Annotated in this window: 54 protein-coding genes and 1 tRNA gene (1 of these 55 running past the window's edge); 24 read left to right on the forward strand and 31 right to left on the reverse strand. The window is 75.4% G+C overall.

Annotated features, from left to right (window positions below; genetic code table 11):
* Nucleotides 1–98: 98 nt before the first annotated feature.
* The 4 genes from ACRYM6_RS10360 to cls all read left to right on the forward strand — a co-directional run bounded on the left by ACRYM6_RS10360 (nt 99) and on the right by cls (nt 3,808).
* On the forward strand, nt 99–572 hold the full coding sequence (locus ACRYM6_RS10360; RefSeq protein WP_432542889.1) for a PP2C family protein-serine/threonine phosphatase: 474 nt from the start codon (nt 99–101) through the stop codon (nt 570–572).
* 41 nt (nt 573–613) lie between these two features.
* Nucleotides 614–1,606 (forward strand): ketopantoate reductase family protein, encoded by a 993-nt coding sequence (locus tag ACRYM6_RS10365; RefSeq protein ID WP_432542786.1) that lies wholly within the window; start codon nt 614–616, stop codon nt 1,604–1,606.
* A 69-nt stretch (nt 1,607–1,675) separates the two neighbouring features.
* Nucleotides 1,676–2,326: a VOC family protein gene (locus ACRYM6_RS10370; RefSeq protein WP_432542787.1), complete on the forward strand. Its 651-nt coding sequence runs from the start codon at nt 1,676–1,678 to the stop codon at nt 2,324–2,326.
* Nucleotides 2,327–2,332: 6 nt separating this feature from the next.
* A complete protein-coding gene (gene cls, locus ACRYM6_RS10375) occupies nt 2,333–3,808 on the forward strand; it encodes a cardiolipin synthase (protein ID WP_432542788.1) in 1,476 nt (491 codons plus the stop codon).
* Here cls and ACRYM6_RS10380 read toward each other — a convergent pair.
* Genes ACRYM6_RS10380 through ACRYM6_RS10415 form a run of 8 tightly spaced genes read right to left on the reverse strand, consistent with a single transcriptional unit; the run spans nt 3,768 to nt 11,904 of the window.
* On the reverse strand, nt 3,768–4,409 hold the full coding sequence (locus ACRYM6_RS10380; protein WP_432542789.1) for a hypothetical protein: 642 nt from the start codon (nt 4,407–4,409) through the stop codon (nt 3,768–3,770). The two genes, cls and ACRYM6_RS10380, sit on opposite strands and share 41 nt — an antisense overlap.
* 20 nt (nt 4,410–4,429) lie before the next feature.
* Nucleotides 4,430–6,316 (reverse strand): cation:proton antiporter domain-containing protein, encoded by a 1,887-nt coding sequence (locus ACRYM6_RS10385; RefSeq protein ID WP_432542790.1) that lies wholly within the window; start codon nt 6,314–6,316, stop codon nt 4,430–4,432.
* 49 nt (nt 6,317–6,365) lie between these two features.
* The gene (locus tag ACRYM6_RS10390; RefSeq protein ID WP_432542791.1) at nt 6,366–7,829 is read right to left on the reverse strand and encodes an aldehyde dehydrogenase family protein; all 1,464 of its coding nucleotides are present in this window, start codon (nt 7,827–7,829) and stop codon (nt 6,366–6,368) included.
* Between the two features lie 45 nt (nt 7,830–7,874).
* Nucleotides 7,875–8,900 carry a zinc-binding dehydrogenase gene (locus ACRYM6_RS10395; RefSeq protein ID WP_432542792.1) on the reverse strand — a complete coding sequence of 342 codons (1,026 nt, stop codon included), beginning with the start codon at nt 8,898–8,900 and terminating at the stop codon, nt 7,875–7,877.
* 4 nt (nt 8,901–8,904) lie between these two features.
* Nucleotides 8,905–10,320, reverse strand: a complete 1,416-nt coding sequence (gene purB / locus ACRYM6_RS10400; protein ID WP_432542793.1) for an adenylosuccinate lyase — start codon at nt 10,318–10,320, stop codon at nt 8,905–8,907.
* 30 nt (nt 10,321–10,350) lie between these two features.
* Complete coding sequence (locus ACRYM6_RS10405; RefSeq protein ID WP_432542794.1) at nt 10,351–10,551, reverse strand: hypervirulence associated TUDOR domain-containing protein; 201 nt, start codon at nt 10,549–10,551, stop codon at nt 10,351–10,353.
* A gap of 37 nt (nt 10,552–10,588) precedes the next feature.
* Nucleotides 10,589–11,152, reverse strand: coding sequence for a molybdenum cofactor biosysynthesis protein (locus ACRYM6_RS10410; protein WP_432542795.1), 564 nt, complete (start codon nt 11,150–11,152; stop codon nt 10,589–10,591).
* On the reverse strand, nt 11,152–11,904 hold the full coding sequence (locus ACRYM6_RS10415; protein WP_432542796.1) for a fructosamine kinase family protein: 753 nt from the start codon (nt 11,902–11,904) through the stop codon (nt 11,152–11,154). Before ACRYM6_RS10415 ends, ACRYM6_RS10410 begins: the two co-directional genes overlap by 1 nt.
* Nucleotides 11,905–12,070: 166 nt before the next feature.
* On the opposite strand from ACRYM6_RS10415, the gene ACRYM6_RS10420 reads away from it, so the two are divergent.
* Both ACRYM6_RS10420 and ACRYM6_RS10425 read left to right on the forward strand, forming a co-directional pair.
* On the forward strand, nt 12,071–12,319 hold the full coding sequence (locus ACRYM6_RS10420; RefSeq protein WP_432542797.1) for a hypothetical protein: 249 nt from the start codon (nt 12,071–12,073) through the stop codon (nt 12,317–12,319).
* Nucleotides 12,316–13,851 carry a hypothetical protein gene (locus ACRYM6_RS10425; RefSeq protein WP_432542799.1) on the forward strand — a complete coding sequence of 512 codons (1,536 nt, stop codon included), beginning with the start codon at nt 12,316–12,318 and terminating at the stop codon, nt 13,849–13,851. The genes ACRYM6_RS10420 and ACRYM6_RS10425 overlap by 4 nt, the downstream gene beginning before the upstream one ends.
* 9 nt (nt 13,852–13,860) lie before the next feature.
* On the opposite strand, the gene ACRYM6_RS10430 is transcribed toward ACRYM6_RS10425, so the two are convergent.
* Nucleotides 13,861–14,388: a flavin reductase family protein gene (locus ACRYM6_RS10430; protein WP_432542800.1), complete on the reverse strand. Its 528-nt coding sequence runs from the start codon at nt 14,386–14,388 to the stop codon at nt 13,861–13,863.
* Between the two features lie 112 nt (nt 14,389–14,500).
* On the opposite strand from ACRYM6_RS10430, the gene hisC reads away from it, so the two are divergent.
* From hisC to ACRYM6_RS10455, 5 genes are all read left to right on the forward strand, one after another.
* Nucleotides 14,501–15,595 (forward strand): histidinol-phosphate transaminase, encoded by a 1,095-nt coding sequence (hisC, locus tag ACRYM6_RS10435; protein ID WP_432542801.1) that lies wholly within the window; start codon nt 14,501–14,503, stop codon nt 15,593–15,595.
* 124 nt (nt 15,596–15,719) lie between these two features.
* Nucleotides 15,720–16,904 (forward strand): pyruvate dehydrogenase (acetyl-transferring) E1 component subunit alpha, encoded by a 1,185-nt coding sequence (gene pdhA / locus ACRYM6_RS10440; RefSeq protein ID WP_432542802.1) that lies wholly within the window; start codon nt 15,720–15,722, stop codon nt 16,902–16,904.
* Nucleotides 16,904–17,887, forward strand: coding sequence for an alpha-ketoacid dehydrogenase subunit beta (locus ACRYM6_RS10445; protein WP_432542803.1), 984 nt, complete (start codon nt 16,904–16,906; stop codon nt 17,885–17,887). The genes pdhA and ACRYM6_RS10445 overlap by 1 nt, the downstream gene beginning before the upstream one ends.
* Nucleotides 17,888–17,913: 26 nt before the next feature.
* Nucleotides 17,914–19,245, forward strand: coding sequence for a dihydrolipoamide acetyltransferase family protein (locus tag ACRYM6_RS10450; protein ID WP_432542804.1), 1,332 nt, complete (start codon nt 17,914–17,916; stop codon nt 19,243–19,245).
* A gap of 93 nt (nt 19,246–19,338) precedes the next feature.
* Nucleotides 19,339–20,442: a ScyD/ScyE family protein gene (locus tag ACRYM6_RS10455; RefSeq protein ID WP_432542805.1), complete on the forward strand. Its 1,104-nt coding sequence runs from the start codon at nt 19,339–19,341 to the stop codon at nt 20,440–20,442.
* An 81-nt stretch (nt 20,443–20,523) separates the two neighbouring features.
* Here the strand turns inward: ACRYM6_RS10455 and ACRYM6_RS10460 are convergent, their stop codons facing one another.
* From ACRYM6_RS10460 to ACRYM6_RS10480, 5 genes are all read right to left on the reverse strand, one after another.
* Complete coding sequence (locus tag ACRYM6_RS10460) at nt 20,524–21,366, reverse strand: HpcH/HpaI aldolase/citrate lyase family protein (protein WP_432542806.1); 843 nt, start codon at nt 21,364–21,366, stop codon at nt 20,524–20,526.
* Nucleotides 21,367–21,567: 201 nt separating this feature from the next.
* Nucleotides 21,568–22,083 carry a Dps family protein gene (locus ACRYM6_RS10465; RefSeq protein WP_432542807.1) on the reverse strand — a complete coding sequence of 172 codons (516 nt, stop codon included), beginning with the start codon at nt 22,081–22,083 and terminating at the stop codon, nt 21,568–21,570.
* The gene (locus ACRYM6_RS10470; RefSeq protein ID WP_432542808.1) at nt 22,080–22,556 is read right to left on the reverse strand and encodes a Fur family transcriptional regulator; all 477 of its coding nucleotides are present in this window, start codon (nt 22,554–22,556) and stop codon (nt 22,080–22,082) included. Before ACRYM6_RS10470 ends, ACRYM6_RS10465 begins: the two co-directional genes overlap by 4 nt.
* Before the next feature lie 147 nt (nt 22,557–22,703).
* The gene (locus ACRYM6_RS10475) at nt 22,704–24,749 is read right to left on the reverse strand and encodes an MDR family MFS transporter (protein ID WP_432542809.1); all 2,046 of its coding nucleotides are present in this window, start codon (nt 24,747–24,749) and stop codon (nt 22,704–22,706) included.
* Nucleotides 24,746–25,267, reverse strand: a complete 522-nt coding sequence (locus ACRYM6_RS10480) for a MarR family winged helix-turn-helix transcriptional regulator (RefSeq protein ID WP_432542810.1) — start codon at nt 25,265–25,267, stop codon at nt 24,746–24,748. The genes ACRYM6_RS10475 and ACRYM6_RS10480 overlap by 4 nt, the downstream gene beginning before the upstream one ends.
* A gap of 367 nt (nt 25,268–25,634) precedes the next feature.
* Between ACRYM6_RS10480 and ACRYM6_RS10485 the strand changes: the two genes are divergently transcribed.
* The 4 genes from ACRYM6_RS10485 to ACRYM6_RS10500 all read left to right on the forward strand — a co-directional run bounded on the left by ACRYM6_RS10485 (nt 25,635) and on the right by ACRYM6_RS10500 (nt 31,752).
* Nucleotides 25,635–26,012: an ATP-binding protein gene (locus ACRYM6_RS10485; RefSeq protein WP_432542811.1), complete on the forward strand. Its 378-nt coding sequence runs from the start codon at nt 25,635–25,637 to the stop codon at nt 26,010–26,012.
* A 58-nt stretch (nt 26,013–26,070) separates the two neighbouring features.
* Complete coding sequence (locus tag ACRYM6_RS10490) at nt 26,071–28,086, forward strand: cytochrome c oxidase assembly protein (RefSeq protein WP_432542812.1); 2,016 nt, start codon at nt 26,071–26,073, stop codon at nt 28,084–28,086.
* 97 nt (nt 28,087–28,183) lie between these two features.
* Nucleotides 28,184–29,581, forward strand: a complete 1,398-nt coding sequence (locus tag ACRYM6_RS10495; RefSeq protein WP_432542813.1) for an ATP-dependent 6-phosphofructokinase — start codon at nt 28,184–28,186, stop codon at nt 29,579–29,581.
* Between the two features lie 137 nt (nt 29,582–29,718).
* Complete coding sequence (locus ACRYM6_RS10500) at nt 29,719–31,752, forward strand: calcineurin-like phosphoesterase C-terminal domain-containing protein (RefSeq protein WP_432542814.1); 2,034 nt, start codon at nt 29,719–29,721, stop codon at nt 31,750–31,752.
* A 60-nt stretch (nt 31,753–31,812) separates the two neighbouring features.
* On the opposite strand, the gene ACRYM6_RS10505 is transcribed toward ACRYM6_RS10500, so the two are convergent.
* Nucleotides 31,813–33,600: an ABC transporter ATP-binding protein gene (locus ACRYM6_RS10505; protein ID WP_432542815.1), complete on the reverse strand. Its 1,788-nt coding sequence runs from the start codon at nt 33,598–33,600 to the stop codon at nt 31,813–31,815.
* A 72-nt stretch (nt 33,601–33,672) separates the two neighbouring features.
* Here ACRYM6_RS10505 and ACRYM6_RS10510 point away from each other — a divergent pair, with 72 nt between their 5' ends.
* Nucleotides 33,673–34,239 (forward strand): TetR/AcrR family transcriptional regulator, encoded by a 567-nt coding sequence (locus ACRYM6_RS10510; RefSeq protein WP_432542816.1) that lies wholly within the window; start codon nt 33,673–33,675, stop codon nt 34,237–34,239.
* 9 nt (nt 34,240–34,248) lie between these two features.
* Here ACRYM6_RS10510 and ACRYM6_RS10515 read toward each other — a convergent pair whose 3' ends face one another.
* Together ACRYM6_RS10515 and ACRYM6_RS10520 are read right to left on the reverse strand one after the other, a co-directional pair.
* On the reverse strand, nt 34,249–35,985 hold the full coding sequence (locus ACRYM6_RS10515; RefSeq protein ID WP_432542817.1) for a DNA polymerase: 1,737 nt from the start codon (nt 35,983–35,985) through the stop codon (nt 34,249–34,251).
* A 34-nt stretch (nt 35,986–36,019) separates the two neighbouring features.
* Nucleotides 36,020–36,775: a DeoR/GlpR family DNA-binding transcription regulator gene (locus ACRYM6_RS10520; protein WP_432542818.1), complete on the reverse strand. Its 756-nt coding sequence runs from the start codon at nt 36,773–36,775 to the stop codon at nt 36,020–36,022.
* Nucleotides 36,776–36,838: 63 nt separating this feature from the next.
* Between ACRYM6_RS10520 and ACRYM6_RS10525 the strand changes: the two genes are divergently transcribed.
* On the forward strand, nt 36,839–37,267 hold the full coding sequence (locus ACRYM6_RS10525; RefSeq protein ID WP_432542819.1) for a DUF4406 domain-containing protein: 429 nt from the start codon (nt 36,839–36,841) through the stop codon (nt 37,265–37,267).
* Here the strand turns inward: ACRYM6_RS10525 and ACRYM6_RS10530 are convergent.
* Nucleotides 37,171–38,223: an SDR family NAD(P)-dependent oxidoreductase gene (locus tag ACRYM6_RS10530; protein WP_432542820.1), complete on the reverse strand. Its 1,053-nt coding sequence runs from the start codon at nt 38,221–38,223 to the stop codon at nt 37,171–37,173. The two genes, ACRYM6_RS10525 and ACRYM6_RS10530, sit on opposite strands and share 97 nt — an antisense overlap.
* Before the next feature lie 89 nt (nt 38,224–38,312).
* Between ACRYM6_RS10530 and ACRYM6_RS10535 the strand changes: the two genes are divergently transcribed.
* Genes ACRYM6_RS10535 through ACRYM6_RS10545 form a run of 3 tightly spaced genes read left to right on the forward strand, consistent with a single transcriptional unit; the run spans nt 38,313 to nt 40,417 of the window.
* Nucleotides 38,313–38,876, forward strand: a complete 564-nt coding sequence (locus ACRYM6_RS10535; RefSeq protein WP_432542821.1) for a TetR/AcrR family transcriptional regulator — start codon at nt 38,313–38,315, stop codon at nt 38,874–38,876.
* 53 nt (nt 38,877–38,929) lie between these two features.
* Complete coding sequence (locus ACRYM6_RS10540; RefSeq protein WP_432542822.1) at nt 38,930–39,706, forward strand: alpha/beta fold hydrolase; 777 nt, start codon at nt 38,930–38,932, stop codon at nt 39,704–39,706.
* Between the two features lie 21 nt (nt 39,707–39,727).
* On the forward strand, nt 39,728–40,417 hold the full coding sequence (locus ACRYM6_RS10545; protein WP_432542823.1) for an O-methyltransferase: 690 nt from the start codon (nt 39,728–39,730) through the stop codon (nt 40,415–40,417).
* 10 nt (nt 40,418–40,427) lie between these two features.
* On the opposite strand, the gene ACRYM6_RS10550 is transcribed toward ACRYM6_RS10545, so the two are convergent.
* From ACRYM6_RS10550 to ACRYM6_RS10570, 5 genes are all read right to left on the reverse strand, one after another.
* Nucleotides 40,428–41,501, reverse strand: coding sequence for a TIGR03842 family LLM class F420-dependent oxidoreductase (locus tag ACRYM6_RS10550; protein WP_432542824.1), 1,074 nt, complete (start codon nt 41,499–41,501; stop codon nt 40,428–40,430).
* Nucleotides 41,502–41,527: 26 nt separating this feature from the next.
* Nucleotides 41,528–42,937: a dihydropyrimidinase gene (hydA, locus tag ACRYM6_RS10555; RefSeq protein ID WP_432542825.1), complete on the reverse strand. Its 1,410-nt coding sequence runs from the start codon at nt 42,935–42,937 to the stop codon at nt 41,528–41,530.
* The gene (locus tag ACRYM6_RS10560; protein WP_432542826.1) at nt 42,937–43,785 is read right to left on the reverse strand and encodes a nitrilase-related carbon-nitrogen hydrolase; all 849 of its coding nucleotides are present in this window, start codon (nt 43,783–43,785) and stop codon (nt 42,937–42,939) included. Before ACRYM6_RS10560 ends, hydA begins: the two co-directional genes overlap by 1 nt.
* A gap of 29 nt (nt 43,786–43,814) precedes the next feature.
* Nucleotides 43,815–45,281: an NCS1 family nucleobase:cation symporter-1 gene (locus tag ACRYM6_RS10565; RefSeq protein WP_432542827.1), complete on the reverse strand. Its 1,467-nt coding sequence runs from the start codon at nt 45,279–45,281 to the stop codon at nt 43,815–43,817.
* A 292-nt stretch (nt 45,282–45,573) separates the two neighbouring features.
* A complete protein-coding gene (locus ACRYM6_RS10570; protein ID WP_432542828.1) occupies nt 45,574–46,536 on the reverse strand; it encodes an NADP-dependent oxidoreductase in 963 nt (320 codons plus the stop codon).
* A 94-nt stretch (nt 46,537–46,630) separates the two neighbouring features.
* Between ACRYM6_RS10570 and ACRYM6_RS10575 the strand changes: the two genes are divergently transcribed.
* On the forward strand, nt 46,631–47,260 hold the full coding sequence (locus tag ACRYM6_RS10575) for a TetR/AcrR family transcriptional regulator (protein WP_432542829.1): 630 nt from the start codon (nt 46,631–46,633) through the stop codon (nt 47,258–47,260).
* 51 nt (nt 47,261–47,311) lie between these two features.
* Here the strand turns inward: ACRYM6_RS10575 and ACRYM6_RS10580 are convergent, their stop codons facing one another.
* From ACRYM6_RS10580 to ACRYM6_RS10590, 3 genes are read right to left on the reverse strand one after another with little or no spacing between them, the layout of a single operon-like run.
* Entirely contained in the window at nt 47,312–48,283 is a 972-nt protein-coding gene (locus ACRYM6_RS10580; RefSeq protein WP_432542830.1) for a LysR substrate-binding domain-containing protein, read from the reverse strand.
* A 13-nt stretch (nt 48,284–48,296) separates the two neighbouring features.
* Nucleotides 48,297–48,974, reverse strand: coding sequence for a response regulator (locus ACRYM6_RS10585; protein WP_432542831.1), 678 nt, complete (start codon nt 48,972–48,974; stop codon nt 48,297–48,299).
* Nucleotides 48,975–49,005: 31 nt separating this feature from the next.
* Nucleotides 49,006–50,340, reverse strand: a complete 1,335-nt coding sequence (locus tag ACRYM6_RS10590; protein ID WP_432542832.1) for a sensor histidine kinase — start codon at nt 50,338–50,340, stop codon at nt 49,006–49,008.
* A gap of 183 nt (nt 50,341–50,523) precedes the next feature.
* On the opposite strand from ACRYM6_RS10590, the gene ACRYM6_RS10595 reads away from it, so the two are divergent.
* Nucleotides 50,524–50,596: transfer RNA gene (locus ACRYM6_RS10595), tRNA-Glu, on the forward strand.
* A gap of 178 nt (nt 50,597–50,774) precedes the next feature.
* Entirely contained in the window at nt 50,775–51,137 is a 363-nt protein-coding gene (locus ACRYM6_RS10600; protein ID WP_432542833.1) for a helix-turn-helix domain-containing protein, read from the forward strand.
* 12 nt (nt 51,138–51,149) lie between these two features.
* Here ACRYM6_RS10600 and ACRYM6_RS10605 read toward each other — a convergent pair whose 3' ends face one another.
* The 4 genes from ACRYM6_RS10605 to ACRYM6_RS10620 all read right to left on the reverse strand — a co-directional run bounded on the left by ACRYM6_RS10605 (nt 51,150) and on the right by ACRYM6_RS10620 (nt 55,121).
* The gene (locus tag ACRYM6_RS10605; protein WP_432542834.1) at nt 51,150–51,743 is read right to left on the reverse strand and encodes a ClpP family protease; all 594 of its coding nucleotides are present in this window, start codon (nt 51,741–51,743) and stop codon (nt 51,150–51,152) included.
* Nucleotides 51,743–52,345 (reverse strand): ClpP family protease, encoded by a 603-nt coding sequence (locus ACRYM6_RS10610; RefSeq protein WP_432542835.1) that lies wholly within the window; start codon nt 52,343–52,345, stop codon nt 51,743–51,745. The genes ACRYM6_RS10605 and ACRYM6_RS10610 overlap by 1 nt, the downstream gene beginning before the upstream one ends.
* 193 nt (nt 52,346–52,538) lie before the next feature.
* Nucleotides 52,539–53,378, reverse strand: coding sequence for a phosphatidylinositol-specific phospholipase C/glycerophosphodiester phosphodiesterase family protein (locus ACRYM6_RS10615; RefSeq protein ID WP_432542890.1), 840 nt, complete (start codon nt 53,376–53,378; stop codon nt 52,539–52,541).
* 171 nt (nt 53,379–53,549) lie between these two features.
* Nucleotides 53,550–55,121, reverse strand: coding sequence for an MFS transporter (locus tag ACRYM6_RS10620; protein ID WP_432542836.1), 1,572 nt, complete (start codon nt 55,119–55,121; stop codon nt 53,550–53,552).
* A 103-nt stretch (nt 55,122–55,224) separates the two neighbouring features.
* Here ACRYM6_RS10620 and ACRYM6_RS10625 point away from each other — a divergent pair, with 103 nt between their 5' ends.
* A complete protein-coding gene (locus tag ACRYM6_RS10625; protein WP_432542837.1) occupies nt 55,225–55,899 on the forward strand; it encodes a TetR/AcrR family transcriptional regulator in 675 nt (224 codons plus the stop codon).
* Between the two features lie 15 nt (nt 55,900–55,914).
* Here the strand turns inward: ACRYM6_RS10625 and ACRYM6_RS10630 are convergent, their stop codons facing one another.
* A protein-coding gene (locus tag ACRYM6_RS10630) for an SDR family oxidoreductase (RefSeq protein WP_432542838.1) crosses the window boundary here: on the reverse strand, nt 55,915–56,072 show its 3' end. Its footprint extends 598 nt past the window's final position; the window shows 158 of its 756 coding nt (coding positions 599–756); its start codon lies off the right edge, out of view; its stop codon occupies nt 55,915–55,917.

Consider the following 56,072-nt stretch of genomic DNA (forward strand, 5'->3'; position numbering starts at 1 on the left):
CCCCCCCCCCCCCCCCCGCCCCCCCCCCCCCCCCCCCCCCCCCCCCCCCCCCCCCCCCCCCCCCCCCCCCCCCCCCCCCCCCCGGCCCCGCCACCGTCCTGACCGGCGTCGACCGGGCCATGGTGACCCTCGACGTGGGCACCACCGCCACCGCGGTCGTCGCCCGCCTGGAGCAGACCGAGCAGGAGGCCCGGCGCGGGGTGCGACGGCTCGTGTGGTCCAACGCCGGGCACCCGCCACCGGTCCTCCTCACGCCCCGGGGCGAGGTGTCCGCCCTCCAGGGCCGGTCCGCCGAGCTCCTCCTCGGGGTGCTGCCCGACGTGCCCCGCGGGGAGAGCGTCGCCGAGCTCGAGGCGGGCTCGACCGTGCTCCTGCACACCGACGGCCTCGTCGAGCGCCGCGGTGAAGCCCTCGAGGACGGCTTCGCCCGTCTCGCGCGGTGCCTGGAGGAGCTCGCCCCGCGCGACCTCCCCCTCGACGCCCTGTGCGACGCGGTCCTGGACCGGATGCTGCCGCAGCGCCCGGAGGACGACGTGGCGCTGCTGGCGGTGCGGCTGCACCCCCAGGGCTGACGCGCCGGGCCGACCCGCCGCCGGGGTGCTTGACTGCCCGGGTGCGCTACGTCGTGATCGGGGCAGGGGCCATCGGCGGGACCCTCGGCGGCCGGCTCGGCCAGCACGGCCACGAGGTCGTCCTCGTCGCCCGCGGCGCCCACGCCGACCGCCTGCGGGCCAGGGGGCTGCGCCTGCTGACGCCCGGCGGGCCCGTCGAGCTGCACGCCCCCGTCGCCACCTCCCCCGCCGACGTCGACCTCACGCCCGACGACGTCCTCGTGCTCGCCGTGAAGGTCCAGGACGCGGCCGGCCTGCTGCCCGACTGGGCCGGGGCCCGCGTCGGGGACTCCACCGCCGGGGCCGCCCTGCCCATCGTGTGCGCCCAGAACGGCGTCGAGGGCGAACGCCTCGCCCTGCGCTGGTTCCGCCGCGTCGTCGGCGCCTGCGTCTACCTGCCCGCCAGCCACCTCGAACCCGGCGTCGTCGTCTCCGAGGGCGCCCCCGTCTCCGGCGGGCTCGTCCTGGGCCGCTACCCGCACGGCCGCGACGACCTCGTCGAGCGCGTCGCCGCCGACCTCGCCTCCGCCGGGTTCGCCACCGCCGTCAGCGACGACGTCATGGCCGCCAAGCGCGGCAAGCTGCTCGACAACACCGGCAACGCCCTCGACGCCGTGTGCCGCCCCGGCCCCGGCCGGGACGACCTGCAGGCCCGCGCCCGCGCCGAGGGGGAGGCCGCCCTCGCCGCCGCCGGCACCCCCGCGCTGGACCGCAGCCGGGCCCTGCCGCAGCTGGACGAGCTCGGGTTCGGCGCCACCGACGTCGCCGGCCTCGAGCGCGGCGGCTCCTCCAGCTGGCAGAGCCTGCACCGCGGCGGGTCCATCGAGACCGACTGGCTCAACGGCGAGGTCGTCCGCCTCGGCCGCACCCACGGCGTCGCCACCCCCGTCAACGAGGCCCTGCAGGTCCTCGCCGCCGTGTCCGTGCGGCGCGGGCTGGGCCCGCGCGCCTTCGACGTCGCCGACGTCACCGCCCTCGCCGACGCACCCGGGTGACCCGCGCGGGTGACCCGCGCGGGTGACCCCGGACGAGCCCGGCCGGACGCGCCTGAGAAGCTGACCGGCATGCGTGTCGACCACGTCGGCTACGCCGCGGGACCGGAGGGTCTGCAGGAGACCGCGCGGTCCCTCGCGGCGCGACTCGGGGTGCGCGTCGTCGACGGCGGCCCCCACCCCCGCTTCGGCACCCGCAACGTCGTCCTGCCGCTGTCCGGCGGCGCCTACGTCGAGGTCGTCGAGGTGCTCGACCACCCCGTCGCGGAGAAGGCCCTGTTCGGGCGCGCCGTGCGCGAGCGCAGCGAGGCCGGGGGCGGCTGGTTCGCCTGGAGCGTCACCGTCGACGACCTCGACGGCTACGGCGAACGGCTCGGCGAGGAGATCGAGGAGGGCGCCCGCCGCCGCCCCGACGGGGTGGAGCTGCGGTGGCGGCAGATCGGCGTCCCGGCGCTGCGCACCGAACCCCAGCTGCCGCTGCTCATCGAGTGGTCCGGCCCGGCGACCCAGCACCCCTCGGCCCTGTCCCTGGCCGGCGGCACCCGGCTGACGGGCCTGACCATCGCCGGCCAGCGCCAGCGGGTCCGCGACTGGCTGGGGCTGCCCCCCGAGTTCAGCTCCGACCACGTGCGCTTCACCTGGCTCGACGTCGTCGGCAGCCCCCGCGCGACGGGGCTGCGGGCCGTCACGTTCGAGACCCCCCGCGGCACCGTCGAGATCTGAGGTCCGATGGACTGGCTGCCCGAGTGGGCTCCCTCGCTCACCGTCTCCGCCGTCGCGCTCCTGCTCGTCGACCTCGTGGTCCGCATCACCGCCGTCGCCGTCGTGCCCGTCAACCGCCGCCCCAGCTCCGCCCTGGCGTGGCTGCTGACGATCTTCTTCATCCCCTACGTGGGGGTCGTGGCGTTCCTGCTCATCGGCAGCCCGAAGCTGCCCCGCGCGCGCCGGCGCAAGCAGCGGGAGATCAACGACCTCATCCTGTCCAGCACGAAGGGGATGGACCTCGTCTCCTCCGACCACCCGTGGCCGCCGTGGCTGCGGGGGATCGTGGAGCTGAACCGGACCCTCGGGGCGATGCCGCTGGTCGGCGGGAACTCCGCGGTCCTGTGCGGGGAGTACGACGAGGCGATCCGGGCCATGGCCCGCACCATCGACGGCGCCCGCGAGTACGTGCACGTCGAGTTCTACATCATGACGAAGGACGCGACGAGCGAACCGTTCTTCACGGCCCTGGAACGGGCCGTGGACCGCGGCGTGAAGGTGCGGCTGCTGCTGGACCACGTGGGGTCGCTGCGCTACCCCGGGTACCGGCGGACCCTGCGGTTCCTCGACGACGCCGGCGTCGAGTGGCACCCGATGCTGCCGGTGCAGCTGCACAAGCTGAAGTACCAGCGCCCCGACCTGCGCAACCACCGCAAGCTCCTCGTCGTCGACGGCGAGGTCGCGTGGGTCGGCTCGCAGAACGTCCTGGACCGCAGCTACAACAAGCGCGGCAACATCCGGCGCGGCCTGCAGTGGCAGGACCTCATGGTGCGGCTGGAGGGACCGGTCGTGTCGGGGGTCGAGGCCATGTTCATCACCGACTGGTACTCCGAGACCGACGAGCTCCTGGAGGCCGAGCGCCCCGAGGTCTCCCCGGTCGGGTCGCCCGGCCGCCTGGAGTGCCAGGTCGTCCCCAGCGGCCCGGGGTTCGACGGGGAGAACAACCTCAAGCTGTTCAACTCGCTGCTGTACTCCGCGCAGCGGCGGATCTCCATCACCAGCCCGTACTTCGTGCCCGACGAGTCGATGCTGTCGGCGATCACGACGGCCGCCGAGCGCGGCGTCGACGTGGAGCTGTTCGTCTCCGAGTACGGCGACCAGTTCTTCGTGCACTACGCCGAGTGCTCCTACTACGAGAACCTGCTGCGCGCCGGGGTGCGGATCTTCCGGTACCCGGCGCCGTACGTGCTGCACGCCAAGCACATGACGGTCGACGAGGAGGTCGCCGTCATCGGCTCCTCCAACATGGACATGCGCTCGTTCCTGCTGGACCTGGAACTGACGCTCATGGTGTGCGGGCGGGAGTTCTCCGACGACCTGCGGCGCGTGGAGGACGAGTACCGCGCCAAGTGCACCGAGCTGACGCTGGAGCAGTGGCTGGCCCGCTCCCGCTGGGACGTCATCAAGGAGAACGTGGCGCGGCTGACGTCGGCGCTGCAGTGACGCCGCGGCGCACGCCCAGCGCCGCCAGCTCCAGGTCCGCCAGGGCCCGCACGGCCCGCGGGTCGTCCTCGCGCCACGCCCCCGCCGGGTCGGGGTCCACGGCCAGCAGCGCCCGCCCGCCGCGCCGCTGCAGGGCCCGCAGCGCCAGCAGCCGGTCACCGGCGGCGCTCGCCGCCAGGGCGCGGGCGTCGCGGGCCCGCCAGGACCAGCGCACCCGCTGGGCCGCCCGCACGGCCACCACCAGCAGGACCGGCACCAGCGCCACCAGGACCCCCAGGGTCGTCGCCAGGTCCAGCAGCGCCTCGTGCTGACCGGCCGCGGCCCGCGCCAGCGACGACGCGCTGCCGGCCGAGCGGGCCAGGACGTCGGCCACCTCGTCCCCGACCAGCGGGGTGCCGTCCACGGCGTCGCCGGCGTCGGTCAGCCGCTGCGCCAGGGACGTCGAGCCGTCGGCGAACCGCTGCGCGGGCGCGGCCGCCGCGGCCACCGCCCCGTGCACGGCGCGGCCGGCGAGGACGGCGGCCACGACGACCGCGAGGCACCCGCCGTCGGCGAGGACCTGGCGGGTGCGGCGGGCCGGGACGTCGGCGTAGAACGGCACCCGCCCAGTGTTGGGCGGCCTCAGCCCAGGCGCTCGTCCACCCAGCACCACCGCCACGCCTCGCCGGGTTCGGCGCTGACCATCGCCGGGTGCGCGCTGTCGCGGGCGTGGGCGCGGGCGTGCTTGAGCTCGGAGGAGTCGCAGCAGCCGGTGTGGCCGCAGGCCAGGCAGGTCCGCAGGTGCACCCAGGCGGCCCCGGCGGCGACGCACTCGGCGCACTCGGTGACCGGCTCGCCCCAGCGGGCGGTGGCGTCCTCGCGGGTCCCGGCGGTCCGCAGGTGGTCGCACGGGGCGTCGGGGTGCGCGGCCGGGGCGAGGCGGCGGTCGGCGTCGAGGGGCTCGAGGTCGTCGAGCCGGTCCAGCAGGGCCTCCTCGAAGTCGATGTCGGCCAGCGCCCGCCGCAGCACCTCCGGTTCGGCGGTGCCGCGGTCGCGGGCCTCCACGACGACGGACCGCTCGGCCGCCAGCATCTCCAGCCGCAGCCGCGAGTACACCGCCGAGGGGGTCATGACGTCCGACAGGGGGCGGCCCAGCCGTTCCCACGCGGCGTGCGAGCGGGCCTTGGACCGCCCGCGCAGCTGCGCGACGACGTGCCGCGGCTCGTCCCCGGTGAGCAGGTCGTCGAGGCGGCGCAGCCCGGCGGTGACCGCCGCGTCGCCCAGCGCGGCGGCCTGCAGCGCGTCCTGCGCGGGGTCGGGGCCGGGCAGCCCGAGGCGGCGCACCACGGCGGGCAGGGTCAGCCCCTGCACCAGCAGGGTCCCGACGACCACCGCGAACGCCGCCAGCAGCAGCACGTCCCGCCCCGGGGTGCCCTCGGGGATGAGCTGCGCCGCGGCGAGGGTCACGACCCCGCGCATCCCCGCCCACGACACCAGGAACGACACCCCGAACGACCACGCGCGGGGCCGCAGCGCCGGCACGGCGCGGAAGAACGCGGCGGCGGCGAACACGAAGACGAAGCGGGCCGCGATCGTCGCCGCGAGCGCCCCCAGGCAGACGGCCAGGACGCGGCCGGGGGTGAAGCCGCTGTCGGCGGCGCCGGCGAGCAGGCGCGGGAACTGCAGGCCGATGAGCAGGAACACCGCGTTCTCCAGCAGGAACGCCACGGTCCGCCAGTTCAGCGCCTCCGCGACCCGGGACGCGGCGGTCTGCACCCGCGGCGACACGTGCGCCATCGCCAGGCCCGTCACGACGACCGCGAGGACGCCGGAGACGTGGACGGCCTCGGCGGGCAGGAACGCCAGGTAGGGGGCGAGGAAGGAGACGGCGGTGTCCAGCACCGGGTCGTGGATGCGGCGGCGCACCGCGGCCAGGACCACCGCGACGAGCCCGCCGATGAGGACGGCGCCGACGACGGCGAGCAGGAAGTCCGCCCCGATGCGCCACGGCGACAGGGCCGAGGTGAGGGCCGAGGTCGCGGCGGCCAGCGCGATCAGCGCGGAGGCGTCGTTGAGCAGGCTCTCCTCCTCCAGCATCGTCGCGACCCGGCGCGGCAGCCCGAGGCGGCGGCCGATGGCGGTCGCGGCGACCGCGTCGGGGGGCGCGACGACGGCGCCGAGGGCCATGCACGCCGCGAGCGCCACCCCGGGCAGCAGCCACGCGGTGGCCCAGCCGACGGCGAGGGTGGTGAACACGACGAGCACCACCGACAGCAGGACCGTGGCGGTCTTGTTGCGGGTGAAGTCGACCAGGGAGGTCTGCGCGGTGGCCGCGTACAGCAGCGGCGGCAGCAGCCCGTTGAGGACGAGCTCGGGCCCCAGGGAGAACTCCGGGACGCCCGGGACGAGGGCGGCGGCGGCGCCCACGACGACGAGCACGAGGGGTGTCGGCCACCCGAACCGGTCGCAGGCGGCGGCGACCGCGCACACCCCGACCGTCAGCGCCACGAGGGCGATCGCGATCTCCACGGCGGGGACACTACGGGGCACCCGGGCCGCCCCGGGTGCCCCGCGCGCCTCAGAAGGGGTAGGAGCCCGGGCGGCGCCGCACCGTGATCCACCGCGTCTCGGTGAAGGCGTCGACGTTGGCCTCCACGCCGCCGTGGCGCGACCCGGTCCCGGAGGAGGCGACCCCGCCGAAGGGGGCGTTGGCCTCGTCGCTCACCGTCTGGTCGTTGACGTGGACGATCCCGGTCGGGATGCGCTGCGCCAGCTCGTAGCCGGCCATCGCGTCGGCGGTCACGATGCCCAGCGACAGGCCGTGCTCGGAGTCGGCGGCCAGCTCGACGGCCTCGTCGTCGTCGCGGAACGGGACGACGGAGGCGACCGGCCCGAACACCTCGTCGCAGTAGGCCGCGGCGTCGCGCGGGGGGTTCGCCAGCACGGTCGGCCGGTAGAACAGGCCCTCGTAGGTGCCGCCGGCCCGCAGGTCGGCCCCCGCGGCGACGGCGTCGGTGACGAGCCCGTGCACGCGGTCGCGCTGCGCCTCGTCGATGAGCGGGCCGAGGTGGACGGGACCGGCCGCGGGGTCGCCGACGTGCATCGACTCGGCCTTCGCGGCGAGCTTCTCCACGTAGGACTCGTAGAGCGACTCGTGCACGAGGTGGCGCCCGACGGTCATGCAGATCTGCCCCTGGTGCAGGAACGCGCCCCACGCCGCGAGGTTCACGGCCTCGTCGACGTCGGCGTCGTGGCGGACGAGGAACGCGGAGTTCCCGCCGAGCTCGAGGTGGGCGCGCTTGAGGTGCCGCCCGGCGAGCTCGCCGACGCTGCGGCCGGCGCGGGTGGAGCCGGTGAAGGCGATGACCCGCACGCGCGGTTCGGTGACGAGGGCCTGCCCGACGTCCCCGCCGCCGGGGACGAGCTGCAGCAGCCCCGGCGGCAGCCCCGCCTCCTCGAAGATCCGCACCACCGCCACCCCGCCGGTGACGACGGTGCGGGGGTCGGGCTTGAGCAGCACCGCGTTGCCCAGGGCGAGCGCGGGCGCGACCGCGCGGACGCCCAGGATGAGCGGGACGTTGAACGGGGAGATCACCCCGACGACCCCGACGGGGACGCGCTGGGCCATCGACAGCCGCGGTTCCTCGCTGGCCAGGACCGAGCCCAGCGTCGCCGACGGCAGGGCCGCCGCCTCGTAGCACTCCGCGGCCGTCACGTGCAGGGCGAACCCGGCCAGCGGGGGGACGGCACCGACCTCGCGCACGTTCCAGCCGGAGACCTCCTCGGCGTGCTCCTCCCACAGCTGCCCCGCGCGGCGCAGGACCGCGGCGCGGGCCGGGTGCGGGGTCGCGGCCCAGGCGCGCTGGGCCCGCGCGGCGCCCTCGGCGGCGCGGGCGACGTCAGCGGCGTCGGCCAGCCCGACGTCCACGAGCGTCTTCCCCGTGGCGGGTTCCACGCTGGGGGTGGTGCCGCCCCCGCCGGGGACCCAGGCCCCGTCGACGTGGATGCGGCCGGCGAACTGCTGGGGGTCCAGGAACGTCACGAGTCCTCCTCGACTGCGGTGCGGGCCCCCATCGTGCCGGACGCGTCAGGGGCGCAGGACGGTGATCCCCGCGGTGGTGGCGGCGCCGACCTCGGCCAGCGCCCGCGGCCCGGCCTCCAGCGGCAGCTCGCGGGTCACGAGGTCGGCCAGCGGGAACCGCCCGGACGTCACCAGGGACAGCAGCCGCGGGTAGTCGTGGGCGGCCATGCCGTGGCTGCCCAGGACCTGCAGCTCACCGGCGATGACGAGGTCCATGGGCACCGACGGCTTCCCCGCGGCGGCGGGCAGCAGCCCGACCTGGACGTGCCGGCCGCGGCGGCGCAGCGAGCGCACCGAGTTCTCGCACGTCACGGGCAGGCCCACGGCGTCGATCGAGACGTGCGCGCCGCCGCCGGTGAGCTCCCGGACCGCCTCGACGGGGCAGTCGGCGACGGTGTGCTCGGCGCCGAACCGGCGGGCGAGGTCCCGCGCGGCGGCGGAGGGGTCGACGGCGACGACGCGGGCCCCGGCGGCGGCGGCGACCGCGACGGCCGACAGCCCGACCCCGCCGGCGCCGTGGACGGCGACGAACTCCCCGGGCCTGACCGCGGCCACGTCGGTGACGGCGCGGAACGCGGTCGCCACCCGGCAGCCCAGCGCCGCGGCGGTGGCCGCGGGGAAGCCGTCGGGCAGGGCGACGAGGTTCACGTCGGCGTGGTCGAGGGCGACGAGCTCGGCGAACGAGCCCCAGCCGGTGAACCCGGGCTGGGTCTGGGCGCGGCAGACCTGCTGCGCCCCGGCGGCGCACTCGGGGCAGGTGCCGCAGGCGGTGACGAACGGCGTCGTCACGCGGTCTCCGACGCGCCAGCCCCGCACGTCGGCGCCCACCGCGGCGACCGTCCCGGCCAGCTCGTGCCCGGGGACGTGGGGCAGGGTCACATCGTCGTCGTGGCCCTGCCAGGCGTGCCAGTCGCTGCGGCACACCCCGGTCGCCTCGACGGCGACGACGACGCCGTGCGGGGCCGGTGCGGGGTCCTCGACACCGGCCAGGGCGGGGGTGCCGCCGAACTCGGTGACGAGGACAGCGCGCACCGGGTCAGTCCTCGTCGAGGACGGAGACCAGCGCGGAGGCGTCGCCCACGTAGTCGCCCGGGGTCAGCTGCGCCAGGCGCTCGGCCTCGCCCTCGGGCAGGCCCAGGCCGGCCACGAACTCCTGCAGCTTGGCCTGGTCGACCTTGCGGCCGCGGGTGAGCTCCTTGAGGCGCTCGTACGGCTCGGGCAGGCCGTGGACGCGCATGACGGACTGGACGGCCTCGCCGAGCACCTCCCAGTTCTGGTCCAGGTCCGCGGCGAGCGCGGCCGGGACCGCGTCGAGACCGGCGAGGCCGCGCTGGGCGTTCTCGATCGCCAGCAGGGAGTGCCCGAACGCGACGCCGATGTTGCGCTGCATCGAGGAGTCGGTGAGGTCGCGCTGCATCCGCGACGTCGTGAGGGTCTCCTCCAGGACGCGGAACAGGCCGCCGGAGACCTCCAGGTTCGCCTCGGCGTTCTCGAACCGGATGGGATTCACCTTGTGCGGCATCGTGGAGGAACCCACGGTGCCCTGGCCACGCACCTGCGCGAAGAACCCGTAGGAGATGTACGTCCAGACGTCGGTGCACAGGTTGTGCAGGACCCGGCCGAAGCGCGCGACGTCGGCGTACAGCTCGGCCTGCCAGTCGTGCGACTCGATCTGCGTGGTCAGCGGGTTCCAGGTCAGGCCCAGGCCGGTGACGAACTCGCGGGAGACCGCGGGCCAGTCGGTGCCGGGCACGGCGGCGCGGTGCGCGGCGTACGTGCCGGTGGCGCCGTTGAACTTGCCCAGGTACTCCGCGCGGCCGATGCGGGCGAGCTGGCGCTTGAGGCGGTGGGCCAGGACGGCGAGCTCCTTGCCGAGGGTCGTCGGCGTCGCGGGCTGGCCGTGGGTGCGCGAGAGCATCGGCACGTCGCGCAGGTCGTGCGCCATGCGGGACACGTCCTCGACCAGGCCGGCCGCGGCCGGTGCCCAGACCTGCTGCACGGCGTCGCGGACCATGAGCGCGTAGGACAGGTTGTTGATGTCCTCGCTGGTGCAGAACAGGTGGGTCAGCTCGGCGACGTCGGCCAGCGACGTGCCCTCGAGGCGGCGCTTGATCCAGTACTCGACGGCCTTGACGTCGTGGACGGTGACGCGCTCGATCTCGCCGAGCTCGGTGACCGCGGCGGCGTCGAAGCGCAGCGGCAGCTCGCGCAGGAACGCGGTCTCCTCGGCGGTGAGGCGGCGCACGCCCGGGACGACGTCGTGGGAGCCGAGGAACACGAGCCACTCGACCTCGACGTGGATGCGGCGCCGGTTCAGCGCGGCCTCGGACAGGTGCTCGGCCAGCGGGGCCACCGAGCGGCGGTAGCGGCCGTCGAGCGGCCCGAGGGCGGGCTCGCCGAGGCTGGCGGGCTGGGGGGCGGTGGCGGGTCCCGGGTCGGTCACGTGCTGCATGGTCCCACGCCGCCGCGCCCCGGCGGCCCGTCAGGTCTTGTCGACGGAGGACTCCTTGTGGGCCGCTTCCTTGCCGGACTTGTCGCTCTTCACGATGACCTGCGGGTCGTCCTCGGAGGCCCGGCGCTCGTGGCCGTACAGCTCGAAGTCGTCGGTCTTCTTGTCGGTCACCTTCCCCTCGGTGGTGCCCTGGGAGGTGTTCCACTCGACGTGATCGCCCTTCTTCACCATGCCTCCCACCGTGAACGCTGTGCGCCCGGTCCGCACCTCAGGGCAGGGGGGTGCGCCGCAGCACGGGGTCCCCGGCGCGCGCGGGGTCCAGCGCGACGGGGGAGCGCAGCAGGCCCGGGCCGCGGGCCAGCAGCCCGTCGGTGGTGGGGGTGCAGCGCAGACCGCCGCGCCCGCGCAGCGCCCGGTGCGCGCCGGGGGCGACCACGCGGTCCATCCACGCGCACGGGTTCGCGGGCCGCCCGCCGTGGAGGGTGACCGTCCCGGCGGCGGTGACGACGTCGAAGTCGTGACCGCGCAGCGGGTCCAGCTCGACCCCGCGCACGACGACGTTGCGCCGCGCCAGCAGCGGGTCGGGCAGCTCGCCGAGGCCGAGGTCGCGGGCCACGCCCTCCCACGCCTCGATCGCCAGGAGCGTCACCGCGGCGTCCATGTGCGCGGCCTTGCCGAAGAACCGGTCCCCGCGGATCCCCTTGCGGGCCACGACCTCCACCACGTCGGGGGTGTGCGTGACGACGTCGGCGGCGCCGTCGCGGGGGCGGCCGAAGTAGGCGTGCTCGGGGGAGACGAGCAGGTGCAGCACCTCGACCGGGTACTCGTGCATCACAGGGCCAGGGTCTCGCGGGCCGCGCGCAGGGCCTGCGCGGCGTACCCGCCGCCGAACATCACGGTGTGCACCAGCAGCGGGTGCAGCTGGTGCAGCGGGACCCGCCGGCGCCACCCGGGCGGCAGCGCCGCGGCCTCGGCGTACGCGGCCAGCACCCGGTCCAGGTGGGGCAGCCCGAACAGCGCCAGCATCGCCGGGTCCGCCTCGGGGTGCCCGCCGTGCGCGGCGGGGTCGATGAGCACCGCGCCCTCCCGCGACCACAGCACGTTGCCCGACCACAGGTCCCCGTGCAGGCGGGCCGGACCGGTCACCGCGCCGGGGAGCTCGCCCGCCGCGAGCCGGTCGCAGACGGCGTCGAGCAGCGCGACGTCGTCGGCGCCCAGGGTCCCGGCGTCGCGGGCCGCCCGCACGTACGGGCGCACCCGCAGCTCGGCGTGGAACACGCCCCACGGTCGCGGCCCGGCCGCCACCGGCAGCTCCAGCGCGCCGATCCGGCCGGGGCCGTCGACCCCCGGCGGGGGCGCCCCGAAGTGGTCGGCGCCCGCGGCGTGCGTGCGGGCCAGGTCGCGGCCGAACGCCTCGGCCGCGGCCGCGGTGGGCGCGACCTGCTCGACGCGGGGCAGCAGCAGGCCGTCGTCGTCGGCCCGCAGCACCGGGCACACCGCGACGCCGCCGGCCTCCGCGAGCCACCGCAGCCCGGCGGCCTCGAGGCGGGCGTGCGGTCCGCGCTTGAGGAACGTCTCGCTCACCGGCCCATCCTCGCGGTGCCGGCGGCGGGCCGCAGGCGGCGCCGGGGTCCCCACAGGCCGACGCGGGCCGTCGCGGTCCACACCCGCCGCCGGTGCCCCGTCGGGGGCCGGGACACCGCCCTAGCGTCGCCGGGCAGTCCCACCCCACGCTCAGGAGGTCGCCCCCATGGATCCCGCGCAGACCCACGTGGCCGCCCTGGCGCGCCGCGTGGCCGCCGAGGCCGACGACGTGCACGGCGCGCGCCGGCACCTGCTGGCCACCGCCGACGTCGACTGGTCCGGCACCGGTGCCGCGCGGTTCCGGGCGCGGCTGGACGTCACCGGCCACCGGGTCGGGGCGCTGGCCCTGGCCTGCGCGCAGGCGGCGGACAGCCTGCGCGACCACGCCCACGCCGCCGCGCCGGTGCGGCCGTGAGCACCCGGCTGACGATCGACTCCGGCCTGGCCGTCGACCCCGACCAGCTCGACGCCGTCGCCGCCCGGCTCGCGGGGGTCGCGGCGACCTGCGCGGGCGCCGGGGCGGTCGCCGCGCTGGCCGTGGCCGACCCGGTGCTGGCGGCCGGCGCCGTCACGGCCCCGGCCTCCGCGGCCCGCGCCGCCGGCGACCTGGCCCGGGTGGTCGCCGGGGCGGGGTCGGCCGCGGCGGTCGCGGCGGAGGTGCTGGCCCTGGCGGGGCAGGTCGAGGTGGCCGCGCTGCGCTACCGCGCCGGGGACGAGGTGGCCGACGCGGTGGTGGCGCTGGCCCGGCGCGCGGTCGCCGAGGCGGTGGTCGCGGCGGCACCGCAGGTCGCCGGGGTGGCCGCGGCGGTCGTGGCGGCCGGCGTCGCCCACCGCGTCCAGGAGGCGAACCACCGGGTGCTCGGCGCCGCCGTGGGGCAGGCGGTGCGCGGGCGGGTCGACCTGGAGGCGCTGGCCCGGACCGCGCGGGCCGAGTTCGGGGCGGTCGGGGGCCGGGTCGCCGACGACGTCGCGGGCGTCGGCCGGTTCCTGGCGGGGCACCCGGAGGTCGTGGAGGAGCTCGTCGCGCTGACGCCCGACCTCCTGGCGGCGGCGGACCTGCCCGCGCCCCGGACCGTCGCGGGGGTCGCGGGGGCCCTGACGTCGCTGGGGGCGGTGACGCCGCTGTTCCGGGAGACGGCGGTGCGGGTGACCCCGCTGGAGCGGCCGCGGGCCACGCCGAGCCGCCCGCCGCGGGGGTTCGCCGAGGTCCTCGACGGGGTGGCGCACCAGTCGACCGGGTACGCCGCGTCGGCGGGCTCGGTGGGCGGGCGGCTCGCCGCGGCGGGCACCCCGGCCCCCGGCGGCGTCCGGCTGGAGCGCGTCACCCAGGCCGACGGCCGCGTCGGCTGGGTCGTGGAGATCCCCGGCACCCAGGACTGGACGCCGCTGCCGTCCTCGACGACGACCCCGATGGACCTGACGACGAACCTGCGGGCCGTGGCGGGGCAGCCGACCGCGACGGGCGCGGCGGTCGTGGCGGCCCTGCGGCAGGCCGGGGCCGGCGCGGGGGAGCCGGTGCTGCTGGCGGGCCACAGCCAGGGCGGCCTGACCGCGGCGTCGCTGGCCGCCGACCCGGCCGTGCGGGCGGAGTTCCGCATCACCCACGTCCTGATGGCCGGGTCCCCGGTCGACGGGATCGCGGTGCCCGAGGGGGTGCGGACGGTCTCCTTCGAGCACACCGGGGACGTCGTCCCCGCGCTGGACGGGCGGGCCGCGGCCGGTTCGCCCGGGCGCACGGTGGTCCTGCGGGACGTGGGGGACGACCCGGAGGTGGCCGCCGACCCGCTGCGGGCCCACGGCTGGGGCCGCTACCTGGAGACCGCGGCGCTGGCCGACGCGGCCGACGACCCCGCGCTGCGGGACTTCCGGGACTCCGGCAGCGCCTTCTTCGACGCTCCCGGGGCCCGGGTCGACGTGTTCGACTACCGCGCCGAGAGGGTGCCCTGACGGGCGGCGTCAGGCGCGGTCGCGGGGGGTGAGGGTGCGGAAGCCGGAGGAGTGCCACACGAGGGGCTCGGTGTCGGGGGCCGTGCCGGAGGCGTGGACCTCGAGCAGGACGACGTCGTGGTCGCCGGCGGGGACCTCGGAGTGGATGGACGCCTCGATCCAGACGGGCGCGCCGTGGATGAAGTGGGCCCCGGAGGCGGTGGTGGTGGTCTCGATGCCGGCGAAGCGGTCGGCGGCCTTGGAGGCGAGCTGGCGGGCGGCGAGGTCGTGGGCCTCGCCGAGGACGGAGACGCCGATGCGGGGGGCCGTCTTGAGCCGGGGCCAGCTGGTGGAGGTGTGCTGGACGGCGAACAGGACGAGCGGGGGGTCCAGGGAGATGCCGACCTGGAAGGAGGAGGCGACCAGGACCACGGGTTCGCCGTCGACGACGGCGGACAGCGCCGCGACGCCGGTGGGGAACAGCGCGAAGGTCGTGCGCAGCGCCGTCGGGTCGGCCTCGACGGCGACGAGCTCGGGCGGGGTGGGGGTGTCGGTCACGGTCGGGCCTCCAGCCGGTGGGGTCGTGGTCCCCGAGTCAACCGCACAGCGCCGCCGCCCCTTCCGCCGACGTGACCGGTGTCGCACCCGCGGGGTCCGTACGCTGGCGCGCATGACGACTCCCAGCACCCCCCTGGCGCCGCGGCTGCGGGCGAACATGGCGAAGGTCCCCGCGTACGTGGCGGGGAAGGCGGCCGTGGCCCGGGAGGGGCTGGAGGTCTTCAAGCTGTCCTCGAACGAGAACCCGTTCCCGCCGCTGCCGAGCGTGCTGACGGCGATCACCCGGGCGGCGGCGTCGGTGAACCGGTACCCGGACCCGGCGGCCACGGGCATGCTCGCGGCGGTCGCGGCCCGCTGGGGCGTGGAGCCGGACCACCTGGCGGCGGCCACCGGCAGCGTCCGGCTGCTGGCGCAGCTGGCGGAGATCACCTGCTCGCCCGGGGACGAGGTGGTGCACGCGTGGCGGTCCTTCGAGGCGTACCCGATCACGGCGACGATCGCCGACGCGGTCGGGGTGGAGGTGCCGTTGACGGCCGAGGGCCGGCACGACCTGCCGGCCATGCTCGCCGCGATCACCGAGCGCACCCGGCTGGTGATCCTGTGCTCGCCGAACAACCCGACCGGCCCGGCGCTGCGCCGCGAGGAGCTGGAGGGGTTCCTGGCCGCGGTGCCCGGGGACGTGCTCGTGGCGCTGGACGAGGCGTACCGGGAGTTCGTGGACGACCCGCGGGTGCCGGACGGGGTCGACGTGTTCCGGGCGCACCCGAACGTCGTCGTGCTGCGGACCTTCTCCAAGGCGTACGGCCTGGCGGGCCTGCGGGTGGGGGTGGCGGTCGCGCACCCGGAGGTCGCGGCGACGCTGCGCCGGTCCTCGACGCCGTTCGGGGTCTCGGCCATCGCGCAGGCCGCGGTGGTCGCCTCGCTGCAGACCGCGGCGGAGGCGGAGCTGATGGGCCGCGTCGCGGCGATCGTCGCCGAGCGCCGGGTGCTGGTGGAGGGGCTGCGCGAGCAGGGCTGGGACGTCCCGGACGCGCAGGGCAACTTCTTCTGGCTGCCGGTGGGGGAGCGGGCGGTGGAGCTGGCCGAGGCGTTCGGCGCGGAGGGGCTGGCCGTGCGGGCCTTCGCGGGGTCGGGCGTGCGGGTGACCGTGGCCGAGGCGGCGGCGAACGCGCGCTTCCTGCGGGTGGCGGCCGGGCTGGTCCGGTAGCCCGTCCCGGGGTGGGAGGTTCACAACCTACGGTCCCGTAACGTACGCTCGCGTCACCTACGGAACCGTAGGTTGGTGGTGGGCGCCCGAGGGCCCACCCCGACCCCTGACGGAGGAAGAGCACGTGACGGACACGGCGGCCGGCCCGGTACGGGCCCCCCAGCACGTCCCCGCACCCGGGGCCGAGGGCTCGGAGGGCATGGTCCAGCTCCTGGACCGCCACGGGGTCCGGCACCCCCACCCCGAGCTCGACGTCCACCTCGCCGACGTCGAGCTGCTCGACCTGTACCGCGACATGGTCCTGCTGCGCCGCTTCGACGACGAGGCCGAGGCGCTGCAGCGCAAGGGGCAGCTGGGCCTGTGGGTCGGCAGCCGCGGCCAGGAGGCCGCCCAGGTCGGCGCCGGCCGCGCGCTCCGCCGCCAGGACCACGTCTTCCCCAGCTACCGCGACCACGGCCTCGTCCTGGGCCGCGGCGTCGACCCGCTGCACATCCTGAGCATCTTCCGCGGCGTCGACCACGGCGGCTGGGACCCGGTCGCCACCGGCGTCCACCCGTACACCCTCGTCATCGCGGCGCAGATGCTGCCGGCCGTGGGGTACGGCATGGGCGTGCAGCGCGACGGCGCCGTCGGCACCGGCGACCCCGACCGCGACACGGCCGTCATCACCTGCTTCGGCGACGGGGCGACCTCCCAGGGCGAGGCCGCCGAGGCCCTGAACTGGGCGTCGGTCTACAACGCCCCCGTCGTGTTCTTCTGCCAGAACAACCAGTGGGCCATCTCCGAGCCGGTGTCGCGGCAGTCGCCCGTCCCGCTGCACCGGCGCGCCGAGGGGGCCGGGATGCCCGGCGTCCTCGTCGACGGCAACGACGTCCTGGCCGTCCTGGCCGTCACCCGCGCGGCGCTGGAACGCGCCCGCACCGGCGGCGGCCCCACCTTCGTCGAGGCGTTCACCTTCCGGATGGGGGCCCACACCACCTCCGACGACCCGACGCGCTACCGGCTGGCCGCCGAGGTCGACGCCTGGCGCGAGAAGGACCCGATCGACCGGTTCCGCACCCACCTGCGCGCGCAGGGCGTCCTCGACGACGCGTTCGAGGCGCGGCTCGCGGCGGACAGCGACGCGCTCGCCGAGCGGGTCCGGGCCGGGATCCCGGCGATGACCGACCCGGACCCGGCCTCGATGTTCGACCACGCCTACGCCGAACCCCACCCGCAGGTCCTCGCCGAGCGCGACGAGTTCCTGGCGGCGTGGGAGCAGCACGACGCCGACCTTCGACACGACGCCCACGCTGGAGGGGTTGCCTGATGGAACAGATGGCGATCGGCAAGGCGATCAACGCCGGCCTGCGCGCGGCCATGGACCGCGACCCGCGCGTCCTGCTCATGGGGGAGGACATCGGCGCCCTGGGCGGGGTGTTCCGCGTGACCGACGGCCTGCAGAAGGACTTCGGCGAGGACCGCGTCCTCGACACGCCCCTGGCCGAGGCCGGCATCGTGGGGACCGCGCTCGGCATGGCGCTGCGCGGGTACCGGCCGGTGTGCGAGATCCAGTTCAACGGTTTCGTGTACCCGGCGTTCAACCAGATCACCACCCAGCTCGCCAAGCTGCGGGCCCGCTCCGGCGGCCGGCTCGCCGTCCCCGTCGTGATCCGCATCCCCAGCGGCGGCGGCATCGGCTCGGTGGAGCACCACTCCGAGAGCCCCGAGGTCCTGTTCGCGCACACGGCCGGGCTGCGGGTCGTCGCGCCCAGCAACGCGCACGACGCCTACTGGATGATCCAGCAGTCCATCGCCTCGGCCGACCCGGTGCTGTTCCTCGAACCCGAGCGCCGCTACTGGCAGAAGGGCGACGTCGACACCGACCTCGGTCCCGGGCAGGTGGCGCCGCTGCACAAGGCGCGGGTCCTGCGCGCCGGCACCGACGCGACGGTCGTCGCCTACGGCCCGACGACGCAGCTGGCCCTCGACGCCGCCCGCGCCGCGGCCGAGGACGGGACCGAGCTGGAGGTGATCGACCTGCGCTCGATCTCCCCCCTCGACGTGGACACCGTCGCGGAGTCGGTGCGCCGCACCGGCCGGCTCATCGCGGTGTCGGAGGCGCCGACGTTCCACGGGCCGATGTCGGAGGTCGCCGCGCGCATCCAGGAGTCGTGCTTCTACTCCCTGGAGGCCCCGGTGAAGCGGGTCGGCGGTTTCCACCTGCCGTACCCGGCGGCCCGCGTCGAGGAGCACTACCTGCCGTCGGTGGACCGCGTCCTGGACGCGGTCGAGCAGTCCCTGGCCGCCTGAGAAACCCCGCACGAGATAGGACTCCGTTGAACCAGCGGTTCGCCCTGCCCGACGTCGGTGAAGGACTCACCGAGGCCGAGATCGTCGCCTGGAAGGTGAAGCCCGGCGACACGGTCGCCGTGAACGACGTCCTCGTCGAGATCGAGACGGCGAAGTCGCTCGTGGAACTGCCGAGCCCGTGGGCGGGGACGGTGAGCGAGCTCCTCGTCGCCGAGGGGGCCACCGTCGACGTCGGGACGCACATCGTCGTCGTCGACGACGGGACCGGTCAGCCGGCCGCCGGACCCGCCGGAGCCGACGGGGCCGCCGGAGCCGTTGCCCCGCAAGCCGACGAGGGGTCCGGGGCCACGCTCGTGGGGTACGGGACGCGGGAGACCGCGCCCCGCCGCCGGCGCGGCGCCCCGGCTCCCGCGCCCGTGCGCGGAGCCGCCCCGGAACCCACCGCGGAACCGACCGCGGAACCGACTGCGGAACCGGCTGCGGTGGCGCGTCCGCACGTCCTGGCCAAACCCCCCGTGCGCAAGCTCGCCCGCGACCTCGGCGTCGACCTGGCCGCGGCCCGCGCCACCGGCCCGGGCGGCACCGTGACCCGTGCCGACGTCCTGGCCCTCGTCCCGACCCCGCCGGCCGAACCCGGGCGCCGGGTCGAGGAGCACGTGCGCGAGCGGCACGTCCCCATCCGCGGGGTCCGCAAGGCGACGGCCGCGGCGATGGTGGAGAGCGCGTTCTCCGCCCCGCACGTCACGGTGTTCACCACGGTCGACGCCACCCGCACGATGAAGCTCGTGCAGCGGCTCAAGGCCGACCCCGAGTTCGCCGGGATCCGCGTCTCGCCGCTGCTGCTGGTCGCCAAGGCGCTGCTGGTGGCGGTGCGCCGGAACCCGGACATCAACTCGACCTGGGACGAGAAGAACCAGGTCATCGTGGTGAAGAACTACGTGAACCTCGGCATCGCCGTGGCGACCCCGCGGGGCCTGCTGGTCCCGAACGTCAAGGACGCCGACGCGATGTCGCTGAAGGAGCTCGCGGTCCACCTGGGCGACCTGGCCGCGACCGCCCGCGAGGGCAAGGCGAAACCCCGCGACCTGGCCGAGGGCACGATCACGATCACGAACGTGGGGACGTTCGGGATCGACACGGGGACCCCGATCCTGAACCCGGGTGAGGCGGCGATCCTGGCCGTCGGCAAGATCGCCCAGCGGCCGTGGGTGCACAAGGGCAAGATCAAGCCCCGGTACCTGGCGACGCTGGGCCTGTCGATCGACCACCGGATGCTGGACGGCGAGAGCGGTTCGCGGGCGCTGGCCGACATCGCGGCCGTGCTGGAGGACCCCGCGCGGGCCCTCACCTGGAGCTGAGCGACCCCCTTCCGGGGGGCTTCTCACGGCTGCCGCACAGGGTCTACTGTGCGGCGCCGTAGGCAGCCCTCAGGCTCCACGGAGGAGATCGCAATGACGCACCGGCTCCGCTCAGCAGCACTCGTCCTCGCCGCCGCCACCACCACGTCGCTGGCCCTCGCCGCCCCCGCGCACGCCGCCCCCGGTCCGGGTCCCGGGGGCGTGACGGTGATCGCGCAGGGGCTGGACGACCCGTTCGGCCTGGCCGCCGAGAACGGCAGGTTCTACGTCGCCGAGAGTTCCGCCGGCGAGATCAGCGGGATCGTCCCCGGCGGCACCCCCTCGGTCCGGCTCGCCGACTTCGCCGGGCCCGCCGGCGTCGACCGCCGCGACGGCACGCTCTACGTCGTCACCGGTGAGGCGCAGCCCGGTGCGGGCGGCGGGTCGCTGCTGTGGTCCTCCCGGCGCGGGGAACCGCGCCGCGTCCTGGCCGACCTGATGGCCCACGAGCTGAAGGCCAACCCCGACGGCCAGCGGCAGTTCGGCGACGACGGCGCCCCCCTGGACGCGCTGAGCAACCCGTTCGCCGTCCTGGCCGGCCGGGGAGGGGACGCCCGGGTGTTCGTCGCCGACGCGGGAGCGAACGCCGTCCTGTCCGTCGACCCGTCGGGGAAGGTCAGCACCTTCTTCGTGCCGCCGGTCGTGACGACGGGTCCCTGCGAGGGCGTGCCGAACAACGACCCCGAGCACACCGGCTGCGACTCGGTCCCGACGGGCCTGGCGTGGGGGCCGGACGGTCACCTGCACGTGTCCACCCTGTCCGGTGAGGCGCCCGGGGAGGGGCGGGTGTTCGTCCTCGACGCCGGTGACGGCTCGGTCGTCGACGAGGTCGGCGGTTTCACCGCGCCGACGGGGGTGGCCGTCGGCGACGACGGGACGGTCTACGTCTCCGAGCTGCTGGAGGGGGCGCCGGAAGGCGACGGCCCGCCGCCGCCGGACTTCGACCCGGCGACCGTGGGGCGGGTCGTGGCGGTGGCCCCGGACGGGGAGCGGTCGGCGGCCCAGGTCGCGATGCCGCTGGGGCTGCGCTTCGCCGACGGGCACCTGTACTCCACGGCGTTCAGCGTGGCCGGGTTGTTCCTCGGCCAGCCCGGCCTCGGGCAGGTCGTCCGCGTCGACGACTCGGCGTTCGCGCCGCTGGAGACGCCCGCCGGCTGAGGCCGCGGGTCCGTGACCGCTGGACCCGCGCTGCCGATCACCGGCAGCGCGGAGTCCGACGGTCCCGGACCCCGAGGACCCTCAGAGCGGCCGGATGCCGAACGCGTCGGCCAGTTCCTGGATGCGACGGGCGCGGCCCAGGCGGGGCAGGTCGGAGCCGTCGCGCACGACGCCGCCGCTGCGCTCGAAGTCGGCGATGAAGTCGCGCGCCCAGGTGGCGTCGGAGACGTTCGGGCTCATGACCTCGTTGATGACGTAGGCCTGCTCGGCGTCGAGGCAGAGCTTGCCCATCATGCCCATCGCGACGCCGACGCCGGAGGCCTCGCGCAGCTCGGGGTGGCCGCCGCCGGTGGTGGGGCCGTCGATCGGGCCGGGGAGCTTGCCGATGGCGCTGGCCACGACGAGCTTGGTGCGCGGGTAGGCCATCGCCATGTCCTCGGCGCTGGCGCCGGTGTCGCGGCGGTAGTCGCCGGAGCCGAAGGCGAGGCGGAAGGTGCCCTTGGCGCAGGCGATCTCGCGGGCGGCTTCGATGCCGAGCGCGGACTCGCACAGGGCGACGACGGGGACGGAACCGCCGAGGGCGTGCCAGGTCGCCTCGACCTGCTCCCCGGCCTCGGTCTTGGCGAGCATGACGCCGAGCAGGTTGGGGACGCCCTTGAGGGCGTCGACGTCGTCGCGCCAGTGGGGGGTGGTGACGTCGTTGATGCGCACGAAGGCCCGGCCGCCGGCGGCCAGCCACTCGATGGACTCCGAGCGGGCGGAGTCCTTGCGGCTGGGGTCGACGGCGTCCTCGACGTCGAGGACGACCTGGTCGGCCCGCGAGCGCGCGGCGACGTCGAACAGGTCGGTCCGGGTGGCGTTCACCAGCAACCACGTGCGGGCGTACCGGGGCTCGACGAGGTGGACCTCGCGTTCGGTGGTCATGGCAGCTGACCGTATCGCCCGCCGGGGGGCGCGACCGGCCGCGGGCGGGTCGCAGTGGCACGTCTCACGTCCGGCCCGGGACCGCGGGAGGCGTTGCGGCGGACGAGGTTCACGCGGCGGGGCCGCGAAGGCGACCGCCCGCCGCCCGGGAAACGCGAAGATCGGCGTTTCTTCCGGTGCGGCGGGCGGGATCGCGGGGGTTCAGCGGCGGCGCGGCGCGCGGTTCTCCGAGCCGATCAGCCAGGCCTGCTTCTCCAGGCCGAGGATGAAGCCGTGCAGCAGGTCGGCGGTCGAGGGGTCCTCGGCGTCGATCGGGTCGTGCACGCGGCGGATGGTGTCGACGGTGCGGCGGACCATCGCCACGACCGCCTCGACGGCGGCGGCGGTGTCGATCTCGTCGGCGCCGAAGTCGCCGATGGTGTTGGTGCTCGCCACCGTGGCCGGGCGGGCGTCGGGCACCCCGCCGACGGCGCGCATGCGCTCGGCGGCCTCGTCGGCGTACCCGCGGGCGGCCTCGATGAGCTCGTCGAGCTGGAGGTGCAGGTCGCGGAAGTTGGTGCCGACGATGTTCCAGTGGGCCTGCTTGCCCTGCAGGTGCAGCGCGGTGAGGTCGACGAGGACCTCCTGCAGGCCGCCGTTCAGGCGCGAGCTGGCGTCGAAGCCGGCGACCTCCTGCTGGGTGAGGCCGGCGGTCTTGACGTCGTCGATGGTGGTCACGCGTTCCTCCTGGGGTGTGCTGCGGTGTCGTGGTCGGAGCCGGGGGCGGCTGCGCAGGTCGTGCACAGCCCCCACCAGGTGATGTCGGCGTGCTCGACGACCGGGAAACCGGGTGTCGACGCCGGGGTCAGGCAGGCCGCCGATCCGACGGCGCAGGGGACGTCCTGCACGGACCCGCACCCGCGGCAGACGATGTGGTGGTGGTTGTCGTCCACCGTCGTCTCGTAGCGGGGGGCGGACCCGGCGGGCTGGATGCTGCGCAGGACGCCGGCCCCGGTGAGGTCCTCCAGGACGTTGTAGAGGCTCTGCCGGGACAGGTGGTGGCCCGCGGCCCGGAGCAGGTCGCCCAGACCGGCGGCCGTCTCGTGGGGGTGGTCCTCCAGGGCCTGCAGGACCGACCGGCGCGGGGCGGTGCTGCGCAGCCCGGCGGCGCGCAGCAGGTCCTCGCTCTCGGCGTGGTCCAGCGGGCTCATGACGATGATCCTACCCCTTCTTTGGACTGTGTCAAAAGAAGGTGAGGCTTGGTTTCGGTTGGTGAGCCTTCGCTGAACGCAGCCCCGCGGGAACGCGCAGGGCCCCGGAGCGCGTCGCTCCGGGGCCCTGCGGTCGGTCGGGGTGGGTCAGTTCTGCGCGCCCAGCTGCTCGGGCGCCGGCTCCTCGGCGGAGCGGCCGGCGTGCCGGCCGGGCCGCGGGGCCGCGTCCTCGCCGAGCGCGGCCTCGATGGAGCCCTCGTCCAGGCCCAGGTCGCGCAGGTTCTCGACGGCGGCCAGGAACGCCGCCTCGCGGCGCGCGGCCTCCTGCGCGAGCTCGGCCACGGCCTGCTGCGCGGCCTTCGCCTGCTGCACCCCGCTGCGGAGGCGTTCGGCCAGTTCCCCGGGAGCCATCGAGTCGGTCACGCCGGCGACGCTAGCGGCCGGGGCCGCGGACCCGCCAGCGGCGGCCGGGGTGCCGGCCCTGTCGGCGCCGGCCCCGCCGGAGCCGACCCCGCCGGCGGCGACCGTGGCGGTGGCCGAGGCGGTGGCCGACGTGGCGTCGGCCGCGGTGCCCGGCGAGGCGGCCGGGGCCGCGGCGGGCCCGGCGCCCTTCAGCGGCAGCGACGGCAGGAAGATCGCGGTCACCAGCCCGGCGACCATGACGATCGCGGCGACCAGGTAGATCAGGCTCGTCGACTCGGTGAAGCCGACCTTGAACGGGTGGGCCAGGGCGCTGGGCAGCTGACCCAGGACCGAGGTGTCGTCGGTGGCCCGGGCCAGGGTCGCGTCCAGGTCGCCGCCCCAGCTGCGGGCGGCCTCCTGGAACTCGGGCGTCCGGCCCGCGGTGGCGTACGACGACGAGATCCGCTCGCCCAGCGTGGAGAACAGGATGGACAGGAAGACCGCGGTCCCCAGCGTGCCGCCCATCTGCCGGAAGAACGTCACCGAGCTGGTGGCGACCCCCAGCTCCGAGCGCTGCGCGGCGTTCTGCACGGCGAGGATGACCGGCTGCATGTTGCCGCCCAGGCCCCAGCCCATGATCAGCATCGCGGCCATGGTCTGCCACAGCGGGGTGTCGGCGTTCACGCGGGAGAAGAGGAACAGCGCGACGACCATGAGGGCGTTGCCGGCGACGGGCAGGACCTTGTACTTCCCGGTGCGGGCGATGAAGCGGCCCGAGAACATGCTGCCGGACATGATGCCGACGACGACGGGCAGCATCGCGAGCCCGCCCTCGGTGGGGCTCAGGCCCTTGACGACCTGCAGGTACTGCGGCAGGACCGCGAACACCCCGAACATGCCCATCCCGAGGATGAACGAGCCCACGGAACCCACGACGAAGGTGCGGCCGCGGAACATGCGCAGCGGCAGCAGCGCCTCGTCGCCGTAGGCGCGCTCGGCCAGGACGAACCCGACGAGCCCGACGACCCCGATCACGTAGCAGGCGACGGACTTCGCGTCCCCCCAGCCCCACTCGCGGCCCTGCTCGGCGACGATGAGGAGCGGGACGAGGCAGGTGATGAGGGTCAGCGCGCCGGGCCAGTCGATCCGGTGGTGGCTCGAGCGCCGGGGCAGGTGCAGGTTCCGCGTCACGACGACCAGCGCGAAGGCGCCGATGGGGATGTTCAGCCAGAAGATCCAGCGCCAGCCCTCGAAGCCGAGCAGCGAGTCCAGGCCGGAGAAGAAGCCGCCGGCGACCGGGCCGAGCACGCTGGAGGTGCCGAACACCATCATGAAGTAGGCCTGGTACCGGGCGCGCTCACGCGGCGGCACGATGTCGCCGATGATGGTCAGGGCCAGCGACATGAGGCCGCCGGCGCCCAGCCCCTGCAGGGCGCGGAACGCGGCGAGCTGGTACATCGACCCGGAGAAGCCGCACAGCGCGGACCCGACGAGGAAGATCCCGATGGCGGCGATGAAGAACTTCCGCCGCCCGTACATGTCGGACAACTTCCCGTACAGCGGGGTGGAGATCGTCGACGTGATGAGGAACGCCGTCGTCGCCCACGCCTGGAGGGAGAACCCGTCGAGGTCGTCGGCGATGGTGCGGATCGCGGTGGACACGATGGTCTGGTCCAGGGCGCCGAGGAACATGCCCAGCAGCAGGCCCGAGAGGATCACCATGATCTGCCGGTGCGTGAAGACCGGTGCCTCCGGGGCGGCCGGTGACGAACCGGCGGTCGTGGTGCTCATGCGTCCTCCTGGAGGGGTCCGGTGGGCCTGGCGCCGTCGGTGCGGGCGCGTTCGAGCCCGTCGGCGAAGCGGGACAGCAGTGCGGTGAAGTCGTCGAGCTCGGCGTCGGTGAAGTCCTCGACGGCCCGGGCGAGGTGCTCGTGCCGCCGCTGCTTGAAGGCGGCGACCACCTCGTGGCCGGTCGCGGTCACGTCCAGCAGGCTGGCGCGGCGGTCGGCGGGGTCGGGCAGCTTGCGCAGCAGGTCCCGCTTCACGAGCTCGGCCGTCTGCCGGCTGGTGGTGGAGGGGTCGGTGCCGAGGCGCTCGGCCAGGGCGCTGACCCGCAGGGGGCCGGCGTCGGCCAGGACGTACAGGACCACGTGCATGGCCCGCTCGACCTCGTCCTGCCCGCGCGCGACCTGGGCCTTGAAGGCGTGCAGCGCGCGCAGCTGGCGGCCGACCTGGTCGGCCACGGCGGCGACGCGGTGCTCGTGGCCGTCGGCGCCGGGGGGCGCGGCGGTCCGCGCGTCGGTGGTCACGGGGGTGCTCCGGGGTGGTGGTGGTGGGGTGGAGGGGGTGGTGCGGTGGCCTCGCGGCGGAGGCGGGTGTAACGGCGACCGGGGGTCCGGCGAAGTACCTCCCGGGACATCGGCCGGGAGGCCAGATCCTTGAGTGCTACATGCAACGAACAAGCTACCAGCGCGAACACGTATCGGGGGGTACAGCGTGGCGATGGACCGGGGAGCGTGGGGACGGCGGGCGACGGGTCCGCGCGGTCCCCGCTCGGGCGCTGCGTGGGGTGCGCCGTCCGAGGGACGCTGCGTTACGGTGGGTGGTAACCCTACGTATCGGGAGAGTAACGCAGTGTCGTTCAACGGTTGGTCAGGGGAGACGACGCTGGCCCCTGTGCCCACGTCCTCCCGCGCCGCCCGGCACTTCGTCGCCGACTGGTGCATCGCCGAGGGCGTCATCGGCGACGTCGTCGACACCCTCCTGCTGCTCACCGCCGAGGTCGTCACCAACGCCGTCCTGCACGGCCGCAGCGAGGTCGTCCTGCGCGTCGGCCGCCACGGCTCCCGCGTCCGCGTCGGCGTCGGCGACGAGAACACCCGCCTGCCCCTGCGCCGCGAGGCCGACCCCGAAGCCCTCAACGGCCGCGGCATGGCCCTCGTCGAAGCCCTCGCCGACGCCCACGGCGTCGAGGTCGGCACCCTCGGCAAGACCGTCTGGTTCGACGTGGCCACCGCCGCCGGGCCCGTCCGGCCCGTCCGCGCCACCGCCTGAGCCACCGCCCGAGCCACCGCCCGACCTCGCGCCCCGGACGGCGACCTACCCTGGAGCGGTGGCCGCACCTACCCGCACGGCCCGCAGCGCACCCGGCCCGGCAGGCGTGGTCCTCACCGCCTCGGCCGTCCTCCTCGCCGCGCTCGCGGTCCTGCTCACCGCCCTCGCCCTCGCCGGCGGGCTGAACCCCTCCGTCCTCGGCGACCCCGGGCCCCTCGTCCGCTACGGGCTGCCCGTCGCCCGCACCGTCCACGACCTCGCCGCGGCCCTCGCCGTGGGGGGCTTCGCGGTGGCCGCGGCCCTGCTCCCGCACCCCAGCCCGGCCTGGACCCGCGCCACCCGCGCGGCCGCCGTCGCGGCCGGGGTGTGGGCCGTCGCCGGGCTGCTCGTCCTGGTCCTGACGGCCATGGACGTCATCGGCGTCGCCCCCGGCGCCCCCGACTTCGGCGCCCAGTTCGCCCAGTTCGCCCAGTCCATCGACCTCGGGCGCGCCCTGCTCGTCACCACGGTCCTGGCGGCCGTCGCCGCGACCGTCGGCGCCGCCGCGACCCGGCCCGCCGGCGCCGCGTGGGGCCTGGCCGTGGCGGTCGCCGCCCTGCTGCCGCTGTCCCTGTCCGGGCACGCCTCCGGGTCGGCCTCGCACGAGACGGCCGTCAGCTCCCTGGGCCTGCACCTGGTCGGGGTCACCGTCTGGGTCGGCGGCCTCGCGGCCGTCCTGCTGGTCCTGCCGCTGACGGGACGGTCCCCGGGCCCGGTCAAGGGGCAGCGCCCCGTCGACCTCACCACCCTGGCCACCCGGTACTCCGCCGTCGCCCTGGCCTGCTTCGCCCTCGTGGCCCTGTCGGGGGTCGTCAACGCCTCGGTGCGCCTCGGCGGCTGGTCCGGCCTGACCTCCGCGTACGGCGCGCTGGTCGTCGGGAAGGTCGTCGCGCTCGTCGCGCTGGGCGCCTTCGGCGTCTGGCACCGGCGCCGGACCATCCCGCTGCTGGCCCACCGGCCGTGGGCCTTCGCCCGGATCGCCGCCGGCGAGCTGGTCCTCATGGGGGCCGCGACGGGCCTGGGGGTGGCGCTGAGCCGCAGCCCCACGCCCGTCCCCGACGACGACCCCACCTCCTCGGCCGCGGAGGACCTCCTCGGGGAGCCGATGCCCCCGGCGCTCACCGTCGGGCGCTGGTTCACCCAGGTCAGCCCCGACCTGCTGTGGCTGCTGATCGGCGCGCTGCTGCTCGTCGGCTACCTGCTCGGCGTCGCCCGCCTGCGCTCGCGCGGCGACGGCTGGCCCGTGGGCCGGACCCTCTGGTGGGTCGCGGGCTGCCTCGCGCTGCTGTTCGTGACCAGCGGCGGGCCCGCGGCCTACGGGCGGATCAGCTTCAGCACGCACATGCTCCAGCACATGCTGCTGACGATGGCGGTGCCCCCGATGCTCGTCCTCGGGGCGCCGGTGACGCTGGCGCTGCGGACCCTGCCCGCCCGGCGCGACCACTCGCGCGGGGCGCGGGAGTGGCTGCTGGCGGTGGTGCACTCGCGGTACCTGGGCGTCGTGGGTCACCCGCTGGTGGCGGCCGTCCTGTTCGCCGGGTCGCTCATCGTCTTCTACTACTCGCCGCTGTTCGAGCTCGCGCTGCGCACCCACGTGGGGCACGAGCTGATGATGTTCCACTTCCTCGGCACGGGGTACCTGTTCGCGTCCGCGCTCATCGGCGTCGACCCCGGCGGGCACCGGCCCCCGTACCCGCTGCGGCTGATCCTGCTGCTGGCGACGATGGCCTTCCACGCCTTCTTCGGGGTGGCGCTCATCCAGGGCAACGAGCTGCTGGCCGCCGACTGGTTCTCCCAGGTCGCCCCCGGCACCGACCTGCTGGCCGACCAGCAGCGGGGCGGGGACATCGCCTGGGGCATCGGGGAGGTGCCCACCATCGTGCTCATCCTGGGCGTCGCGATCGGGTGGTCCCGCTCGGACACCCGGGAGAACCGCCGCCGCGACCGCAAGGCCGCGCGCGACGGCGACGCGGAGCTGGGGGAGTACAACGCGATGCTCCAGCGCCTGGCCGAGCGCGACGAGCCCCGTCGCTGACCGGCCCCCCACCGGCCACCCCCCGGCGTGATCCGCGTCACGGGGCTGTCCGATGATGGGGGCTCGCCCTCCACCGTCAGGAAAGGACCGCGTGCTCATGGCCGAGCCGACCGACCGTCCCACGAGCCGCGAACCGATCGACTTCACGGTCGAGACGCTGGGCCCGTGCACCGTCGACTCCCCGCTCGCCCCCCGGCTGCAGGCCCGGCGCACCACGCACCACTACATCGACGAGACCGACCGCGTCCTGTTCGACGACACCCTGTCCAAGGTCACCCGGCGGGCGGCGGGGACGAACGGGGAGCTGGAGGAGCTGCCGAGCCTGGAGCCGACCGGCCCGCGCAAGAAGATCTTCTTCGACCCGTCCAAGACGCGCGTGGGGATCGTCACCTGCGGCGGGCTGTGCCCGGGGATCAACAACGTGATCCGCGGGCTGGTCTCGGAGCTGACCACCCACTACGGGGTGCGCCGGATCTACGGCTTCAAGAACGGGTACCAGGGGTTCATCCCCCGCTACGGCCACGACGTCGTCGACCTCACGCCCGAGTCGGTCAGCGGCATCGACGGCGAGGGCGGCACCATCCTGGGCACCTCCCGCGGGCAGCAGGACGCCACCGAGGTCGTCGACTGCCTGGAGCGGATGGGCCTCGGCGTCCTGTTCGTCATCGGCGGCGACGGCACGATGCGCGGGGCGCAGAAGATCGCCGCCGAGATCAAGGCGCGCGACCTGAAGATCGCCGTCGTCGGCATCCCCAAGACGATCGACAACGACATCCCGTTCATCGACCAGAGCTTCGGCTTCCAGTCGGCGTTCAGCGAGGCCTCGCGCTCGATCCGCTCGGCGAAGGTGGAGGCGCGCACCGCGCCCAACGGCGTCAGCGTCGTCAAGCTCATGGGCCGGCACTCCGGCTTCATCGCCTGCTACGCCGCGCTGGCGCAGAACGACGCCGACTTCGTGCTCATCCCCGAGGTGCCGTTCACCCTGGGCGGCCCCGGCGGGTTCCTGGAGCGCCTGCGGGAGAAGGTCGCGACGCAGGGCCACGCGCTGGTGGTGGCCGCCGAGGGGGCCGGGCAGGAGCTGTTCGTCGACAACGGGCTGCAGGACGCCTCGGGCAACAAGAAGCTCCAGGACGTGGGGATCCTGCTGCGGCAGGCGATCGCGGACGACTTCGCCCAGCACGACCTCGAGCTGAACATGCGGTACATCGACCCCAGCTACGTGATCCGCAGCGTCCCGGCGAACCCGTACGACGCGGTGTACTGCATCCGGCTGGCGCACGCGGCCGTGCACGCGGCGATGGCGGGCCGGACGAACATGGTCGTGGGCCGCTGGCGCCGGCGGTTCGTGCACATCCCGATCGGGCTGGCGGTCTCGGCCCGCAACCAGGTCGACCCGCACGGGGACCTGTGGTGGTCGGTGCTGGAGGCGACGGGGCAGCCGTGGTCGTTCGGGGAGTTCTCCGCCGAGCAGGTCACGGCCTTCGGCGGGCAGTAGGCGCGCGGTCGGCGGACGGTCGGCGGGTGGGAGGTCACGCTCGGTGACGTTCTGCTGATCTTCCGGCCGCTGACACCGCGAGTTCACAGAAGGGGCACAGGCTGGGCGCACCCCCACCGAACGAGAGGTGCACTCCCGTGCGAGAACCCAGCACTCGTGTCCGCCGGAACCTCGGCCTCGGCGCGAGCGTCCTGCTCGGCGCCACGTTCCTGTCGCAGGCCTCCACCTCGGCCACGACCGCCGAGCAGGACGAGGCGCCGGCCGCGGCCTACGTCGGTTCCGTCGAGGTCGTCCGCGACGTCGCGGCCACCACCCGGTCCGCCGGGGAGCAGACGCTGCGCGGCAAGGTGTTCGACGACGCCGACCGCGACGGCCGCAGCGCCGGCGACCGCGGTGTCGAGGGCGTCTCGGTCTCCAACGGCCGCGACGTCGTCGTCACCGACGCCGACGGCGACTACGAACTGCCCGTGTTCGAGGGCATGACCGCCTTCGTCACCCAGCCGTCGGGCTGGCAGGTCCCCGTCGACGCCGACGGCGTCGCGCAGTTCTCCTACCACCACCTGCCCGCCGGTTCCCCCGAGCTGCGGTTCGGCGGCCTCGAGCCCACCGGGCCGCTGCCGACGGCCGTCAACTTCCCCATCGCCGAGGGTGACGACGCGGCGCAGGACGACGCGACGCGCTGCGCCGTGCTGGCCGACGTCCAGACCTACAACGGCCGCGAACTGGGTTTCGCCCGCGACGGCCTGCTCGAGGACCTGCTGCAGGAGAAGGACGTCGCCGAGTGCGGCGCGCTCATGCTGGGCGACGTCGCCGGCGACGACCTCGGCCTGTACCCGCGCATCAAGGAGGTCCTGGGGGCGTCGGGGCTGCCGCTGCGCTTCGTGCCCGGCAACCACGACCTCGACCTCGACGCGACCGACGCCGCCCACTCGTTCGACACGTTCAAGCGGGAACTGGGCCCCACCACCTACAGCTACGACGTCGCCGACGTCCACTACGTCGTGCTGAACAACGTGAAGTACCCGTGCACGCCGGAGGACGACACCGACGGGACGCGCCCGCACTGCGCCGACCCGGTGAACGCCCCCAGCTACTCCGGGACCCTCGGCGACGACCAGGTGACGTGGCTGGAGAACGACCTGGCCCGCGTCCCGAAGGACAAGCTCGTCGTGCTGGCCTCGCACATCCCGCTGGTCTCCTTCGCCGACCAGACCTCCACCAAGCACCAGACCGCGGAGGTGAAGAAGGTCTACGCGCTGCTCGAGGGCCGTCCCGCGCTGTCGGTGTCCGGCCACACGCACTCCACCGAGCGCATGAACACCGGCGACAGCTACGCCGGATGGAAGACCGCCGTCGGCGTCGACGAACTGCCGTTCCCGCACGTCGTCGCGGGCGCGCCCAGCGGTGACTGGTACTCCGGCGACCTCGACGTCGACGGCCGCCCGATGGCGCTGCAGCGCGACGGCGCCCGCCCGGGGTACCTGGTGCTCGACGTGGAGGGTTCGGAGTACGTCGACAGCTTCCGCGCCATCGGCGAACCCGACGACAAGCAGATGGCCGTCTCGCTGAACTCCCCGCGCTGGCGCGACTGGTACACGACGATCACCGAGTGGGCCGCGACCCGCGAGGGCTGGGAGCAGGCGCCCCCGCTCAACGTCAACGACCTCGGCGACCCGGGCCTGGTGACCACCGCCGACGTCGCCGCCGACACCTGGCTGTCGGCGAACGTCTGGTACGGCTCGACCGACACCGAGGTGTCGGTGTCGATCGACGGCGGGCAGGCGCAGGCCGCGACCCGCACCCAGCAGGCCGCCGGCGAGGCCGCCAAGACCGGCGCCCAGTACGCCGACCCGGCCGCCGCGACCCGTCAGCTGCAGGTCGCCCGGTTCGGTTTCGAGTCGACCTCCGGGGACGAGGGTTCCCAGGGCTTCGAGCTGTACGCCGGCAGCGACTACGGCCCCGGCCCGGCGCAGCCGGGCAACAACGTCGCCGACCGCGCCACCCACATCTGGCAGTTCCGCCTCCCCAGCGACCTGTCCGAGGGCGTGCACCGCGCCGACGTGACCGCGACCGACTCCTTCGGCCGCGAGTTCACCGAGACCTACGTGTTCGAGGTGCGCGCCGAGCTGCCCGAGCAGAACTTCCGCAGCGAGGTGTTCGAGACGCCCTGACGTCTCCCCGCGGTTCCCCGGGAGCGTGCCCGCCGGTCGTGCTGACCGGCGGGCACGCTCTCAGGCTTTCCCGGCCGGCTCGGGGATCCGCAGCGCCTCGACCAGGCTGCGGTACAGCGGGCTCGTCGACAGCAGGTGCGCGTGCGTCCCGCGCGCCACGACGGCGGCGCCGTCCATGACGACGATGGTGTCGGCGTCCAGGACGGTGGACAGGCGGTGGGCGATGGTCACGACGGCCCGGTGCTCGGCGTACCGGCGGACGGTCTCGTGGATCGCCTGCTCGGTCAGGCCGTCGACCTGCGCGGTGGCCTCGTCGAGCAGGAGGACCTGCGGCTGCGCGAGGAGCGCCCGGGCCAGGGCGATCCGCTGACGCTGGCCGCCGGAGACCGACGCCTCGCTCAGCGGGGTGTCCAGCCCGGCGGGCAGCGAGGCGACGAAGGTGTCGAGCCGGATCTGCCGCAGGACCTCCTCGACGTCGGCGGGGGTCGCGTCGGGGTTGGCGAACAGGAGGTTGTCGCGGATCGTCCCGGGCAGGACGGGGGTCTCCTGCTCGACGTAGGCGAGGTGGCGGCGCACCTGGCGCGGGGTGAGTTCGGCGTAGGGCCGGCCGTCGAGCAGCAGCGACCCGCTCTCGGGTTCCAGGAAGCGCAGCAGGAGCGAGAACACCGTGGTCTTGCCCGCGCCGGAGGGTCCGACGACGGCGGTGTGGCCGCGGCGCGCGATGGTCAGGTCGAGGTCGCGCACGGCGGGTGCAACCCCCGGTGCGTACCGAGCGGTGACGCCGCGGAACTCCAGGACGGCGTCCTCGGCGGCCGTCCTCGCCGGCTCCTCACCGGGCGCGGCGCCGGGCGCGGCGCCGGTGCCGGCGGTGGGTTCGGGTTCCAGGGCCTGCACCTGCTCGATCCGGGCGGCGGCGGCCAGCCCGGACTGCAGGGTGGTGAGGTTCTGGCTCAGCTCCATGACCGGGTTGATGAGGCCGAACGCGTACAGCAGGAAGGCGATGAGGGTCGAGACGGTCAGCTGGCCGTCGGCGACGCGCCATGCTCCGAAACCCAGGACGACGACGATGGCGGCCTGGACGCCGGCCCAGGAGACGGTCCAGACGAGAGCTTCGCGGCGGACGGCGACCACGCTCTGGTCGCGGGACTCGGCGGCGCCGGTGAGCAGCAGGTCGAGCTGTCGGTCCTCGGCGCCGGCGGCCTTGACCGTGCGGATGGCCCGCAGCGAGGCCTCCAGCGATCCGCCGAGGGAGCCCAGAGCGGCCTGCGAGCGTTCCTGGGCGCGGCCGATGGCGGGCATGAGGGTGGCGAACAGGACGACCACGATGCCGATCGCGAGCACGGTCACCAGGACCAGGGGTACGTCGAGCACGGCCATGAGGACGACGGTGCCCACGAGCATGACGGCCCCGTTGAGCAGGCCGATGATGCTGCTGGAGGCGGCCTCGCGCAGCAGCACGGAGTCGGAGGTGACCCGGGTGACCATCTCGCCGGTGGGGCGCTGCAGCAGCGGGACCACGCGCGCCCCCAGGAACCGGCGGAGCATGCCCTCGCGGGCGTCGAGGACGACGTCCTCGGCGAGCTCGCCGAGGAGGGACCACTGCCACCAGCTCACCACGGCACCCACCACGAGCAGCGCGACGAGCAGCGCGACGGGACCGGCCAGGGACCGGCCGGCACCGAGGTTGTCGATGATCCCCTTGGTCGCCAACGGGCTCACCAGGCCGGAGGCGGAGACGGCCAGGCCGAGCGCCAGCGCGAGGACGAGCCGGGGCAGGCGGCCGCGCGCGTAGCGCCACAGCAGCGGCCACCGGGTGCCGGTGGGACGGGGAGGGGGAGGAGTGGACATCCCCTGAGTAGGACATGAATGTCCCATTTCGGTCAACTTGTTCCCACGATCGGACGCTCGTACCCTGTCCGGGTGGCTGAGAAGACTCCGGGGAACCGCGCGCGCCAGCGGACGCGGCGGGCGATCCTGCTGTCCGCCATCACCACGCTGAGGGCCCGCCCGAGCGCCTCCCTGGGTGAGGTGGCCGACGCCGCGGGGGTGGCGCGCAGCACCCTGCACCGCTACTTCCCCGACCGCGAGGCGCTGACCGCGGCCCTGGACGAGTTCGTGCTCGCCGAGCAGGGCGCCGCGGTGGACCGGGCCCGCCCGGACGAGGGCACGGGCCTGGAGGCGTACACCCGCATCGTCGGGGAGCTCCTGGACGCCTCCGAGGTCCTCGCGTGGTGGCTGCACGTCGACGACAGCGAGGACGACGGCCTCGACACCGAGGACGACGCGCGCCTGACGGCGGTCGTGGCGCGCGGTCAGCGCGACGGCAGCATCGACCCCGCGTTCCCGGCGGACTGGCTGATGCACGTGGTCTGGTCGGCGCTGTGGGCCGCCGAGCTCCTCGTCACCCGCGGGTCGACCACCCGGCGCGAGGTCCGCGACACCTGCCTGCGCAGCCTGGTCAAGCTGGCGGCCGCCCCCGCGGCCTGACCGCCGGCGTCACTTCGCCTCCGACCACCGCCGCACGACGCTGACGTCGGCGACGAACCGCACCCCGGACCCGGCGGCCCACCGGCCCGCCGTCTGCTCCAGCGCGCTCACCAGGAGGCCGGCCGCGCGGTCGGCGTCGGCCTCGGGGACGTGCAGCAGCAGCTCGTCGTGCAGGCACAGCACGATCCGCCCGGCGGTCCCGGCCAGCCCGGCGCGGACCGTCGCGGCCCACGCCTTGAACAGCTCCGCCGCGGCGCCCTGGACGACGGCGTTGCGCGCGAACCGGCCGCGCGCGGCCGTCGGGGCGCCGGGCTCGGCGGGGCCGAGGTCGGAGATCCGGACCCGCCGGCCGCCGTACGTGTGCACGTCGCGTCCCTCGCGCCCGGCCTCCTCGGCCGCCCGCAGGTACGCCAGCGCCCGCGGGTAGGCGCGTTCCATGCGGCGCAGCGCCTCCCCGGCCGCGCCGGACGTCTGCCCGTACATCGCGGCGAGGACGGCGATCTTCGCGGTCGGCCGATCGGCGCCCAGGGCCGCGGCGACGGGGGCGTAGAGGTCGTCGTCGCGGGTGGCCGCGACCAGCCCGGGGTCGCCGGAGACCGCGGCCAGGACCCGGGGCTCGACCTGCCCGAGGTCGGCCCGGACCAGGACCGCGCCGGGCTCGGCGGCGACCGCGGGCCGCAGCTCGGCGGGCAGGTTGTGCAGCCCGGCCTGCGCGGTCATCCGGCCCGCGGCGGCGTCGGCCGCCGCCCACGCCCCCCGCAGCCGGCCGTCGGGCCCGACGTGCTCGTCGAGCCAGCGGTACCCGTACGTCGTCGCGAGCCGTTCGGCCTTGCGCCAGGTCAGGAGCGCGGCGACGCCCGGGTGCGCCTCGCGCAGCCCCTCCAGGCGCCACGCGCGGGTGTCCGGGACGTCGAAACCCAGCCCGCGCAGCGCGGCCAGCACCTGCGCGGGGTTGCGCAGGTCGATCGTCCCGAGGTGCCGGTGCACGGGGGCGTCCCGCACGGCCCGGTACCGGGCCTCCTCGGCGGGGGTCGCCGGGCGCGGTCCCACGGCCGCGCCGACGATCCGCTCGGCGGTCGGGCGGTCCAGCGGCAACCCGGTGCGGGACAGCTCGACCGCGAGCAGCGCGGCCGCGGACTCGGCGAACCCCGTCTGCACGGGCAGGGCCGGGCCGCTGGGGGTGACGCGGTGGTCCGGGAGCGCGGCCAGCCGGCTGGTCTGGGCCGCGGCGACCGTCAGGGCCAGCTCGGCCCAGCGGGCGGCCCGGTCGAGCCGCCCGGGCGGGTCGACGTCGAGGGCGCGCCCGTCGGCCCACGTCGGGCGGAGGTCCCCGGCGTCGGTGAGGGGGGCGTCGTCGTCCGCCGCGCCGTCGAGGTCGAGCAGGCCCGTCCCGTGCGAGGCGGCGGGGCGGTGCGACGGCGGCGGGGGAGGGGTCCGCCCGTGGGCGGCGGCCCACACCGCGCCGGGGTCCTCGCGCGCCCCGCCCTCCAGCAGCCGGTGGACGGCGGCCAGGTCGTGGCAGCGGGCCAGGTGGACGGGCCCGGCCCGGCCCACCGCGGAGGCCGCCGACCACCACGTCCACCGCGGTGCGAACTCCGCCTCCAGCGCGGCGAGGACGGTCGCCGGCTCGGCGGTGGGCACGGGCCAGCTCCGGCCGGGGATGGCCAGGCCCAGGCCGCCGGGGACGACCACCAGCCCGAGCTCGGGGACGGCGGGCAGGGCACGGAGGTCGCCCAGGACGGTCACCGGGACAGTCTGGCGGGCGGGTCCGACGGTCGGGTCAGGACGGCAGGAGCCGCATCCCCGCTGCTGCCAGTTCCTGCACGATCGTGCTGTCGGCCGGGACGTCGCTGACGACCCCGGTGACCTGCCCGGGGGTGAAGACGCGGAACCGGGAGACGGCCCCGACCTTCTCCCGGCTGGCGAGCACGTACGTCTCGCCGGCGCGCGCGGACAGCGCGCGCTTCATGGCGGCCTCGTCGGCGTCGCCGGTGGTCAGGCCCTCGTGGGGGTGGACGCCGGTGACGCCGGCGAGGAAGACGTCGGCGGACAGGCCCGCGGCGGCCTCCACCGCCGCCGCCCCGCAGGTCACGACGGAGTGCCGGAACAGGCGCCCGCCGATGAGGTGCACGTCGACGAGCGGTTTCGCCACGAGGGCGACGGCGATCGTCGGGCTGTGGGTGATGACGGTGCAGGGCAACGTGTCCGGCAGGGAGGAGGCGAGGGCGAGCGTCGTGGTGCCGCCGTCGAGGATCACCGTGCTGCCCGGTTCGACCAGGGCGAGGGCGCGGGCCGCGACGCGGGCCTTGCTGCCGGGTTCGAGGTCGGTGCGGGTGCGGTAGTCCGAGGCGGCGGCGGCCACGGGGACGGCGCCGCCGTAGACCCGCACGAGCCGGTCCTGCGCGGCCAGTTCCCGCAGGTCCCGGCGGATCGTGTCCTCGGACGTCCCGAGCTCGTGGGCGAGGTCCTTGGCCAGGACGCGCTTGTCGCGGTCGAGGCGGTCGAGGATCAGCGCGTGGCGTTCGACGGTCAGCACCCGCGGTCCGTCCTTCCTGAATGTTCTTGCACGTTCTTACCTGTTCGTGCCTATTCTACTCGCATGACGACACCGATGATGATCCTGATCGCCGGCCCCTACCGCTCCGGGACCGGCGACGACCCCGTCCTGCTCCAGCGCAACCTCGACCGCCTCGGCGAGGCCGCCTGGCCGCTCTTCCGCGCGGGCCACCTGCCCGTCATCGGGGAGTGGGTCGCCCTGCCCGTCCTGGCCTCGGCCGGGGTGACCTCGGTCGGCGACCCGCTCGCCGAGCAGGTGCTCTACCCCACGGCCGAGCGCCTCATCGAGCGGTGCGACGCCGTCCTGCGCCTGCCCGGCGACTCGCGCGGGGCCGACCAGGACGTGGTCCTCGCCGAGCGGCGCGGCCTGCCGGTCTACCGGGACCTCGCCGACGTGCCGGGCGTCGTGGTGGACGAGGTGGCGGACGACGTGGTGGACGAGGTGGTGGGCGGGGTCGCGACCGCGTCCTGACGCCCCGCCTCCCGGCGGCGGTCCGCCCGCGCAGCGGGCTGGAGGGGAGCCGCCGCCGGGGCGCCGCTCAGCTCGTGCAGCTGGTCCCAGAGCCGGGCGATCCGAGCCGGTCCGGGCCGGGCGGTGTGCGCGTTGGGCTCGTTCGTCACGGGCAGCCCGCGGCGGCCGTCGCGGGGCCCGAGGAGCTCCCCGCCGCGCAGTCCGGGGTCGAGCAGGGCGCGGACCCCGGCCCAGGCGGCGGTGTCCTTGCCCTGGGCCCAGGGGGTGAACGGGTTCCGCCGGCCCTGGGTGCGGGGGTCGAAGACGCCGTCGCGCGCGGGGGTCCGGGCGTCGACGCCGACCCCGGGGAACGTGAGGATCGAGGCGACCGGGGACCCCGCGGCCCGCAGCCGGCGGTCCAGCTCGTGGGCGTAGAGCTCGGTCACGGTCTTGGCCCAGGTGTAGTTGCGGAAGAACCCGCGGTGCGGGGTCGTGACGTCGGTGACGACGGGTTTCCAGCGGCGGACGAAACCCGTGGTGGTGTGCGCGACGCGCCCGCCGTCGCGAGTCAGGGCGGGCAGCAGCGCCACGGTGAGGGCGACGTTGGCGATGACGTGGGTGCCGAGCAGCTCGGGGTGCCCGTCCGCGGTGGTGGTCTGCCGGGCGGTGCTCATGGAGCCGCCGTTCAGCAGGACGCCGTCGAGGCGGTCGAGCCCGGCCAGTTCCCGGCCGGCGCGGCGGACCGAGGCCAGCGAGGCGAGGTCGAGGACCACCGTGGAGACGGTGGCGCCGGGGACCTCGCGCCGGATGGAGGCGGCGGCGCGGTCCAGCCGGGCCCGCGACCGCGCGGCGAGCACGACGTGGGCGCCGGTGGTGGCGAGCTGCTCGGCGGCGAAGTACCCGATGCCGGCGGTGGCGCCGGTGACGGCGTACGTGCGCCCGCGGGCGGTGGGCAGGGTGGTGGGGTCCCAGGTCACGGTCGGCTCCCGTCGGTGGCGGATGGAGTATCCGTTCTGACGCTAGCACGCGAGCGGATGGAGTATCCGTTCCTTGGTAGCCTGGCCCCGTGACCCCGCGCCCGGACGCCGCCCGCAGCCGCGCCCGCATCCTCGACGCCGCCCGCGACCTGCCCGCCGACGACCTGCGGCTCAACGACGTCGCCCACCGGGCCGGCGTCGGGGTCGCGACCGCCTACCGGCACTTCCCCACCGTCCACGCCCTCGTCGAAGCGCTCGCCGAGGCCGACCTCGCCCGCTACTCCGACCTCGCCCGGCGGGCCTGCGCCGAACCCGACCCGCTGCGCGGGCTCGACCTGCTGGTGCGCGACGGGCTCGCGCTGCAACTGGCCGGCGACGGCCTGCAGGCCGTCCTGCTCGCCGACCGCGACACCAGCCCGGCCGTCACCGCGATCAAGGACGAGCTGCTCGCCGCCGTCGAGACCGTCGTGGCGCGCGCGGTCGCGGCGGGAGCCGCCCGGCCCGACCTGACCCCGGCCCGCCTGCGCCACCTCGTCTGCGGCGTCGAGCACGCCGTCCGCGTCGCCGGCGGCGGCGCCGACGAGCGCGAGTTCCACCTCGCCGCGGCCCTGGCCGGGTTGCGCGCCGGGCCCCCGGCGGCCACCGGGCGATGAGTCGCGCCCGCGCCGGGGGTCAGCCCGGCGTGGGCACCGTGAGGACCGAGTACGTGGTCGCACCGGACGGCACCCGCATCGCCTTCGACCGGCGCGGTGCGGGGCCCGTCCTGGTGCTCGTGGACGGCGCGCTCAGCGAGCGCCGCACCGGCCCGATGCGCCCGCTCGCCGAGCACCTCGCGCCGTGGTTCACCGTCGTCACCTACGACCGGCGCGGCCGCGGGCAGAGCACCGACGGCACCGGGCCCGTGCGCGCCTACACCGTCGGGCACGAGGTGGGGGACCTGCGCCGGCTGCTGGAGGTGGTCGGCGCGCGGGGGAGCGGTGCGGCCGTGCACGGGGCCTCCACGGGGGCGCTGCTCGCGCTGCACGCCGCCGCCGCGGGGCTCCCCGTGCGGTCGGTGTCGTTGTTCGAGCCGCCCCCCGGGGCGGGCGCCCGGCTCGGCGGCGGGTTCGCGCGGACGCTGACGGCGCTGCTGGAGGCGGGCCGGCGGGCCGAGGTCGTCCGCACCTTCCAGCGCGCGGCCGGGGTCCCGGAGGCGCTCGTCGCGGCCGGGGCGGCGGGTTTCGCCGCGAGCGCCCAGACGCTGGTGTACGACTGCGCGCTGACGTGCGCCCTGACGCGCGCGGTCGCGGCCCGCGTCGGGGTGCCGGCGCTCGTGGTGCGGGCGACGGCGACGGCGACGGCGACGGGCGGCCGGTGGCCGCCGGGGACGCGGGACGTGGTGACCGCGCTGCCGCGGGGGGAGCAGGTGGTGCTGCCGCGGGTGTGGCACGGGGTGCCGGACGCCGACCTCGCGGCGGTCCTCGCGGCCTTCCACCGGCGGTGAGCCTGCTGGCAGAGTGCGACCATGCGCACCCCCTCGACGGACCGTGACCCGACCGCGGACTGGGCGGAGGTCGACGAGTACCTCGCCCAGACGCTGCTGCCCGAGGACGAGACGCTGGAACTCGTCCTGGACGAGAACCAGGCCGCCGGGCTGCCCGGCATCGACGTGTCCCCGCTGCAGGGGCAGCTGCTGTCGCTGCTGGTGCGGATCAGCGGGGCCCGCCGGGTCCTGGAGATCGGCACCCTCGGCGGGTACAGCACGATCCACCTGGCCCGGGCGCTGCCCGCCGGCGGGCGGGTCGTGACGCTGGAGCAGGCGCCGGAGCACGCCGAGGTCGCGCGCCGGAACATCGGGCGGGCCGGGTTCGGCGACGTCGTGGACGTGCGCGTCGGGGCGGCGCTGGACACGCTGCCGCAGTTGGCGGACGAGGGCGGCGGGCCGTTCGACCTGGTGTTCATCGACGCGGACAAGCCGAACAACCCGAACTACCTGGAGTGGGCGCTGCGGCTCACCCGCCCGGGCAGCCTCATCGTCGGGGACAACGTGGTGCGCGCCGGGCGGGTGGCGCACGAGGAGGACACCGAACCGGCCATCACCGGGACCCGGGAGTTCCTCACCGCGCTGGGGGAGGACCCGCGGCTGGAGGTGACGGCGCTGCAGACGGTCGGGGCGAAGGGCTGGGACGGGTTCACCCTGGCCGTCGTGCGCTGAGGCGCCCGGTTCAGGCGGTGCGCCCGGCGTCCCCGGTGCTCCCGGGGACCACGGCCGCCGGGCCGCGGTTCAGGTGCGGCATCACGTGGTCGGCGTAGGCGCGCAGGGTGGTCTCCTTCGCGTCGTGCTGGAGGTACAGCGCGAACTGGTCGACGCCGAGGTCCTCCAGCTCGCGCAGGCGGTCGAGGTGGTCGGCGGGGCCGCCCAGCAGGCAGAACCGGTCGACGATCTCGTCGGGCACGAAGTCGGCGTGGGAGTTCCCGGCCCGGCCGTGCTCGTTGTAGTCGTAGCCCTGCCGGCCCGCGATGTACTCGGTGAGGGCGGCGGGCACGGCGCCGTCCGCGCCGTAGCGGCCGACGATGTCGGCGACGTGGTTGCCGACCATCCCGCCGAACCAGCGGCACTGCGCGCGGGCGTGCTCCAGCCCGGCGGCGCTGCCGTCGGTGACGTACGCGGGAGCCGCGACGCAGATCTTCACCGAGTCGGGGTCCCGGCCGGCCCGCTCGGCGGCCTCCTTGACGAACTTGATGGTCCAGGCCGCGATGTCGGGGTCGGCCAGCTGCAGGATGAACCCGTCGGCGACCTCACCGGCGAGCTGCAGCGCCTTCGGCCCGTAGGCGGCCACCCACACCTGGGTCCGGTTGTCCTCGTTGGTCGCCCGCGCCCACGGGAACCGGATGGTCTGCCCGTTGTGCTCCACGGCCCGCCCGTTGGACAGCTCGCGGATGACGTGGACCGCCGAGCGCAGCGTCGCCAGGGTGCTGGGCCGGCCCGCGAGGGTGCGGACGGCGGAGTCGCCGCGGCCGATGCCGCAGATCGTGCGGGGTCCGTACATCTCGTTGAGGGTCGCGTAGCTGGAGGCGGTCACGGTCCAGTCCCGGGTGAGCGGGTTGGTGACCATGGGGCCGACGACGATGTTCCGGGTGGCCTGCAGGATCGCGGAGTAGACGACGTAGGGCTCCTCCCACAGCAGGTGGGAGTCGAACGTCCAGGCGTGCGTGAAGCCGAACGTCTCGGCCTGGCGGGCGAGTTCGACGACGCGCGAGGCGGGCGCGGTGTTCTGCAGGACGACGCCGAGGTCCACGGGGTGCTCCTTCGGGGGTGACGGGGTCAGCGCAGGTACTGGGACAGGCCGCGGCGGACGTACCGGCCGTGACCCTTGGTCCCGAGGTACTGCCCGCGGTCGACGACGGTGCGGCCGCGGGACAGGACCGTGCGGACCTGCCCGGTGAGCCGGGCCCCCTCGAACGCGGAGTGGTCCAGGTTCATGTGGTGGGTGGCGGCGCTGATCGTGGTGGTGCCGTGCGGGTCGTACACGACGAGGTCGGCGTCGGAACCGGGGGCGACGACCCCCTTGCGCGGGTACATCCCGAACATCCGCGCCGGGGTGGTGGCGCAGGTCTCCACCCAGCGCTGCAGCGACAGGTTCCCGTCGACGACGCCCTGGTGGACGAGGTCCATCCGGTGCTCGACGAGCCCGAGGCCGTTGGGGATCTTCGAGAAGTCCCCGACGCCGAGCTGCTTCTGGTCGTTGAAGCAGAACGGGCAGTGGTCGGTGGAGACGACGGCCAGGTCGTCGGTGCGCAGCCCCTTCCACAGGTCAGCGGCGTGCGGTTCGCGCTTGGAGCGCAGCGGGGTGGAGCAGGCGTACTTGGCCCCCTCGAACCCGGGGGCGCCGAGGTGGTCCTCCAGGGTCAGGTAGAGGTACTGCGGGCACGTCTCGGCGAACACGTTGCGGCCCTGGCTGCGGGCGTGCGCGATGCGTTCCAGCGCCTGGGACGCCGAGACGTGCACGACGTACAGCGGGGTGCCGCCGGCGACCTCGGCCAGGGCGATGGCGCGGTTCGTGGCCTCGCCCTCCAGCGCGGCCGGGCGGGTCAGGCCGTGCCAGACCGGGTCGGTGTTCCCCGCGGCCAGCGCCTGCTGCACGAGGACGTCGATGGCGGTGCCGTTCTCGGCGTGCATCATGATCGTCGCGCCGTTGCCGGTGGCCCGCTGCATGGCCCGCAGGATCTGGCCGTCGTCGGAGTGGAACACCCCCGGGTAGGCCATGAACAGCTTGAAGCTGCTGATCCCCTCGTGGGCGACGAGGGTGTCCATGGCCTTCAGCGACGTCTCGTCGACGCCGCCGAGGATCATGTGGAACCCGTAGTCGACGGCGCAGTTCCCCTCGGCCTTGGCGTGCCAGCGGGCCAGCGACTCCTCGACGTCCTCCCCGGTGCGCTGCACCGCGAAGTCCACGATGGTCGTCGTCCCGCCGAACGCGGCGGCCCGGGTGCCGCTCTCGAAGGTGTCGGACGCCTGCGTGCCGCCGAACGGCATCTCCATGTGGGTGTGGACGTCGACACCGCCGGGCAGGACGTAGCAGCCGGTCGCGTCGATGCGCTGCTCGACGGCGAACTCCGCGCCGGTGCCCGGGACCAGCAGCGCCGCGACGGTCTCCCCGTCCACCAGGACGTCGGTGGGGGTGGCGCCGGTGGCCGAGACGAGCGTCCCGCCGGTGACGAGGGTGCGGGTCATCAGGGGGCCACCAGGCTGCCGTAGGCGTCGGGCCGGCGGTCGCGGTAGAACTGCCACTCGTCGCGGGCCTCGCGGACCAGCGACAGGTCGAGGTCGCGGACGAGGAGCTCCTCGGAGGTGGAGCCCGCCCGCTCGCCCACGTAGTTGCCGCGGGGGTCGACGACGAAGCTGGTGCCGTAGAAGTCGACGGCGAGGTCGCCGTACTCGCTGTCCTCGCGCCCCACCCGGTTCGGGACGCAGACGAAGTAGCCGTTCGCGGCGGCCGCGGTGGGCTGCTCCAGCTCCCACAGCCGGTTCGACAGCCCGGGCTTGGAGGCGTTGGGGTTGAACACGATCTCGGCCCCGCCCAGGCCCAGGGCGCGCCAGCCCTCGGGGAAGTGCCGGTCGTAGCAGATGGTGACCCCGACCCGGCCCACGGCGGTGTCGAAGACGGGCCAGCCGAGGTTGCCGGGCCGGAAGTAGAACTTCTCCCAGAACCGGTCGACGTGGGGGATGTGGTTCTTGCGGTAGGACCCCAGCACGGTCCCGTCCGCGTCGACGACGACCGCGGTGTTGTAGTAGACGCCGGGCTGCTGCTCCTCGTAGATCGGCAGCACCGTGACGACGCCGAGCTCCCTGGCCAGGGCGCTGAAGCGCTGCACGATCGGGCCGTCGGCCGCTTCGGCGTAGCGGTAGTACTTCGGGTCCTGGGTGATGCCGAAGTAGGGGCCGTAGAACAGTTCCTGGAAGCACAGGACCTGGGCGCCCTCGGCGGCGGCCTTGCGGGCCATCACCTCGTGCTTGTCGAGCATCTCGGTCTTCGAACCCGGCCAGCTGAGCTGGGTGAGCGCGGCGCGGACGACGGTCACGGTGTCTCCTTCGGGGGGTGGGGCGGGGATCAGTCCGGCAGCGGGGCGCCGGCGGGGCGGACCTTCTCGATCAGCAGGTACAGGGCGCCGCCGCCGAGGCAGCCGACGAGCCAGGAGTAGGCCGACACCGGCCCGAGCGCGGGCAGGAACGCGACGAGCAGGGTGATGACCCCGGACCCGGCGAGGGCGGCGACCGCGTTCGGGTTGGTCCCGCGGCGGTAGTGGTAGCGGCCGGCCGGGTCGGCGGAGTAGAGCGCGTCGACGTCGACCCGGCCGCGGCGCACCAGGTGGTAGTCGACGATCATGATCCCGAACAGCGGCCCGATGAGGGCGCCGACCCCGCCGATGAAGTAGTTCACGGCGACGGGGCTGGAGTACAGCTGCCACGGCATGACGACGAGGGAGACGACGGCGGTGATGACCCCGCCGGTGCGGAAGCTGATGCGGGAGGGGGCCAGGTTGGCGAAGTCGTAGGCGGGGGAGACGAAGTTGAGGATGATGTTGATCCCGACGGCGGACCCGGCGATGGCGACGGTCGCGACGAGCAGCAGGGTGACGCTGTCGATGTCCTGCACGAGCTCGACGGGGTCGGTCACCGCGGCGCCGTGCACCTCGGCGGAGGCCAGCGCGATGACGACGGAGACGAGCGCGAACGCCGTGCCGTTCACCAGCAGCCCCAGGGCGTTGCCGCGGCGGATGGAGCGGGCGTCGGGGGAGTTGCGGGAGAAGTCGGCGAAGTTCAGCATCGGCCCGGACAGGAACGCCACGGTGAGGAACGCGCCGGAGACGATCGCGGCGACGGTGTGCGGCCCGTCGAGGGCGGGGCCCTCGCGGTGGTTCCAGTCGACGCTCCAGCCGGCGCGGCCCAGGACCCACAGCGCGAGCGCGGCGATGGCGATCCACAGCACCGGCCCGGCGACGTCGGACAGCTTCCGGACGGCCTCCATGCCGCGGGTCAGGACGGCGAGCTGCACGGCCCACAGCGCCAGGAAGCAGATCCACCCCAGGCCCGACATCCCCAGGAGGTCCGTGCCGGCCAGCCCGGCGGCGGAGGGGAACAGCTTCAGGGCCAGCGTCACGACGGCCAGGCTGGCCAGGTAGGTCTGGATGCCGTACCAGGCGACGGCGACGACCGCGCGCAGCAGGGCGGGCACGTTGGCGCCGAACACCCCGAAGCTGAGCCGGGCGAACACGGGGAACGGGACGCCGACGCGCTGGCCGGCGACGCCCATGAGGTTGCACCCCCACAGCAGGACGAGCAGCCCGCCGAAGACCGCGACGACGACCTGCCAGCCGGTGAGGCCGAGGACGAGCAGGCCGATCGCGAAGGTGTAGCTGCCCAGGCTGTGCCAGGCGGACATCCACCAGCAGAACAGGTCCCACGTCCGCCAGGGCGCCGAGCGGCCGCGGGGGGCCAGGTCGGCGTTGTACAGGCGCGGGCTGTACGCCGCAGGCGTGGCGGTGGGGGTGGGCGGGGCGGATCCTGGTGCGCTCATCGGTGGCCGAGGTCCTTCCACGAGGCGGGGTGCCAGCGGGTGGAGCAGGAGGTGGCCTCAGTGTGTTGACGGCGAAAGTCGCTGTCCAACACGGGTTTTCACGACGTGCATCGACTCGGTCGATGCGAAGTGACGGAAACATCTCCGAAACGTCTGCGTTACGCGTCCGGCGCCCGGCCACGATCGCCACGGCGTCGACCGGCTCGTCCACCACCCTGCCGCGGGGCCGGGGAAGAGGCGTGTTCCGCACCGATCGGCCGGTGCGCGCGTGAGCCGACCCGGCGTGCAGGACCTACCCGGGCACGTCCGGCCCGACCAGCAGCACGTGCTTGCCGACCCCGCCCCCCGTCTCCAGAGCGCGGTGCGCATCGGCGATCCGCCCCAGCGGACGTGCCGTGGCCACGAGGGGCCGGACGTCGCCCCGCTCGACGTGGGCCCGCAGGACCGCCAGGTCCGCGCGCCGGGGATCACCGCTGAAGAACCGGATGCGCCGTGCCCCGTGGACGACGGAGGCGGCGATCGCGGGCAGCGACGTCGGAGCGGTCGTCACCATCCGGCCCCCGGGGACGACCAGTCGCTGGAACGCGCCCAGCCCCGCGCCCCCGGCGGTGTCCACCACGAGGTCGAACCGGCCGAGGTCCGACGTCCGCACGGTCCGGTAGTCCACCACCTCGTCCGCCCCCAGGCCGCGCACGGCCTCGAGGACCGAGCCCCTCGCCAGCGCGGTGACGTGAGCCCCCGCCGCGTGCGCCAGCTGGACGGCCACGTACCCGACCCCGCCCGCCGCGCCGCGGATCAGGACCCGCTGCCCGGCCCGCAGCCGGCCGTGCACGAACAGGGCCGTCACCGACGTGGTCCCGCCGGCCAGCAGGGCGACCCCGCCCGCCGCGTCCAGCCCCGGGGGCAGGAGCGCCAGGCGGTCGGCGTCGACGGCGGCGAACTCCGCTGCGGCCCCCACGGGGGCGACCGCCGCCGACCGGGGCAGGAGCCCCCAGACGGGCTGCCCCGCGGTCAGGTCCCGGACGTCGTCGCCGACGGCGGCGACGACGCCTGCGACGTCGATGCCGACCCCGAGCGGCAGTCGCCGGCCGGTGACGAGCCGCAGGGCCCCGGACCGGACGTGCGACTCCCCGCCGTTGACGCTCGTGGCCCGCACGCGGACGAGCACCTGGTGCGGCTCGGGCACGGGGACGGGCACCTCGTCGAGCTGCAGCACCTCGGGTGGGCCGTGACGGTGGTAGCGGGCGGCGAGCACGGGGAACCTCCGGGTCGGGACGTACGGTGGTGGGGAACGTACGGCCCAGCGGTCGACGGGAACGACCGCGCAGCGCCATGTGAGAGGAACCCGCGTGAGTTCGTCGCAGTTGCCGGTGAGGGCCGCGGGGAACCTGCGGTCCGACGCGGGACGCAACCGGGCCGAGATCGTCAGCGCGGCCCGCGCCGTGTTCACCGAGGCGGGCACGGACGTGCCCACGAGCCGCATCGCGCGCCGGGCGGGAGTCGCCGTCGCCACCCTCTACCGCCGGTTCCCGACGCGTGAGGCGCTGGTGGAGGCGGCTTTCGCCGACCAGCACGCCGACTGCTCGCGGTTCTTCTCCGTCGTCGAGCAGCACCCCGAGCCGTGGCCCGCGCTCCGCACCGCCCTGCGCCGGTTCTGCGCCGAACAGGCCCGCGACAAGGGGTTCACCGCCCACCTGCTCGCAGCCTGCCTCCAGGGGCGGGCGCCGGCCGGGGCGGCGGCGACGTCCGCGCTGGAGGCCGAGCGCCTGACCGCGCTCGTCCGGCGCGCCCGGGACTCGGGGGCGATGCGCCCCGACGTCGGGCTCACCGAGCTGCACCTGCTGGTCGCGGGCAACGCCGGGGTCGTCGCGGCGTCCCCGCCGGACCAGGCCGCAGCCGCCTCGCGCCGGTTCGTGGAACTGTTCCTGCGGTCCCTCGAGGTCCCCCGGCGCAGCGGCGCGGGGGACGGCGTCCGCTGAGGCCGTCCGGGGACGGCGCGAACCTCCCGGGTCGTCCGCCCGGCCGCGTGCTCAGCTCGAGCCGCTCCGCGGTGCCGCCACCAGCCGGCGTCCCGGCGCAGGAGCGCCACCGTCGTCCTGGAGCCCCAGCGCCTCGCGGCACACCTGCGCGAACGCCCGCGCCCGCCGCGTCGGCCGGGTGTCCAGGGCCTGCGCCAGCACCACCTGCACCGGCGGCAACCGCTCCGCCAGGTCCAGCGCCACGACCCGCCCGCCCGTGTGCGTCCGCCCGTGCGGCAGCCGGCGGTTCAGCACCGCGTACCCCTCCACGGCCACGAACGAGCGGACCGTCTCGTAGCCCGACAACCGGTGCCGCACCCGCGGCGTCACCCCCGCCGCGTCGAACAGGCCCAGCAGGTACTCCCGCGTGTGCGGCAGGTCCAGCAGCACCAGCGGGTCCTCCGCCAGGTCCGCCAGGCTCACCGGCCCCGGCGCGCGGGCCGCCAGCCGGTGCCCGGCCGAGACGATGACGTGCGGGGGCAGCTCCTCCAGCACCTCCGTGCGCAGCGCCCCGTCCAGCCCCATGCTGTACAGCAGGGCGATCTCGCAACCCCCCGACAGCAGCGACTGCCGGACGGACTCCTGGTCCCCCTCCACGATCGACACCTCCACCGCCGGGTGCCGCCGGGAGAACTCCGCGACCACCCCCGGCAGCCGCAGCGACGCGATCGGCTCGTACACCCCCACCACCAGGCGGCCCCCCGGGACCTCCTCGTCCAGGCGCACCCGGGCCGGCAGCTGGTCGGCGGCCTCCAGCAGCGGCAGGCTCTCGCGCAGCAGCCGCAGACCGCTCTCGGTCAGCTCCACCCCGCGCCGCGGGATGCGCCGGAACAGCGCCGTCCCCATCGCCGCCTCCAGCTGGGCCACCGCCGACGACAGCGCCGACTGCGAGACCCGCAACCGGGCGGCCGCGGCGGTGACGCTGCCCTGCTGCGCCACCACCGCGAAGTACCGCAGCTGCGTGAGGGTGAAGTCCTTCGACACCGCCGGACGCCCGTCAGGCGTCGAGCAGACCCGCGTCGTGGGCGACGATCGCGACCTGCACGCGGTTGTGCGCGCCCAGCTTCGTCAGCAGCCGCGACACGTGGGTCTTCACGGTCGCCTCGCTCATGAACAGCTCCCGGCCGATCTCCGCGTTCGACAACCCGCGGCCCACCGCGCCCAGCACCTCCCGCTCCCGGTCGGTCAGCAGCTGCAGCCGCTCGGCGGCCTCCCGGCGGCGCGGGTTCACCGCGTCGGCCGCGTAGTGCCCCACCAGCCGCCGCGTCACCGTCGGCGACAGCATCGCCTCCCCGGCCGCGACGACCCGCACGGCCGAGACGAGCTCGCGCGGCGGGGTGTCCTTCAGCAGGAACCCCGTCGCCCCGGCCTGCAGCGCCTGGAACACGTACTCGTCGAGGTCGAACGTCGTCAGCATCACCACGCTCGGCGCCTGCGGCCGCTCGGTGATGGCCTTCGCGGCCGTCAGCCCGTCCATCACGGGCATCCGGACGTCCATCAGGACGATGTCGGGGCGGTGCGCCGCGACACCCTCCACGGCCTGCGCGCCGTTCTCCGCCTCGCCCACGACCTCGACGTCGTCGGCGCTGGACAGGATCATCCGCAGGCCCGCGCGCACCAGCGCGTCGTCGTCCACCAGCAGGACCCTCGTCGGCCTGCCCTGCTGCTCGCTCACGCCCACCTCCACTCCGTCCACCCGCTCGACCTCACTCCTGGCCCCGGCCCGAACCCGCCGGGGTGCGCACGATCCTCGCATCCGGCGGGGTCCACGCCGCCGACGCGCCCGGGCGCGGCCGGTCGTCCGGCGCCGGCCACGGCAGCCGCGCCCGCACCGCGAAACCCCCGCCCGGCTCGGGACCGGAGGTGATGGTGCCGTCGGCCAGGCCCACCCGCTCGGACAGCCCCACCAGGCCCGACCCGGCGCCGGGCAGCCCCGCCGACCGCCCGCGCGGCGGGGCGTTGACCACCGAGACGATCATGTCGCGGCCCACCTCCCCGGAGACCGTGACCACCGTCTGCGCCGACGGCGCGTGCTTGTGCACGTTCGTCAGGGCCTCCTGCACCACCCGGTACACCGTCCGCCCCAGCTCGGCCGGCACGTCGGCGTGCACCGGCACGTCGGTGCCGAACTCCGCGGCGACCCCCGCCTCCCGCGTGGACTCCACCAGGCGCCGCACGTCGACCAGCGTGGGCTGCGGCGCCAGCTCGGCCGCCGACTCCGCCGCCGAGACCGTGCTCGGCGCCCGCAGCACGCCCAGCACCCGGCGCAGGTCCTCCAGCGCCGTGCGGGCGGTCTCGCGGATCGTCGCCGCCGTCGCCTCCACCTGCTCCGCGCCCACGTCCGGCCGCACCTCCAGGCCCCCCGCGTGCAGCGCGACCAGCGAGATCCGGTGCGCCAGGACGTCGTGCATCTCGCGCGCGATCCGGGTCCGCTCGGCCAGCCGGGCCTGGTCGGCCCGCAGCACCTGCTCGTGCTCGGCGCGCTCGGCCCGCTCGCGCAACGACGTGACCAGGTCGCGGCGGGCGCCGACGAAGGCCCCCACGAACACGCACAGCGCCACCGCCACGACCGAGAACGTCAGCGCCACGACGACGCCGTCGTACGTCGTGCGCAGGGCCGTCGTCGTCACCGCCACCGCGCCCACCGACGCCAGCAGCACCAGCAGCCGGTCGCGGCGGCGCACCGCCAGCGTCAGCAGCGCGAACAGCAGCGCCCCGTCGAACGCGACGACGAACGCGACGGCCAGCGACACGATGCACAGCAGCACCGGGTGGCTGCGCCGCCACCACAGCGCCACGCAGTTGGCGACCACCACCAGCGCGACGAGGACGTCGCCCACCCCGACCTGCGACCACCAGCCGAAGACCGCCGAGAACGACGGCGGCCCCTCGACCTGGCTGCGGGCCGGGCCCAGGACCGTGGAGCGGAACCACGCCAGCCCCAGCAGGAGGGACACCAGGACCGCCAGGACGTCGCGCGCCCGGGGCGCGAACCGCCAGCGACTCACCCACGGGTCAGCGGGGGGGACGACCGTGCTCACCGCCACAGCGTAGGGACGCCGGCGGGGCCCGCACGTCCCCCGATCGTCCCTGGGCGCCTCCGGCGTCCGTCGCACCCGCCCTCCACCGGCCCTCCACCGCCCCGCACCCGGGTGGTGCGCCGCACCCCGCGGCAGCGGGTAGACTCTTCCCCGGCGGTTCCCGCGAGGGGACCTGTCCGCTGGGGCCCCGTTGTGTAGCGGCCCAGCACGCCGCCCTCTCACGGCGGTAGCGCGGGTTCGAATCCCGTCGGGGCTACGCGCACGAGGCCCCCGGTCACCGACCGGGGGCCTCGTCCCGTTCCCGGCCCCTCCACCCGCCCCGCCGCGGGCGCTCGAGCCCGACCCGCCGCCGCGCCGTCCGCTGCGAGCGGACGGTGCTGCGGCGGCCCCGCCGCGGGCGTAGCGTCGGTCCGGACCGACCGCCGGAGGTTGCCGTGCCGAAGCTGGTGCTCGTCCCCGCGCGTCCCGCGCCGCTGCTGCGCAGCGCCTTCGGCGCGGTCCTGCGCGCCGAGCGCACCGCGCAGCGCCGGACGCTGTCCGACGTCGCCGACGCCGCGCGGGTCTCCCTGCCGTACCTGTCGGAGGTCGAGCGCGGGCGCAAGGAACCGTCCTCGGAGGTCCTGGCCGCGATCTGCGGCGCGCTGGGCCTGACGCTGGTCGACCTGCTGCTGCGGGCCGGTGCGCACGTCGCGGACCTCACCGGCGCCCCCGCCGCGGTGCGCCCGCCCGCTCCGGTCCGGCCGGTGGGCCCGGCCCCCTCCCGCGGCCCCGACGTGCGGCTGTCCCTGGCCGCCTGACCGCCGGGCCGGTCAGCGCAGGCCGGCGGGGGTGATGACGCGGTCCGCGACGCCGTACGCGACGGCCTCGGCGCCGGGCAGGACCAGGTCGCGGTCCAGGTCGGCGCGCAGCCGCTCCACGGAGTGCCCCGTGTGCCGGGCCAGGACCTGCTCGATCTCCGCGCGGATCCGCAGCACCTCCTTCGCCTGGATCTGCAGGTCGGCCGCCGTGCCCTGCGCACCCCCGGACGGCTGGTGCAGCAGGACCCGCGAGTGCTCCAGCACCGACCGCTTCCCCGGTGCCCCGGCGGCCAGCAGGACGGCCGCCGCCGACGCCGCCTGGCCCACGCAGAACGTCGCGACGTCCGGGGCGACGAACTGCACCGTGTCGTAGACCGCCATCAGCGCCGTCGCCGAGCCCCCGGGGGAGTTGATGTACAGGCTGATCTCCGCGGTCGGCGACTCCGAGGCCAGGTGCACGAGCTGGGCGATGACGACGTTCGCGACCGCGTCGTCGATCTCGCCGTGCAGGAACACGATCCGGTCCGACAGCAACCGGCTGAACACGTCCGAGGTGCGTTCCCCGCGCGGGGTCGTCTCCACGACGTACGGGACCGGGTACCCCATCACAGACCCACCTTCCGGGCCGAGCCCAGCCGCACGTCGGAGACCCCGGTGACCACGTGGTCGACCAGCCCGTACTCCCGCGCCTCCTCGGCGGTGAACCAGCGGTCGCGCTGGGAGTCGGCCTCGATCGTCGCGACGTCCTGGCCGGTGTGCTCGGCGATCAGCCGCTGCATCGTGGCCTTGGTGTGCGCGAGGTTCTCGGCCTGGATGGCGATGTCGGCCGCCGTGCCGCCGATCCCGCCGGACGGCTGGTGCATCATCACCCGCGCGTGCGGCAGGGCGTAGCGCTTCCCGGCGGTCCCCGCGCACAGCAGGAACTGGCCCATGCTCGCGGCCATCCCCATGACGAGCGTCGAGACGTCGTTGGGGATCAGCTGCATCGTGTCGTAGATCGCCAGGCCGGCGCTGATGGAACCGCCGGGGGAGTTGACGTAGAGCGCGATGTCGCTCCTGGGGTCGTCGGCCGACAGCAGCAGGAGCTGGGCCGCGACGCGGTTCGCGACCGCGTCGTCGACCTCCTGCCCGAGGACGACGATCCGCTGGAACAGCAGGCGCTGCGACAGCTGGTCCTCGAACGGGCCGGCCGGGGTGGCGGTGCTCATGTCCGATCTCCTCTCCGCGGTGGGGGACCGGGCGTCCCCGCCCCACCACCGTCGTCCCGCCGGCCGGTGCGGGGGAGGGGTTTCTGCCCGCAGGAGATCCCCTGCCGGCGAACGGCGGTGAGCGACCGGTGTCGTCGGGCGGGGGAGCGGTCCCGCGTGCCCGCCCCGGAGCGTCCGGGGCGGGCACCGGCCCTCAGGCCTGCGGCTGGGCCAGGAGGAAGTCGCGCAGCCCGTCGAGGTCGTCGGTGTTGATCTGGTCGACCTGCGCGGCCACGAGCTCGGCCCAGACGGCGTCGCGGGCCGGGCCGGGGGCGTCGGGGGTGTTCCAGAACCGGACCTCGCGCCCGGCCAGGTGCGCGGCGGTGACGAACTCGACGAGCTTCTGGCGTTCCGCGGCGGGCATCTCGCCCTCCCCGCGCCAGGTGAACTGGTTGGCCCAGTTGTCGCTGACCAGCGGCATGAAGTCGGGGTCGGAGCCGTTGCGCAGGTCCCCGGAGCGGCCGTCGTAGGCCGACCAGCGCAGGTGGTCGCGGGCCATGAGGTCGACCGGGCGGTTGCCGGAGATGACGGCGGTCGCGGCGCGCGGCGTGGCGTCGTACCCGGTGTCGGTCATCGTGAACGACGTCATGGTCGTCGGGTACTGGGCCAGGACGTCCTCGATCGCCAGCCACGTCGCGACGGCGTCGCCCTTGATGTCGATGAGCAGCTGGACCGGTTCCCCGTCCCCGTAGACGCTGCCGCCGCCGGCCTCGGCGAGGTCCTCCAGCGGTTCCAGGTACAGCGACTGCAGCGTGCGCGCCGGGTCGAGGTCCTCGGGGTCGTGGGCGACGAGGAGCTGGCCGTCGACGAGGTACACGTCGGCCTCGACGCTGGTGAAACCCCGGTCGAGGGCGTCGAGCAGCGGGCGCTCGTGCTCGTAGTCGTTGTGCGCGTGGGCCTGCCGCAGCGGCTGCACCGCGGCGGGGGCCTCGCCCAGGACGACGGGGTCGGCCGCGAGGGGGCGGGTGGCCGCGGCGGCGCCGCCCGCGCCCAGCGGGGCGAGGACGGCGGCGCCGGCCAGGGCCAGGACGAGGGTGGGACGGCGACGGGGGGTGCGCACAGGGGTTCTCCGTTCGGTTCGGTGGTGCGGCGAACCTAGGGAGCGCGCCCCAACCCCCGGCGACGCTGCCGGGAGCGGGCGGTGAACCGCCTGTGACCGCGAGGGTCAGTGCGCGACGACGGGCGCGGCGTCGGGGTCGACGACCGGGGCGCCGGGGCGCAGCAGCAGCAGCGTCACGACGGCGCCGGCGGCGAACAGGCCCGCCGACCACCAGAACGCGGTGTGGTAGCTGGCGACGGCGGCCTGCGCGAGGTCGGCCGCGGTGGGCGCCCCGGTGACGTTCCCGGCGACCCAGTCCGCCGCGGCGCTGCCGGCGAAGGCGGACAGCAGGGCGGTGCCGATGGACCCGCCGATCTGCTGGGAGGTGTTCGCCATCGCCGAGCCGACCCCGGCGTCGGAGGCCCGCACGCCCAGCGTGGCGGTCGCCATCGCCGAGGCGAACACGAACCCGAGGCCGAGGCCGGTGACGACCAGGCCGGGCAGGATCGTCCCGGCGTAGCCGGAGTCGACCTGGATGCGGGTCAGCCAGGCCATGCCGACCGCGGCCAGCAGCAGGCCGGTGGGGGTCAGGGGCTTCGGCCCGACGCGCGGCATGAGGACCGACCCGACGACGCCCGCGGCGACGGAGATCGCCGCGATCATCGGCAGGAACCCGAGCCCGGTCTGGACGGGGGAGTACCCCAGCGTCGAGGTCATGTAGTAGGTCAGGAACAGGAAGATGCCGAACATCCCGGCGCCCACGACGGCGATGCCGAGCAGGGCGCCGCCGCGGTCGCGGTCCAGGACGACGCGCAGCGGCAGCAGCGGGTGCGCGGCGCGGGTCTGCCACCAGCAGAACACCGCGAGCAGCACGAGCCCGGCGGTGAGGAAGCCCCAGGTGGCGGGGGCCGACCAGCCGTTCGACTCGGCGTTCGCCAGGCCGTAGACGACGCCGACGAGGCCGAGGACGGCCAGCGCGGTCCCGGCCCAGTCCAGGGCGGGGCGCTGCGGGGAGCGTTCGTGCTTGAGCAGCAGCGCGCCCGCGGCGACGGCGACGACGGCGAGCACGACGTTGATGTAGAGGCACCAGCGCCAGGACAGGTGCTCGGTGAGCAGGCCGCCGAGCAGCAGGCCGATGCCGCCGCCGGCGCCGGAGACGCCGCCGAAGATGCCGAACGCCTTGGTGCGCGCGGCGGGGTCGGTGAAGGTGGTGGTGAGCAGGGACAGCGCGGCGGGGGCCAGCAGCGCCCCGGAGACGCCCTGGAGGGCGCGGGCGGCGATGAGGACGGCGAAGCTGTCGGCGGCGCCGCCGAGGGCGGAGGCGAGGCCGAAGCCGACGAGGCCGACGAGGAACGTGGGCTTGCGCCCGACGAGGTCGGACAGCCGGCCGCCGAGCAGCAGCAGGCTGCCGAAGGCGAGCGCGTACGAGGTCACGACCCACTGGCGGTCCTCGTCGGAGAACCCGAGCGCGTGCTGGGCGGTGGGCAGCGCGATGTTCACGATGGTGGCGTCCAGGACGACCATCAGCTGGGCCAGCGACAGGACGGCCAGCACGACCCACTGCGCCCGTCCGGTGGCGGGGCCGGGGGCGGCGCCGTGCCGGCCCTCGGGGCTGGTGCGGGGCCGGGGGGTGCGGGACCCGGTGGGGTCCGTCGCGTCGCGGGGCGCGAGGTGCCGGCCCTGCTCGGTGCTGCTCATCCTGGGGTGTCCTCCACTCAGCGGAGACGACTTCTCCGCTTTCGTCCCCAGGGTAGCAGTCGAAGAGGAGGTCCGGCCTCCGCTTCGTGGGTAGGATGCCCCGGTGACCACCACCGAGGCGCTGGAGCCGCGGCCGCTGCGGCGCGACGCCGAGCGCAACCGCCAGCGGATCCTGGCCGCCGCCGTCGAGGTCTTCGCCGACCGCGGGCTGGCCGCCACCCTCGACGACGTCGCCCACCACGCCGGCCTGGGCGTGGGCACCGTCTACCGGCGCTTCGCCGACAAGGACGCCCTCGTCGAGGCGCTGTTCGAGGAACGCATCCGCGACCTCGTCGGGCTCGCCGAGACCGCCTGCGCCACGACCGACCCGTGGGAGGGCCTGGTCGGCTACCTGGAGGCCGCCAGCGCCCGGATGGCCGCCGACCGCGGCCTGCGCGACGCGCTGCTGTCCCCCCGGCACGGGCAGGTCGGGGTCACCCTGGCCCGCGCCGAGCTCGGTCCCCGCGTCGACCGGCTCACCGCCCGCTGCCGCGACGCGGGCGTGCTGCGCCCCGACGTCGCCGGCACCGACGTCGCCACCCTGCTGCACGCCGTCCAGGCCGCCGCCGAGATCGGCGGCACCGCCAGCCCGCAGCACTGGCGCCGCACCCTGGGCGTGCTGCTCGACGGCCTGCGGCCCGCCCGCACCGGTCACCAGCCGCTGCCCGGGGCGCCGCTGTCGGACGAGGAGCTGCACGAGGCCCTCACGCTGGGCCGCCGCCGCGCCGGGGGCCGCTGAGCCCCGCCCGACCGCTCAGGCCGTCCAGCCGCCGTCGGAGGACAGCAGCTGGCCGTTGACCCACCCGCCCTGCTCCGAGAGCAGGAACGCGACGAGGTTGGCGGTGTCCCGCGGCGTCCCCAGGCGGCCCAGCGGGTTGCGGGCCAGCGCGCTCGCGCGGAGCTCGTCGTCCA

This window comes from Kineococcus rugosus, assembly GCF_050871975.1.
Classification (GTDB): Bacteria; Actinomycetota; Actinomycetes; order Actinomycetales; family Kineococcaceae; genus Kineococcus.

Coding starts and splice junctions, on each gene's coding strand:
- ACRYM6_RS10445 (WP_432542803.1), top strand. CDS start 16,904: ATGGAACAGATGGCGATCGGCAAGGCGATCAACGCCGGCCTGCGCGCG.
- hydA (WP_432542825.1), bottom strand. CDS start 42,937: ATGACCCGCACCCTCGTCACCGGCGGGACGCTCGTCTCGGCCACCGGC.
- hisC (WP_432542801.1), top strand. CDS start 14,501: ATGACGACTCCCAGCACCCCCCTGGCGCCGCGGCTGCGGGCGAACATG.
- ACRYM6_RS10470 (WP_432542808.1), bottom strand. CDS start 22,556: ATGAGCCCGCTGGACCACGCCGAGAGCGAGGACCTGCTGCGCGCCGCC.
- ACRYM6_RS10565 (WP_432542827.1), bottom strand. CDS start 45,281: ATGAGCGCACCAGGATCCGCCCCGCCCACCCCCACCGCCACGCCTGCG.
- purB (WP_432542793.1), bottom strand. CDS start 10,320: ATGCAGCACGTGACCGACCCGGGACCCGCCACCGCCCCCCAGCCCGCC.
- ACRYM6_RS10460 (WP_432542806.1), bottom strand. CDS start 21,366: ATGACCACCGAACGCGAGGTCCACCTCGTCGAGCCCCGGTACGCCCGC.
- ACRYM6_RS10605 (WP_432542834.1), bottom strand. CDS start 51,743: ATGGGGTACCCGGTCCCGTACGTCGTGGAGACGACCCCGCGCGGGGAA.
- ACRYM6_RS10545 (WP_432542823.1), top strand. CDS start 39,728: ATGCGCACCCCCTCGACGGACCGTGACCCGACCGCGGACTGGGCGGAG.
- ACRYM6_RS10475 (WP_432542809.1), bottom strand. CDS start 24,749: ATGAGCACCACGACCGCCGGTTCGTCACCGGCCGCCCCGGAGGCACCG.
- ACRYM6_RS10405 (WP_432542794.1), bottom strand. CDS start 10,551: ATGGTGAAGAAGGGCGATCACGTCGAGTGGAACACCTCCCAGGGCACC.
- ACRYM6_RS10610 (WP_432542835.1), bottom strand. CDS start 52,345: ATGAGCACCGCCACCCCGGCCGGCCCGTTCGAGGACCAGCTGTCGCAG.
- ACRYM6_RS10420 (WP_432542797.1), top strand. CDS start 12,071: ATGGATCCCGCGCAGACCCACGTGGCCGCCCTGGCGCGCCGCGTGGCC.
- cls (WP_432542788.1), top strand. CDS start 2,333: ATGGACTGGCTGCCCGAGTGGGCTCCCTCGCTCACCGTCTCCGCCGTC.
- ACRYM6_RS10525 (WP_432542819.1), top strand. CDS start 36,839: ATGACGACACCGATGATGATCCTGATCGCCGGCCCCTACCGCTCCGGG.
- ACRYM6_RS10455 (WP_432542805.1), top strand. CDS start 19,339: ATGACGCACCGGCTCCGCTCAGCAGCACTCGTCCTCGCCGCCGCCACC.
- ACRYM6_RS10370 (WP_432542787.1), top strand. CDS start 1,676: ATGCGTGTCGACCACGTCGGCTACGCCGCGGGACCGGAGGGTCTGCAG.
- ACRYM6_RS10410 (WP_432542795.1), bottom strand. CDS start 11,152: ATGCACGAGTACCCGGTCGAGGTGCTGCACCTGCTCGTCTCCCCCGAG.
- ACRYM6_RS10505 (WP_432542815.1), bottom strand. CDS start 33,600: ATGTCCACTCCTCCCCCTCCCCGTCCCACCGGCACCCGGTGGCCGCTG.
- ACRYM6_RS10495 (WP_432542813.1), top strand. CDS start 28,184: ATGGCCGAGCCGACCGACCGTCCCACGAGCCGCGAACCGATCGACTTC.
- ACRYM6_RS10620 (WP_432542836.1), bottom strand. CDS start 55,121: ATGAGCAGCACCGAGCAGGGCCGGCACCTCGCGCCCCGCGACGCGACG.